This window comes from Palleronia aestuarii (genome assembly GCF_003253995.1).
GTDB lineage: Bacteria > Pseudomonadota > Alphaproteobacteria > Rhodobacterales > Rhodobacteraceae > Palleronia > Palleronia aestuarii.
Genome location: NZ_QKZL01000006.1, coordinates 57,672 through 113,061, shown reverse-complemented (window position 1 = coordinate 113,061; position 55,390 = coordinate 57,672). Strand labels below are relative to the sequence as shown.

The following is a 55,390-nucleotide window of genomic DNA, read 5'->3' as shown; positions in this document are numbered from 1 at the left end:
GCCGCGAAAAGGAAGGCGAGGTCGCGGAGATGACGGTGATCGGCGACGTGGAGGGCAAGACCTGCATCATCGTCGACGACATCTGTGACACCGCCGGAACGCTCTGCAAGGCCGCCGATACCCTGATGGAGGCCGGGGCGCAGGAGGTTCATTCCTACATCACCCACGGCGTCCTGTCCGGGCCCGCCGTGGACCGGATCGGACGGTCGGTGATGAAGAGCCTCGTGATCACCGACTCGATCGAGCCCACCGATGCGGTGCGCCATTGCGACAACATCCGCATCGTGCCGACGGCGCCCATGTTTGCCCAGGCGATCCTGAACATCTGGAACGGTACATCGGTCAGTTCGCTTTTCAGCCCCGATACGCTAGGGCCGATCTACGAGGGGATGTACAGCCCGGCCTGACACGGCCCGGCCGCGGGGCCGTCACTCGGCGGCCCAACCCTTCTCGGATGCGGGCTTCATGCGCGCGCGCCACTGGCGCGCCATCGTGACGATCCGCGGCTCCTCGGTCATCTCCGGCGTCAGCAGCATGTGCTTGCCGCTGTGCCAGGCACCGAGGTCGAGCGCGCTCAGCCAGGACAGCGGAACCGCCAGGGCAAGGCTCGCCGCGATCGGGATGAGCCAGAGCGAGATCAGCCCGGCGAAGAGTCCGGCCACCAGCGCGAAGCCCAGTATCGTCTCGAGCAGGTGGAAGCGGACGAGATCGATGACCGGCATCGACCCGCCCTCGCGGCGTTGCGGCTGCCAGTCGCCCGAGAGCCCGAACGTGGCGCGCAGGACGGCGAGAAGCTGCTGGATCATCAGGACGGGTGCGAGCGCGATCGCGGAGAAGATCTCGAGGATGAAGGACCCCCAAAACCGCGCGATGCCACCAAAAGCCCGGTAACCCGTACCGGTGAGCGCCAAGGCGCCCGCCGCCATCAACTTCGGCGCCAGCAGCATGACATACATGAAGATCAGCATGCCGAGCCCCTTCGGACCCGTGATCTCAGGCCAGTTCGGCATCAACGGGTTCTCGGGAGAGAAATAGCTGATGACGTTGGCGTCCTCGCCCCGTCCGAGCAGAGCCCAGACGACGAGAAGCGCGAACCAGGCGGGCGACATAAGGTAGGCCATCGCGCCCGCGAAGAGGTGGAAGCGGGAAACCGGGTGAAATCCCTTGGCGCACAGAAGCCGCAGATGCTGCAGGTTGCCGTGGCACCAGCGACGATCCCGCAACGCGTAATCGACGAGCGAGGTCGGGCTTTCCTCGTAAGACCCCGCGATCCGCGGCAGGAAGCGCACGGCCCAGCCGGAGCGGCGCAAGAGGCCCGCCTCGACGAAATCGTGCGACATGATGAGCTTGCCTTCGCCTTTACCCTTGGCCTTGAGGCGCGGCAGTCCGGCGCAGAGCGCGAAGGCACGCGTCCGGATGATGGCGTTGTGACCCCAGTAATTGCCCTCCTGCCCGGCCCAGGCGGCAAGTCCTTCGGCGAGGAGCCAACCATAGGCGGCGGAGGAGAATTGCTGCAGCCGCGCGAAAAGCGACCGGGCGCCGATCAGGCGCGGCAGGGACTGGATTAGGCCCGCGGACGGGTCACGTGCCATCTCGCAGGCGAGCCCGTCGAGCGCCTCCGCGCTCATCAGGCTGTCGGCATCGAGCACGATCATCGCGTCGTACCGGCCACCCCAGCGCGCGACCCAGTCCGATAGGTTCCCGGTCTTGCGATCAGTGTTATTTTCCCTGCGGCGATACCAGGCCGGCAGGGCGGCGTCCCGCTGCAGGATACGGAAGGCGCGTTGCTCGCTCGCGATGATGTCCGGATTCTGGCTGTCGCTCAACGCGAAGAGCTCGTAGCTGTGCTCGCTCTCGCGATCCGACAAATCTGCGAGCATGGCGCCTGCATTGCCCATCACCGCATCCGCGTCCTCGTGGTAGATCGGCACGACGAGCGCGACCTTGAGCGGTTTCGACGGCGCGTCGGGCGCGGGCCGCGGCGGCTGGCGGAAGCGTATCATGAGGCCCAAGGCCGCGGAGCAGACGCCGAAGCAGATCCAGAAGAAAGTAAAGCAGACGAGCCCGATGAGCCCCGCCTCGATGAGCGAGAGCCGCCCCTCCCCGAGCCAGTCGCCGAGGCCGATGGCGACGCCGACCGTGATCGCGGCCGCCGTCAGCAGGGTGAAGACGCGCATGCGCCACACGCCGCGCAGACGTTTCCAGACCGGCACTTCGGCATCGTGATGCCGGGCGGAGAAATCCTGCTGCGGATGCGCGAGGGGAACTTCCACCGGAGTGGAGTTCAACTCGCTGTCATATCGTGTCATGCCGTCCATCTGTAGAGCCAAACCTCCGAAATCCGCCGGTCCCCTATTCCAAGCTGGGCCCGCATCTCGAGCGAAGTGATGTCGCCGGGATCAAAGGTTAAGGCCATTCGGGCGCCACCGGTTTCAGGATTTCTGCGAACTTCGGCATGAATCAGCGTCGCCTCGCCTATAGAGACGTGTGGTTCAACCTCACGGAGATCCGATGGCAATATTTCATGCGGTGCGAAATCGATCGTGACGACCTGACCCCGCACTGGGCTGGCCCCGATTCGCGTCTGGATCACCCGTGTGACCGGCAAACCGGGCGCCGGATCGGCCGCCCAGCGCATCGAATAGCGCAGCCGGTTCTCCGTGCCTGCGGTCAGGCCCTCGCGCGGCCGCCAGTAGGCGACGATGTTGTCGTAGTATTCGCGATCGATCGGTATCTCCACGAGCGCGACCGATCCACGGCCCCAGTCGCCCTGCGGCGTGATCCACAGGCCGGGGCGATCCTGATAATGCGCCTCGAAATCCCCGAAATCCGAAAGTTTCCGTGCCCGCTGCATCAGGCCGAACCCTTTCGGGTTCTCGTCGAGGAACGCGCTCACCTGCAGCGCTCGCGGATTGGCGAGCGGCCGCCAGAGCGGCTCTCCCGCCCCGTTGAGGACGAGCAGGCCGTCGCTGTCATGCACCGCGCTGCGGTAATCGTCGAAACGGCCGCGATTGGTCTCATCGAAGAGGAACATGCTGGTCAGGGGCGCGATACCCACCTCGGCCATGTCGACGCGGGGGAAAAGCGTGCAATCGACGGACATGTCCGTCCGGTCTCCCGGCGTGATGTCGAACCGGAACGCGCCCGTGACGGACGGAGAATCGAGCAGGGCATGGATGCGGAACGTGTTGCTGCCCATAGCCGGCGCCTCGATCCAGAGGCGGGTGAAATCAGGAAACTCCTCGCCGGCCTCGGTCGCGGTCCCGACCGCGAGCCCGCGGGCCGACAAACCGTAGGTCAGGCCGCGGGCGATGGCACGGAAATAGCTCGCGCCCTGGAAGACCGCGAATTCCTGGAAGATCCCCGGCCGCTCCATCTGGGCCCGCAAGCGGATGCCGGAATAGCCCAGCGTATCGTCGATCGGCAGGTCCGGCGCGTCGTCGGTCCGATCGAAGAGCGCGATGTCGAACATGACCTCCCGCGCCGTGCCGTCCTGCACCACGTCGATCCGCACCGGTTGCGCATACCACAACCCCGGATGCAGCATGTCGACATGGAGCGGTCCGTCGCTGTCGGCGAAGAGCGCATCGCGCCCGCGAAACCAGTATTTGCGATAGGCGTCGTAATTGATGTCCGTCCAAGCCTTCGGCACTTCGGGGGTCGGGACGAAATCCTGCTTGGCGAGCTGCCGGGCGAGGTCGCGGACCGTCTCCGGCCCGAAGGCCGCGGCCGAGCCGAACGAGATATCGGCCGCTGTCGCGCGTCCTGCGAACCCAAGCGCGGTCATGCAGGCGAGGAGGCTGCGGCGGGACATCGTCATTCTTGTTTCCTTGGATTTGCTGGTCTGGCGGAAGTTAACTTTTAGGCGATACGGATCACCACCGAGAGGATCATTGGGCGAAGGCCGCCCAGATCAGCATGTCTCTGCCGACAGGATGCCCGGCGTAGAGTGTTTTCCCTGGCCGTCCTGCTGCGAACCGACCCCCGGGATCGCGCGGCTACGCCCGCTTCACCAGTGGTCTGTCGTCAGAACGGCATGACAGCGACCGGGTTCCCGGCGCCGCCCTCCCACGAGCCATATCTCCTTGCAGTGAAATGATTTCAAGACCCGTCACATCCGATACACCTAAAGGTGTAGCACCCGGCCCGTTCCACGCCGGGCGCTCATCCGGTGCGGGTATATTCGGCTACAATCCCTGCCTCGGTCGCCGATTGTGCGCGTTTGAAGGCTCCGTTTCTGCCACCGAGGGAATCACCTCACCTCGCAGACGTCTCAAGGTTTCATCCCTATCGGACCCCCGGACGCCGTTTCCCTGAAACGGACGTGGATCACCCACCCTGGTTCTCGGCAGCCCTTTCCCGATCAAGGCGCGGGAGCTTCACCTCTCGCGCCTGAAAATGCGGCATGTCCGGCTCCAAGCGGAAAACCCGATCGGCGGCCTGCACGGATGCGGACGCGCGCTCCGCGATCCGTTGACAAGGCCGCGCCGGATTGCAATGCGGAGGCCATCCCCATGGCGGAGACCCGATGCGACGGACGATGCCAGCGACCGAGCGAGCGCCCCTGCCGCGGCTGACCCCACTCGGCCTCGACGGGATCCTCGTGACCTTCGGCGACACGCTTTCGGACCCCGCGAACCGGGCGGCGCTCGCCTTCCGCGCCGCGATCGAGGAGGCGGCCTGGGACGGCGTGCGGGAGACGGCCTCCTCGCTCTGCTCGGCCTATCTCGCCTTCGATCCGGCCCGCCTCTCGCTGGCGGAGGTCACGGAACGGGTCCACGACCTCCTCGCCCGGCGCGACTGGAGTGCCGAGGGCCTGCCCGCACGGCGCCGGCGCTTCGTCATCCCCGCCTCGTTCGAGGGCGACCACGCGCCGCAGCTCGCCGATGCGGCGAAGCTCGCGGGGCTCGACCCGGAGGAGGCGGTGGCACAAATCTGCGCCCGCCCGCTCCGTGCCCTCGCCCTCGGATACGCGCCCGGACAGGCCTATCTCGGCAGCTTGCCGGAGCATTGGGATCTCGCGCGGCAGAAGGATCTCACCCCCACGGTGAAGGAGGGCGCGGTGGTCACGGCGGTCCGGCAGGTGATCGTCTTCGCCTCGACGAGCCCGACCGGCTGGCGACAGATCGGGATGACCCGGTTCCGCTGCTTCCGGCCCGAGGATGCGGAGACGCCCATCGCACTCGCCCCGGGCGACGAGGTGCAGCTGCGCCCCGTCTCCGCCGCGGAGCTCGACGACCTGGCCGAGAGCGGTCCCGACGGGGGCGCCGAGGTGGAGGTGCTCGAATGACCCGCCTTCTCCTCCACGAGATCGGTCCCGGCGCGTCCGTACAGGATCGAGGCCGGCCGGGCTATCTCGCGCAGGGGCTCTCGCGCGGCGGCGCGGCCGACCGGCGCGCGCTCCTCGAGGGCGCGGCGCTGCTCGGCCAGTCGCCCGACCTCGCGGCGCTCGAACTCACCGGGCGCGGCGGCAGCTTCGGCGTCGACGCGCCCGCCCGGATCGCGCTCACCGGCGCGCCGATGCGGGCGCGGCTGGGCGAGCGCGACCTCGCCTGGAACGCGTCCCACCGCCTCGCGCCCGGCGAGACCTTGAGCCTCTCGCCCGCACGGCGGGGCGTCTGGTCCTATCTCCACCTCGGCGGTGGCATCGCGACGGAACCGCAGCTCGGCAGCCGCGCCGCGCATTTCTCCATGGGGCTCGGACAGAAGCTCGAGGCGGGCGGCACGCTTCCCCTGGGCGAGGATCCGGGCGGCGAGGCGAACCGCGTCCTCGACGCCGAGGACCGCTTCGGCGGCGGCGAGATCCGGATCCTGCCCTCCGCCCATACCGCGCTCTTCCCCCGCGAGGATCTGGAGCGGTTCTGCGCCACGACCTTCACCCGCGATCCCCGCGGCAATCGCCAGGGCGTGCGCCTCGCCCATGACGGTGCGCCCTTCGCGACCGAGGGCCAGCTCGCCCTCGTGTCGGAGATCATCGTGCCCGGCGACATCCAGATGACGGGCGAGGGCACGCCCTACCTCCTCGGCCCCGAATGCCAGAGCGTGGGCGGCTATCCCCGCATCGCCTCGATCCTGCCCGCCGACCTCCCCCGCGCGCTCCAGACCGCGCCCGGCGGCACCCTCACCTTCGCCTTCGTCGATCCCGAGGAGGCCGCCCGCGAGGCGGAAACCGAGGAGGCGTACCTCCGGCGCATCTCGAAGACCCTGCGCCCGCTGGTCCGCGACCCGCACGACATCCCCGATCTCGGCCGCTACCAGCTCATCTCGGGCGTGACGGCCGGCCGCCCGGACAATGGAGACTGACATGGCCCACGTGGACCTCAACTCGGACATGGGCGAGGGTTTCGGCCCCTGGCGGATGGGCGACGACGCCGCGCTCCTCGACATCGTGACCTCCGCCAACATCGCCTGCGGCTTCCATGCGGGCGATCCCGACGTGATGGCCGCGACGATGGCGCGCGCGGTGAGGAACGGCGTGGGCATCGGCGCCCATCCGGGCTTCGCCGATCTCGCGGGGTTCGGGAGACGGGAGATCGACCTGCCCCCCGCCACGCTCGCGCATCTCATCCAGTACCAGGTCGGTGCCGCGCAGGCGATGGCGCGCGCCGCGGGCGGAGAGGTGCGGCACCTGAAGCTCCACGGCGCGCTCGCGAACATGGCCTCGCGCGACGGGGAGATGGCCCGACGCTGCTTCGACGCGGCGCTTGCCGTGGCGCCCGACCTGATCCTCGTCGTTCTCGCCGCCACGCCCATCCAGGAGGCCGCGGAAGCGCTCGGGGCGCGCTTCGCCTGCGAGGTTTTCGCCGATCGCGGCTACGAGGACGATGCGACCCTCGTTCGGCGCGGCACGCCCGGCGCGATGATCACGGATGCCGACGCCGCGGCGGAGCGGATGTCGGAGATGGTCCGCGACGGCGTGATCGTGACCGCCTCGGGCAAGCGGATCGAGACCCGGATCGATACGATCTGCCTGCATGGCGACGAGCCCTCCGCCGTCGCCGCGGCCCGCACCCTGCGCGACCGCCTCGAGGCCGACGGGGTGGAGATCAGGACCTTCGGCTAAGAGGCCGCGCTCCGCGACCGGCGCAAGGCCGGGCGCCGTCGCCTCACGACGGGCGGGATGCTGGACGGAAGCGGACGTTGCCGCTACTCGCGAGGGCCATGTACAGGCGCGTGGCCATCGTCGCCGATCCCGGCGCGGTCCTGAGAAGGCTCTGCGACCGGATGGGCCTGACATTCGAGGCCGGGATGGCGGCGTATCGGCGGCACGGGCACCATGTGTTCGCGGGAAACTTCGGCACCCTCTCCCTGATCGCGGGACAGGGACGGGGCGAGGGTCCGGCGAAGCTGGTCGTCAAGCGCAACCAGAGCCTCTACGACCGTCGCGGACGGGCCATCTTCGACGATCAGCGCTGGCGCGATGAGCTCGCTCCCTGGCAACTGGACGTCATCGATCGGCGGGCCGGGGCGCTCAACCGGGCCTTCGGCTACGCGTGAACTTCGATCCCGCAGCGGACGGGGCCGATGCCACCCTCCGGACTTAACAAACCCCGCGCCATCGACTACCCCCGTCGCGTCCGCCAAAGGGAGAGACCGCCATGCCCGTCCTCATCGCCCCCTCGATCCTCGCCGCCGATTTCGCAGCGTTCGGCGAGGAATGCCGCGCGGTGGAAGGCGCGGGGGCCGACTGGATCCATGTCGACGTGATGGACGGGCATTTCGTGCCGAACCTCACCTTCGGGCCCGCGACCGTGAAGGCGATCCGCCCGCATGTCCGGGGGCTGCTCGACGTCCACCTGATGATCGCGCCCGTCGATCCCTTCGTCACCGCCTTCGCGGAGGCCGGCGCCGACATCCTGACCGCGCACGTGGAGGCCGGACCCCATATCCACCGCACGCTGCAGACGATCCGCGATGCCGGGATGCGTCCGGGCGTGGCGCTCAATCCCGGCACGCCCGTCGAGGCGGTAGCGCCCGTGATCGACCTCGTCGATCTCGTCTGCGTCATGACCGTCAATCCCGGCTTCGGCGGGCAGCGCTTCCTCGATGTCAGCCCGAAGATCGCCGCCTTGCGCGCGATGATCGGCGACCGTCCCATCCATATCGAGGTCGATGGCGGCATCGACGCCTCGACCGCGCCCGGCGCGGCACGGGCCGGTGCCGACGTGCTCGTCGCGGGATCGGCCGTGTTCCGGGGCGGCAGCGCGCGGATGCCGGAGGTCTACGCCGCCAACATCACCGCGATCCGTCAGGCGGCGGAGGGGGTCTGGACCTGACCCCGCGTCCCGCCCGCATCCGGTCCTCCCCGCGCCGCCGCTCCACCGCCTGCGCCGCGACGAGCCACCAGAGCGCGAGGATCGGGGCCCAGAGGAGGGCCGCCATCGCCGAGCGCCCAAGGAAATAGAAGCTCACGCGGAACGGCGCGGCGGCGAGCCATCCGGCCGCATCGGGCACCCGTCCCGCATAAAGGGCCCCGAAGAGCACCGCGCCCGCGAGCAGCCCCGCCCCCGCCGCGAGGACGACGCCGAGGGCGAGCCGCGCCTGCGACCGCGTCCCCCGCGGCACCGCGCTCCACGCGACGAGAAGCACCAGCGTCGTCAGCGCCAGCGCGGGCAGCACCACGCTGCCGACAAATCCCGTCTCCACGCCCATCTTCCCTCACCCCGATCCCGCCTCGCGTCCTACGGCCACGGTCGCGATCGGGTTCCCGGGTTGCGCGCGACGGGCCGCGCGGCCACGATCGACGGCGCGTCAGGAGGGAGCACGCGATGAACGAGGAGTGGCGACCGGGCGCGCGGAACGCGATCACCGATGTCGCGGGGCTCGCCGTGGGCCAGGCGGAGGATGCGACGCTCAGGTCCGGCGTCACCGTGCTTCTGCCGGACGCACCGATGAGCGCCGGCGTGCACGTCATGGGTGCGGCGCCGGGCACGCGGGAGACGGACCTCCTGCGCCCGGGCACGCTCGTCGACCGCGTGGACGCGCTCGTCCTCTCGGGCGGGTCGGCCTTCGGCCTCGCCGCCGCCGACGGGGTCATGTCCGCCCTGAAAGCGCGCGGCCGCGGCTTCGAGGCGGCCGGGCACTGCGTTCCGATCGTCCCCGCGGCGATCCTCTTCGATCTCGCCGGGGGCGGCGAACACGGCTGGACGGAAAATCCCTATCCCGCGCTCGGACGCCGCGCCCTCGAGGCCGCCGGTTCCGTGGTGCGGGAGGGCTCGGTCGGCGCGGGCACGGGCGCCGTGGCGGGGCGGCTCAAGGGCGGGATCGGCACCGCGTCCCTTCGCCTGCCTGACGGCACCCATGTCGGCGCGCTCGTGGCCGCGAACCCCGTGGGCAGCGTCGCCTGCCCCGAGACCGGCCGGTTCTGGGCCGCGCCCTTCGAGATCGACGGCGAGTTCGGCGGGCTCGGGCCGCCCGACCGCGCCCCCGCCGCGACGGGTCCGCTCGTCAAGGGCGCCAACACCACCATCGCGATCGTCGCCACGGATGCCGCGCTCTCTCCGGCACGCGCGGAGCGGCTGGCGATCGTCGCCCATGACGGGATGGCGCGCGCCATCCTGCCCGCCCACACGCCCTTCGACGGCGATCTCGTCTTCGCCGCCGCGACCGGGCGCGGCTCCGATCCCGACCCGGCCGCCTTCCTCGCGCTCGGCCACGCGGCGGCGATCTGCCTCGCCCGCGCCATCGCCCGGGCCGTCTTCCGGGCGAGCCCGCATCCCGGCGACGCCGCACCCGCCTGGTCGGAACGCTGGGGCCACCGCCTCGCGCCGCCCCGGACCTGATCCGGGGCCCCGCCGATCGTCCGAGGTCCCGGGTCGAGCCCGGGACGCCGCGGCGCTCAATCCCGCCAGAAGCTCCGCGTGAAGATCACGTAGACCACCATCAGCTCCAGCCGCCCCGAGATCATTCCCGCGATCAGGAGCCATTTCGCCGTGTCGTTGATCGGCCCAAAATAACCCGACGGCCCGATGATCGGCCCGAGCCCCGGCCCGATATTGCCGATCGCCGTTCCCGCGCCGGAGATCGAGGTGACGACGTCGAGCCCGGTAAGGCCGAGGCCCACGGCCAGAAGCCCCAGCGACACGATGAAGAGGACGAAGAACGCCATGACGGAGGAGAGCACGTCGTCGCTCACCCGGCGATCCTCGAAACGCGGCGCGAAGAGGCCGTGGGGCGTGTGGATGCGCCGGATCTGCGCCGCGATCGCCGACATCAGGATCTGGTAGCGGAAGATCTTGATCGAGCAGCAGGTCGATCCCGCGCAGCCGCCGATGAGCCCGAGGAAGAAGAACACCACCATCGCGAAGGCGCCCCAGAGCTGGTAGTCGACGCTGGCGAAGCCCGTCCCCGAGATGATCGAGGTCACGTTGAAGACCGCCTCCCGCAGCGCGGGCTCGAACGTCGCCTCGTCCGCCGCGATCTCGAACGAGGCGAGAACCAGCGTCGCGGCGGAGATCACCATGAGATAGGCGCGGATCTGGGCGTCGCGCCAGAGCGGTTGCGCCGTCCCCGCGAGAAGCTGAACGTAACGCACGAAGGGCAGGCTCGCGAGGATCATGAACACCGAGGCCAGGTATTCCGGCCCCCCCTGGAACGCCCCGAAGGAGGCGTCGCTGGTGGAGAACCCGCCCGTGGAAACGGTGGTGAGCGCATGGTTCACCGCCTCGAACCGGTCCATCCCGAGCGCCAGGTAGCCCAAAAAACAGGTGAAGGTCAGCCAGACGTAGATCCAGCTGATCTGGCTCGCGATCTGCGCCGCGCGGGGCAGGATCTTGCCCATCGTGTCGAACGCTTCGGAGCGAAAGATCTGCATCCCGCCGACGCGGAGCTCCGGCAGGAAGACCATCGCCACGATGATGATCCCGATGCCGCCGAACCATTGCAGCATCGAGCGCCAGACGAGGATCCCCTCCGGCATCTCCTCGAGATCGGCGAAGACGGTGGAGCCCGTCGTCGTCACGCCCGAGACCGCCTCGAAGAACGCATCCGTCACGTCCGCGCCGATCGGCTGGAACAGGAACGGCAGCGCGCCGAAGACGGGAAGCGCCACCCAGACCCCGGTCGTGAGCAAGAAGGTCTGCTGGATCGACAACCGGTCCGCCGTCCCGTTGGCGCAGGCGATCGCGGTGAGCCCGCCCGTCATCGTGGTGATCACGCTCGTGGCGAGGAAGACATGCCAGTGCCCGTTGCCCGCGTGGATGTCGAACCCCATCGGCACCAGCATCGTCAGGCCGAGGCAGGCGGCGAGCATTCCGATGACGTGGCCTACGGGCCTGAGATCGATTAGCGGGACGGTCCGCCGCGCCGCGACCGTCACGGCAGGCGGGAATAGGCGGCGCGGCGCGCCTCGGGTGCCGGCTCGGTGGGCGGGCTCAGCGGCGCGCCGTCCTCCGCGAAGAAGGGCGTGCTCTTCCAGCCGCCCGAAAGCCGGGACGTGAGCACGCGCCGGCCCACGCCCGCGACCATCGCGACGAGGCTGCCATAGGGCCGCGGCACCCGCCCCGTGGCCGATTGGCGGAAGATCCGCGCGACCGGCCGTCCGAGCCTGTCCCCGGCGAACCCCGCCCCCATCATGCTGAGGAAGGGAATTCCGCGCCGCGGGGCGGTGTTGGCCACCGGCGCGCCGCAGCAATCCGCGTACCAGCGCAGTGGCCCGCGCGGCGTGAGGCGCAGGCAACGCAGGTGTTCCGCCCCGCGCAGGAGCGTCACCACTTCGGGCGCGGTCTGGAACAGCTGCGTCCCGCCGGCTTCATCGAGCGCGTCCTCCGCGCCGCGCAGCCGCGCGAAGGCCCGGCAATCCTCGCAATAGCACACGATATGCGCCCCCGAGGCGGGAACGTCCCGCACGGTGAAGCTCGTTGCACCGCAGGTGCAGGTCCAGTCGGTCGATTCAGCCATGCCCGTGACGCTAGACGCGGACCGCGCTCTTGTCATGTGCCGAAAAGGACGCGGACGCCGTCTCAGCCATGATGAAGGAGCGTCGCGAAGAGCCGCGGGTCGAGGCTCGCCTGCGCGAAGGTCGCCCCCTCGGTCAGGACGGAGACGGCGTCGTGGCTGTGCAGGCTCTCCTGATGGCTCGCCACGACGCGGAAGTCGCGCACCCGCGGATCGGCGTCGAGCGCGCGCGCGAAGAGCCGCGCCGCATCCTCCACGAAGATCGGGTTGGCGGCGTTGAGCTCCGCGAAGGCCTGCTCGTCCTCGCGCTTGACCATCACCTGCGTCTCCGTGGGCACCGCGCCCCGGCAAAGCTCGATCAGGTCCTCGAACCACAGGCAGCCCGCCGCCTCGTCGAGTTCCACCGACAGCCGCGCCACGGAACGCTGCGAATGCGGCGTGGCGAGCTGGCCGCGGGCGCGCCGGGCATGTTCGGACAATTCCAGCGAACAGGGGCAGGTCGAGGAATAGACGTAGTCGAGATGCACGATCTTCTTGCGCACGCCCGCCCGCTCCACGAGTTCGAGCGCGATGTCGTAATACTGGTAGCCCGAGAGCCCGGAGCGCAGGCTGTCGATTCGGAGCGGATAGGAGAACCGCATCTGGATCCGCGCGTCGAAGCTCTCGAGATCGGTCTTCGTCGCGTCGAGCGCCGTCTCGATCACGTCGAAGCTGAACGTGTGGTCCGCATGGGCATAGAAGGTCCGCATGATGCGGGACATGTTGATGCCCTTCTTCTCCGCCTCGAGGCTGACCGTGCCCGTGACGGAGGTCTCGAGCGTCAGCGCGCCGTGGTCGCGGGTGCGGAAATGGATGGGCAGGCGGAAATTATGGATGCCGACATGCTGGATATGCCGCCGGTCGCCCTTGATCGACGCGGCCGGCCCGTTCTGCAGGTCGGGAAGCTCCGCCCGGTAGGCCGCGTCCGCGACGAAGCCCTCGGGATAGTCCGACGACAGGGCCGGATATTCCTCGCCCTGTGCCGCGGCGAAGGAGCGCAGTGACGGGCCCGCGCGATCGAGCGCGCAGCGATCGGCCGAAGCCGCCCAGGCACGCAACCGCTCGTAGAGCTCTGCCGCCTCCTCCGCCTCCATCGGCTCCGCGATGTCGGGATTATGGACGTTCATCGGCCTCTCCATCGACGCCACGCCCCGCCAACATAGCCTCGTTCAGGGCCTTACGCCACATCCTGCCGCCGCAGGCCTTCGAGCGCCCGCGTGATGTCGGCGAGCAGGTCGCGCGGATCCTCGAGCCCGACCGATAGCCGCACGAGCCCCGGCGTGATGCCGAGAACCGACCTCTGCTCCTCGCTCAGCCGCTGGTGCGTGGTCGTCGCGGGATGGGTGATGATCGACTTCGCATCGCCGAGATTGTTGGAGATGGTGATGAGCTGCAGCGCGTTGAGAAAGCGGAACGCCGCCTCCTGCCCGCCGGGGATCTCCATGGCGAGCACCGTGCCCGGCCCCTCCATCTGCGCCTCGACGAGCGCGCGCTGCGGATGGGCGTCGAGCCCGGGAAAGATCACCTTGCCCAGCGCGGGATGGCCGGAAAGCTCCTCCGCGAGCTTCTGCGCCCCCTCGGCCTGAGCCCGCACGCGCAGGTCGATCGTCTCCATCCCCTTCAGCATGATCCAGGCGGTGAAGGGCGACATCGCCCCGCCGGTATGCTTGAGATAGGGCTCGACCGTCTTGCGGATGAACTCCCGCGTTCCGAGGATCACGCCGCCGAGCGCCCGGCCCTGCCCGTCGATATGCTTCGTCGCCGAATAGACGACGACGTCGGCGCCCATCTCGAGCGCCTTCGAGAAGACGGGCGTGGCGAAGACGTTGTCGACGATCACCTTCGCACCCACCCCGTGCGCGATCCGCGCCACGCCCTGGAGGTCGATCACCTCGAGCGTCGGATTGGACACCGTCTCGAGGAACACGGCCTTCGTGCCAGGCCGCACCGCCGCCTCCCAGGCGCCGAGGTCGGTGCCGTCGACGAAGGTCACCTCCACGCCGTAGCGGGTCAGGATCTCCTCGAGGATGTAGAGACACGAGCCGAAGAGCGCGCGGGACGACACGACGTGGTCCCCGGCCTTCAGCATGGAGGTGAGCGCGCCGTTGACCGCCGCCATCCCGCTCGCCGTCGCGAAGGCGTCCTCCGTGCCTTCGAGGGATGCGATCCGCTCCTCGAACATCGCCACGGTAGGGTTGCCGTAGCGGGCATAGATGAACTCGTCGGGCCCGAGGCTCTCGAATCGCGCCGCGGCCTGTTCGGCGGTGTCGTAGACGAAGCCCTGGGTGAGGAAGATGCTCTCGCTCACCTCGCCGTAGCCGCTGCGCCGAATGCCGGCATGGACCATGCGGGTCCGGGTGTTCCAGTCGTCGTTCATGGGGGCGGTCCTTTCCACATGTATCCCCACCGATCGTCAGCCGGAGGCCATGCGGTCCCGACCTCTTTAGCGGCTTGTTTAACGTGGCCCGCAATCCGGTGCACAAATCGCCACGGAGCCCGTGCTAGTCGCCCCGACCCTGTCCGTCAAGCGCGAGGGCGCGGCCCGCGCCCGCGGGGCGCGATGCAGGAATTCTTAACCGAAAGATTCTACGCTCCATGCCAATCACGCAAGGACGAGGAAAGGATCATGTTCAAGAGAAGCCGCCGCTGGCCCTCCGATGCCCGCGTCCATGTCATCGAGAACGGTGAAACCATCCGTGCCTCGGTCTCCGACGTGAGCGAGGGCGGATTGCAGCTCGAATGCGCGCAGATCGACCGCAAACAGGGCGAGACCCTGAAGCTGATGGTCTCGGGCCTCACCTTCACGGGCACGATCCGCTGGCGCGGGAAGGCGAGCTACGGGCTCTCGTTCCAGCCGGAGCTGTCGCTCGACATCCTGCGCGAACTCACCTCGGGCGCCTATCGCGGCCCGGACCGCGGCCGCGGAGCGCCGCTGATGAACACGCTCTGAGGCGCTCACTCCTTCTCGTTGCCGTGCTCGCGGAAGAGTTTGCCCTGGGCGATGAAGAAGACGAAGATCGCGGCGGTGAGCCCGAAGGTTTTGAAGTTGACCCAGGCATCGGTCGACATCGTCCGCCAGACGACCTCGTTGAGCAGAGCGAGCCCGAAGAAGAACGCGCAAAACCGCCGCGTGAGGATCATCCATCCCGCCTGATCGAGCGGTATGAGCTCGCCCATGACCATCCGCAGGTAGCTCTGCCCGCGCAAAAGCCCCACGAGCAGGATGCCCCCGAAGAGCAGATAGATGAGCGTGGGCTTCATCTTGAAGAACCGCTCGTCGTTGAACCACACGGTCAGCCCGCCGAAGACGACGACGAGCACGAGCGTGGCCACCTGCATCCGGCTGAGCGTCCCGGTGATCCGCCAGATCGCCAGCATCGACAGCGCGAGGACCGGGATGAAGCCCGCGGTGATCAGGATGAAGCCCGAATATTCCGTGCCGCCGATCACGAAGACCCGGTCCCGCAAGAGCAGGTAGGCCACGAAGAAGAGCACGATCGGCCCCATTTCGAGCGCCGTGACGAGGCCCTTGTTCTTGTGTTCGCTCACTTTGCCGTCTCCGTCGTTCATCGTCCGGTCCTCATGTCTCGAGACCGGTCAGCGCGGCCGCGAATTCCTCGGGATCGAACGGGGCGAGATCGTCGATCTGCTCGCCCACGCCGATGGCGTGGATCGGCAGCCCGAACCGGTCGGCGAGCGCCACCAGCACGCCGCCCCGCGCCGTCCCGTCGAGCTTCGTCATGACGAGGCCCGACACGTCGGCGAGCTTCTGGAAGATCTCCACCTGGGAAAGCGCGTTCTGCCCCGTCGTCGCATCGAGGACGAGCACCGTGTTGTGCGGCGCCGTCGGATCCTTCTTGCGGATGACGCGCACGATCTTGGCGAGCTCCTCCATCAGGTCGCCGCGATTCTGCAGCCGCCCGGCCGTGTCGATCATCAGGAGGTCCGCGCCCTGCGCCTCGGCCTTCGTCATCGCGTCGAAGGCGAGGCTCGCGGGGTCGGAACCCTGCGGCGCCGTCATCACCGGAACGCCCGCCCGGTCGCCCCAGATCTGGAGCTGCTCGACCGCAGCGGCCCGGAACGTGTCACCGGCCGCGATCACCACCGTCTTGCCGGCGGCGCGGAACTGGCTGGCGAGCTTGCCGATCGTCGTGGTCTTGCCCGATCCGTTGACCCCAACGACGAGGACGACCTGCGGGCGGTGCGGATAGATCGGCAGCGGCCGCGCCACCGGCTCCATGATCCGCGCGATCTCGGCGGCGAGGAGGCGCTTGATCTCCGTGCTCGACATCCGCCGGCCGAGCCGCCCCTCGGCGATGTTGGCCGTCACCCGCGCCGCGGTATCCACGCCCATATCGGCCGTGATCAGCAGGTCCTCGAGGCTCTCGATCATGTCGTCGTCGAGGACCCGGCGCATCTCCGGCCCCGCCTCGCGCCGCCCGAAGAGCCGCGACAGAAGCCCGCCCCGCGCCTCGGAGGGCGCATCCGGTTCTGGCTGCGCCTCGGGTGCGGGCGGCATCACCCGGTCCACTTCCACCGCCGGGCCCGGCTGGACCGGGGGAGGCCCCGGCTCTGCGGCCGGGGCGCGTGGCGCGGGGGCCGGGGCGGGGCGCGGGGGGGGCGGCGTGGCGGGCGTCGGGTCCTGCGGGGGCAGCTCGATCGGCCGTCCGGGCTGCGGCGCCTCCGCGGGCGGGTCGGGCTGCGGCACCTCCTCCGGCGCTGGCGGCGGAACGGGATCGGCGGGCGCGGGGAACGGGTCCGGCGCGTCCGGCACGCCTTCGGAGACGCTGCCGCCCTCCTCCACGATTGCGTCGAGCCCCTCGTCGAGCTTCGAGGACGACTTGAAGAGCTTCGACTTGAGCTTGTTGAAGAACGACATCACGCCTCCCGATACTGCGGAACCGATCTAGGATGGATCGGCTTCCAAGGGAACCCGCCGCCCGGCCCGTCCTGCACGGCGCGATCCATGACGAGGGCGCGATGCCGCCATGCGTCGCCGCCCCGATCATTGCCGTATCCGCCTCCGATCGCCATTTTGGGATAGTAAGTCCCTGGTTCCGAGTGCCCCCGATGCCCGACATCCCTGCCGCACCGCATTCCGTCATCCGGCGTCTCTGGCCCTTCGACCGCCGGATCGTGCGGAAACACCTCCTCCGTCTCGACGCGGAGTCGCGGCGATTGCGCTTCACCGGCACGATCTCCGACGAGGTCCTGCGCGCCCATGCCGACCGCCTCTTCCGTCTCGATACCGTGATGTTCGGCGCCTTCGTCGGCGGGGAGCTCCGCGCGGTGGGCGAACTCACTACGCTCGGCAGCGGCCGGCCCTTCGAGGCGGAGGCCGCCTTCAGCGTGGAGCGCGCGTGGCAATCGCAGGGGATCGGCAGCGCGCTCTTCTCCCACCTCGTCCTCGCCGCCCGCAACCGCGGGATGCGCGTGCTGCACATGAACTGCCTCGCGGAAAACGCGCGGATGCGCCACCTCGCCGCGCGGCAGGGCATGCAGCTCGTCCGGCTCGAGGGCGATTACGACGCCACCCTCTCCGCCGCCGCGCCCACGCCTGCGACGCTCGCGCGCGAGGCCTTCTCGGAGATGGCGGCCGTGCTCGCCGCGGGGGCGCGGTGGTCCTTCGGCGGGCGCGAAAGGGCGTCCGGCAGCCGCTGACCTGCTGCACGAGCGATGTACCTCCCGTGCACGGGAGCCGCACGATGTCGGTACGATCGCGGTACGCGCGGTGTACGTTCCGTGTACGCGCGGTGTACGTCCCGTGTACGTCCCGTGCACGCTTGAGGGTACCGGATCCGTGATGCACCGGCGCTGGCCTCGCGGGCATCGATATGCGACCACGAGACCATGATCCGCGCCTCCGCCCTCCTCCTCGCCACGCTCCTCCCGGGCGTGCCGGCACTGGCCGAGACGCCGCTCTCTGCCGCCGAATTCGAGGCGTACACGATTGGAAAGACACTCATTTTTTACCGGAACGGTCAGTTCCACGGGATCGAGGAGTACCGGGACGGCCGCACGGTCCGCTGGTCCCTCCTCGACGGCGAATGCAAGTCCGGGCACTGGTACGCCGTGGGAGAGCAGATCTGTTTCGAATACGACGGCGGTTCCCACCAATGCTGGAGGTTCTACCGCTCCCCCACCGGCCTGCGCGCGGAATTCCGGTTCGACTCGGGCACCGAACTCTACAAAACCCGCACCAGCGACGAACCGATGGTCTGCCTCGGCCCGGAAACCGGCGTCTGAGCGCGGCGGCCGACTACGCCGACAACCCTGATCCCCGCGCTGCCGATCGGTCCCGCCATGGCCGGATCACCCCCTTGCGGGCCCGCCCGTACCGCGATCCACGCCCCGCCGTCCCGACTTTCTCCGTTATCGGGATGCGCGAACGCCGCCCCGGACGGGATTTTTGCCTTGTTTCTCCGGGTACGCGCCAGTAAGCCCGTCGACGGAGACGTGGCCGAGTGGTCGAAGGCGCTCCCCTGCTAAGGGAGTAGGCGGGAAACCGTCTCGTGGGTTCGAATCCCATCGTCTCCGCCACCAGCCTTCGTAGAATCGGCCTCCCCCTCCGGTCGCATCCGGATTTTCTCTCCCAACTCGAGCAGCCGTCTCTGCCACGATCAACCCGCGTGGACTACGATGGATGGCGGTTCCGCGCGCCTTGGGCTAACGATCGGTCATGTGGCGCCGTTTCCTCTTCGTCTGTCTTCTCGCTACCCTGGGGGGGCAGGCTCCCGCGCAGGAGGATACCGCGGCCCCCCTCGCTCCGCGCGCGCTCGCCGTGGAGGATGCGCCGTCCGACGATGCGATCGCCGCGCGCCTGAGCGCCATCGTGGCCGCCCTCGGGCATGGCGAGATCGCGGTCTCGGTGGAGGCCGGCGTGGTCACGCTCGAAGGCGATATCGCCGACCCCGCGGTCAGCCAGGATGTCGCCGGGATCGCCGAACGGCTCGAGGGCGTCGTCGCCGTCAGGAACGACCTCGCCGCGTCCGACGACATCGCACAGCAGATCGACCCCGCCTTCACGCGCTTTCGCACCCGCGCGGACCAGTTCGTCGCGCGGCTTCCCCTGTTCTTCCTCGCCGCTTCGGCCTTCGCGGCGCTGGTCGCCCTCGGCATCGTGCTCGCGCGCCTGCGCTTCTGGGATCGCCTGGCGCCGAATACCTTCATCGCCGGGATCTACCGCCAGGCGTTCCGCGTCGCCTGCGGCATCGCGGGCATCGTCGTGGCGCTCGATCTCCTGGGGGCGGCGGCGCTCCTCGGGACCATCCTCGGCGCGGCGGGGATCGTCGGCCTCGCGATCGGTTTCGCCGTCCGCGACACGGTCGAGAACTTCGTGGCCTCCGTCATGCTGAGCCTGCGCCAGCCGTTCCGGCCCAACGACCTCGTCGAGATCGAGGGCGACGTGGGCCGGGTGATCCGCCTGACCTCACGCGCGACGATCCTCCTGTCGCTCGACGGCAACCATATCCGAATCCCGAACGCCACGGTGTTCAAGGGCCGGATCGTGAACTACACCCAGAACCCCGCCCGGCGGTTCGTCTTCGACATCGGCATCGATCCCGACGCGGATCTCGAGGCGACGCGGCTCCTCGCGCAGGACGCGCTCAAGGCGCAGCCCTTCGTGCTCGACAATCCCGAGGAGCTGGTCTGGATCGAGAACATCACAGAATCGGGCGCGATCCTGCGGGTGACGGGCTGGATCGATCAGGACGCGACCGGGTTCGTCACGGCCCGCGGCGATGCCATCCGGCTGGTGAAGGACGCCATCGAGGCCGCCGGCGTCGCCATCCCCGACACCACCTACCGCATCCGTCTCGAAGGGGCCGGCGACCTTCCGCGCCCGCCCGCGCGGCCCCCGGCGCGCGAGACGCCGGCCCCCCGGACGCCGACGGAGCGGCCGCCTCGCCAATCGGAGGAGAAGGCCCTGATCCCCCTCGTGGCGGCCGAGCGGCAGGAAACCGGCGACCTCCTGGCCCGCGACGCCCCGCGGGAATAACCCGCGGAACGGAGGCGTCTCAGGCGGCCCGCAATTCTGCGGAATCTTCCTGACCGCACGCCTCCCGCCCCTCGTTCGACGGCAGGTCCGCTTCGTCCCCGATGAGCGTCGCCGTCTCCGGCGTGCTGATCCGTCCCGGCTGCGCGACGTGGAACGCGCCCTTCTGCTCCTGCGGCACCGCGCGGGAAATCATCATCCGGACGATCGTGAACGCGGCCGTGGCGCAGTGGGAGACGATCGTGATGCAGAAAAGCGCCTGCGGCCCCAGCGCGTTCATCGAGACGCCCGCCAGCAGGGGACCGAAGGCGGAGCCCACGCCGAAGACCATGAGTACGCCGCCCGAGGTCTGGATGAAGGCGCCGGGCGCGGCGTGGTCGTTGGCATGCGCCATCGCCACGGGATAGATCGCGAGCGATGTCGCGCCGAAGAGGGCGACGGCGGCGAGGTTCATCCCCCGCCCCTCGGGCGCGAGGAAGATGAACGTCGCATCCGCGGCCGCCGCCAGCAGACACAGGCCCAGAAGCACGATCCTGCGATCCATCCGGTCCGACAGGATGCCCACGGGGATCTGCGACAGCGCACCCGCCATCACGGGCACCGCGGCGAAGAGCGCCACCACCGTCAGCCCCAGCCCGACCTGTTCGGCATAGACGACGTGGAGCGTGAAGAAGGACGCGTTGGAGATACCGAGCATGAAGGCCGCGAAGACGGCCACCGGGGAGTTCCGCCAGAGCCCTGCCAGGTCGAGCCGGACCACGACGAGGGGTTGCGGCGCCCCGGACGACGTCAGCGCCACCGGCACGAGGGAGATGCAGTAGAACGCCCCGGCAAGCACGAAGAGCACATGCCCGTCGATCGGCGCGAATGTCAGCGCCATCTGCCCGGTCGTCGTCGCGGCGAGGCCCACCATCGTGTAGATGCCGAACACCTTGCCGCGCAGCCGGGCCTCGGTCCGCTCGTTGAGCCAGCTCTCCACGATCATCGCCGCCCCCGCGAAGCAGAACCCCGAAAGCGCGCGCAGCACGATCCAGGCCGCGGGATGGATGAAGAGAAGCGACAGAAGAACCGCGACGCCCGCGAGGGCGGACATGAGCGTGAAGGCCCGGATATGACCGATTCCGGCCACGAGCCCCGGCGTGACGAGGCAGCCCGCGACATAGCCGATCGCCCATCCCGTCCCGAGCAGGCCGAGGGAGATGGCGCTGAACCCTTCCACCCCGCCCCGAACGGGCAGGATCATGCCGTTGAGGCCGCCCGCGAAGAGAAGGATGGCGGACCCGAGGAGGAGGGCGCTGATCGACTGGAGGCTCTTGACCATCGAAGTATCCCGGCGCCGCATCGAGACCGCTCGACGCAAGACCATGACGCGCTCCACCCGTTACGCGGCACTGGTGTAGATCGGATTAACCATGTTCCCGGCCCCCCGGCGCCGAACCGGCCCACCGGATCGCCAAGTCCCGGGCGGCCGTCTCCGTCGAGGACGCGATCGGCGTACGGACGTTTCCGACGTTCGTGTGGGCGATGGGGCGTTCCCGGAATATATCGAATCCCACGCCCCTCCTATGATGGATGCGATGAAACGCGGTGCCCTCGCCATCCTGCCTCTCGCCTTCGGCGCGGCCATCTACGGTTTCGCCTTCGGGCTGCTCGCGGCTCAGGTGGGCTTTCCCTGGTGGGGCGTGGGCCTGATGAGCGCTTCGATCCACGCCGGATCGTCGCAGATCGTCGCCGTGGAGCAATTCGCGACCACCGGCACCGTCCTCGGCGCCGTACTCGCCGGGGCCGCGCTGAACCTGCGATATGTCGGCATGATCGCCGCGCTTTCCGACGTGCTCGACGGGCTGCCCCTGCGGTGGAAGCTGCTGGCGATCCACATGACGGGTGACGAGAACTGGGCGCTGACCATGGCCGAACGCGCGAAATCCCCCGAAATCGGCGCCCCGTTCCTCCTCGGCTCGGGCCTCGTGATGATCTGCGTCTGGACCGGCTCTACCGCGGTCGGGGCCCTGATCGGCGCGGTCTTGCCCGATCTCGAACGCTTCGGCCTCGGCTTCGCCTTCACGGCGGCCTTCATCGCGATGGCGCGCGGGCTCTGGCGGGGTCGGTCGCAGATCGTGCCGTGGATCGTCGCGGCCGGGATCACGGTGGGTGTCGTCTCGCTCGGGGTTCCGCAGGCCTACGGCATCGTCGCCGGCGCGCTTGCAGGGCTCGGGGCCCGCGCGGTTTCGCGCCGCCGGGCGGAGGCCGTCGCATGACCGGACCGTACTGGGCGGTGATCGCGCTCCTCGCCGCCGCGGCCTTCCTGATCCGCGTAGCCGGGCTCGCGGCGGGCGGGCGCATCCGCGCGTCCCGTCATGCCTGGATCCTTGACGATCTGCCGGGGCTCATCGTCGTCAGCCTCGTCGCGTCGTCGCTCGCCGGGCAGCCCTGGCCGACATGGATCGCGGCCGGCATCGCGTTCGGCGTCGGCGCGATGACGAATCACGTCATCCTGACCATGGCCGCCGGCGTCGCGGCGTTCGCCGGATTGGCCTGGCTCGCCGGATAGGGCCGCGCTGCGCCCGGCGCCCGAGTATTTGAGCCTCGATCGTCCGGTTCCCGGAACAAACCCCACCCTCGGGGGCTGTCACCCGGCAACACGGAGGGTCGCGCATGTTTCTGGAAGCCTTGAAATCCGTCAATTCCCGGACCGACGAGGGGGCGATCAACGTCTTCGTCGAGACGCCGAAGGGAAGCCGGCACAAGTACGACCTCGACGCCTCCGGCCTCTTCCGCATCGCCATCGAACTGCCCGAGGGCGAGAGCTTCCCCTTCAGCTTCGGCTATGTTCCGAACACGAAGGCCCCGGACGGCGATCCGGTCGACATCGTGCTCGTGACCGCCGGGTCCGTGCCCTCCGGCGCGCTGATCGAGGCGCGCCTCATCGGCGTGCTGAAGATGGAGAACGACGAGGACGGAAAGATGGCCCGCAACGACCGCATCGTCGCCGTCGCCAACATGAGCCGCATCTTCTCCAACATCGAGACGCTGGGCGACATGCGCGACGGGTTCGCCTGGGACATCGAGCTGTTCTTCCAGAACTACAACCGGATGATCGAGCGCCCGTTCAACATCGTCGGCCGCGGCGAGCGCGAGGAAGCCTATGAAATGCTGAAGGCCGCCGAAGCGGCCTTCTGATCGCGTCCGGGCTGTCCGGGGATCAGCTTCCGCTGCCCTCGGCATGCTCGCCCGGCCCCTCGCCAGAGCCCTCCTCGGAGAGCTGCGCGAGATAGGCCCAGACGTCGTGCGCCTCCTGCTCGTCGCGAAGCTGGAAGGACATCTTCCCGCGTTCGCGGCTGTCGAGATATTCGCTGAGGAACCCCGACGGATCCTGCACGTAGGCAACGAAATCCGCCTCGTTCCAGGCAAGCCCCGCCTCGCCCGCATCCGTCATGGAGGAGGAATAGCGGAAATCGTCCACCGTTCCGGCCACGCGATCCACGATGCCGTAGAGGTTCGGGCCGACCCGGCCGGAACGTCCCGCGAGCGTGTTGCCCTCGTCATCGGTCACCACATGACATTGCTGGCAGCGGTTGAAGACCTGCTCGCCCGCCGCGGCGTCGCCGTCCTGAGCGACCGCGATGTGGGGCGCCGCGACGATCATCGCCAGCCCCATCAGATAACCCCTTGAGATCATTCTATCCTCCCTTGAAGCGACTCCGCCGCGCGGCATGTCGTATACGCTCTACAGTAACGCGGAAATCTCGCCCGGCAAGTCTCAGGCGACCTGCCGCGACAGTGCGCAGCGGCTCCAGAGCGCGTTGAGCGCGGTGGCGAGATGGTCGATATCGGCATCCGTATGGAGCGGGCCGGGCGTGAAGCGCAGCCGCTCCGTCCCCTTCGGGACCGTGGGATAGTTGATCGGCTGCACGTAGATGCCCCATTCGGCCATCAGGATGTCGGCGATCATCCGGCACTTGTTGGGATCCCCGATCATCACCGGGATGATGTGCGAGGGATTGTCCATGTGCGGGATCCCCAGGGCGTCGAGCCGGGCGCGGAGCCGCGCCACCTGCCGCCGCTGCTTCGCGCGCTCCATGCCTGACGACTTGAGATGCCGGATCGACGCGGTCGCGGCCGACGCCACCGCTGGCGGCAGGGCGGTCGTGAAGATGAAGCCCGACGAGAAGGAGCGGATGAAGTCGCACAGCGCGGTCGAGCCGGTGATGTAGCCCCCGAAACACCCGAACGCCTTGCCGAGCGTCCCCTCGATCAGCGTCACGCGGTCCATCACGCCGTCGCGCTCCGCGATGCCGCCGCCGCGCGGCCCGTACATGCCCACCGCATGGACCTCGTCGAGATAGGTCATCGCGCCGTGGGCTTCTGCCACGTCGCAGATCTCCGCGATGGGCGCGATATCGCCATCCATCGAATAGACGCTCTCGAAGGCCACGATCTTCGGCCGCGCGGGGTCGATGGCGGACAGCTTGCGGTCGAGATCCTCGGGATCGTTGTGCCGCCAGATCGCCTTCTCGGCCCGCGAATGCCGCATCCCCTCGATCATCGAGGCGTGGTTCAGCGCGTCCGACAGGATCACCGCGCCGGGCAGGCGGGAGCCGAGCGTGCCGAGCGACGCCCAGTTCGACACGTAGCCCGAGGAGAAGAGCAGCGCGTCGTCCTTGCCGTGCAGATCGGCGAGCTCGCGCTCAAGCGTCACGTGGTGGTGTGCGGTGCCCGAGATGTTGCGCGTGCCGCCCGCCCCGGTGCCGCAGGTCCGCGCGGTCTCGACCATCGCGTCCACGACCGACGGGTGCTGCCCCATCCCGAGATAATCGTTGGAGCACCAGACGGTGACCTCGCTCGGGCCAGTCTCGCCGTGGTTCACGACCTTCGGGAAGGCACCGCAGCGCCGCTCGAGATCGGCGAAGACGCGGTAATTGCCCTCCGTCTTCAGCGCATCGATCTGCCCCTGGAACAGCGCCTCAAAATCCATGCCTCTCCTCCCCCTTCATCATCGTGTCCGTCTTGGGCGCCGGGATCATCCAGCGCCAGAGTTTCGCGTCCGGCAGCGGCAGCACCATCAGCCAGTGCTCCAGAAGCGCCAGCGCCGTGAGCGTCAGGAGGAGCGCGAAGCCGAGCTCGCCCGTCACCGCCAGCCGCTCGATCCAGCAGAAGACGGCGAGCGTCAGCACCAGGATCGACAGCGGAAAGAGCCAGCTCGGCGGCCCCATCCGGAAATAGCTCGGCAGATGCGCGAGCGGGCGCGGCAGGAACTCCGTGTTGATCCGCGGCACGCCGAGAAAGATGTTGAGCTTCGCGGAGATCCGCGCGGCGAAGAGCACGGCATAGGTGCGCAGCGCCAGGTCGTTCTCGGCTCCCCAAGTCAGCGCGAGTAGGGCGAGAAGCCCCGCCGCGAGCAGCAGCTCGTGCCAGGCCACCGCGCCCCAGGCCGCGCGGAACCGCTGCCCCTCCGTCACGCAGAGCCGCATCGTCCCGCGATTGGGTCCGGTCACGAAGCCCGTGAGGAAGGCCAGCTCGATCCAGCCCCAGACCGCCAGCGCGGCGGCGAAGGCGCCGTAGATCTCGCCCGTCCCCGTCCCGCCGCGCGTCACGATCACGCCCGCGAATCCGAGGATCAGGAGCGGCAGCGCGGCGAGAACCACCCGCCCGTGCGCGCCAGCGGATCCCCCGTCGGCACGCTTGACCGCCCAGAGGATCGCCCCGGTGGAGAACCACCAGAGAAAGAGCGCCGAAAGCGCCGCGATCCAGGGCGAACTCATCGCCCGGCCCCATCGCCCGCACCGCGCGGGCCGAGGCCCCGGGTCAGGCCCGGGGCGGCGGGGCGAGGGCCGGTTCCGGTGCACCCGAAGCCCAAGGCGCGATGCGCCGCCCCGGACCCGATCCGGGGCCTCGCGCCCTCATCGCCCCGCGGACGGACATATGGGGCCCGGTGGCTCAATAGGCCGGCTCCATCCGCACGTTCTCGGGCACCCGGTTGGGCTTCACCGGGATCGTGTAGAGCGCCACGAAGGCGAGCGCCGCCCGTGCGCCCGCGCCGACACGGCCCGCGAGCCCCGCGACACCGCCGCGCGCCTTCGCCGCGTCCATCGCGTTGACCGCCCGCTCCATGCGCTTGAGGTTCGGCAGCCAGCGCGGATGGTCGATGTCGAGCTCCATCGGAAACGCCTGGCAGGCGATCGTCGAGGTCTTGCGATAGACCTCCTGGTCGTACCAGTCGATATCGACGCCCAGCGCCTCGTGGAACTTGGGCCGCGCATGGTCGCGCACCCACATGGTCGAATAGACCGCCGTGAGGAAGAACCGGATCCAGAGCTTGTTGACGAAGCTCCCCGTGATCTTCGGATCGGTCCGCATCAGGAGCGCGAAGGCTTCCCCGTGGGAGAACTCGTCGTTGCACCATTCCTTGAACCACTTGAAGATCGGGTGGAACCGCTTGTCGGGGTTCGCCTCCAGGTGCCGGTAGATGGTGATGTAGCGGGCATAGCCGATCTTCTCCGACAGGTACGTCGCGTAGAAAATGAACTTGGGCCGGAAGTAGGTGTACTTCTTCTCCCGCGTGAGAAAACCGAGGTTCACCGCCACGCCCGCCTCGCGGAGCGCGTCGTTGATGAACCCCGCGTGCCGCGCCTCGTCGCGCGACATGTAGGAGAAGAGCTCCTTGATGTCGGCGTTCGTGCCGCGCCGCTTCATCTCCTTGTAGAGCACGCAGCCGGAGAATTCGGCGGTGCAGGACGAAATCAGGAAGTCGAGGAATTCCGCCTTCAGCTCGGGCTCCATCCCCTCCCAGTCGATCTGGTCCCAGTCCTCGTTCTTCTTGAAATGCCCGCGGTTCGGATCCGACCGCATCCGCTCCATCAGGTGATCCCAATCCTCGCGGACGGGGGAGACGTCGATCGCGTCGAGCGCGTCGAAATCGGTGGTGTAGAAGCGCGGGGTCAGAAGCGTGTTCTGCATCGCGAGGTCGGTCGCGGCTTGGCTGTCGAACTTCGCGCGCTCCTCCTGGATCGCGAGGCCTTCTTCCACGGTGGTGGCGTCGGCGGTGTGCCGTGCGGTCATGTTCATGCCCGTGCTCCCTCTCCGCCGGTGCCCGTCGCGCGCGTCTCCTCGGAGAAGGAGAACTCGCAGAGCTCCATGAATTCCAGATCTCCCGTGAGCCGCGTCCAGAGCCGCTCGAGCCGGCTCGCGCGCGTGATCGTCGCGGTCCGCTTCTCGCTCACCGCCTCGCCCCAGGCCGCCATCACCGGCGCCCCGTGGACGAGCACGGTATCGCCGGGATGGATCACGGCCCCGTTGTCGAGCCTGACGTGTGCGGACAGCTCCTCGAACTTGTGGACGACCTCGACCGTGCAGGGCGCGGTCTCCGTCTCCCTCGTCAGATATCCCATGTCGGTTCCCTTCTACTGCTCGAAGAGCACGTCCCAGTACCGGGTGTTTCCGGCCCCGAAGGAGGTGAGCTCCGTGCTCCACCCCGTGGCGGGGTCGGAGAGGACGAGCCGCCCGTTGGCGAGACGGGCGACGGTGACGGGCGGATTGCCCTTGATGTCGTGGACGATGCGCACGCGATTGAGCGCGTCGGTCACGACGGCGATGAAGGCGCCGTTGTCGGTGTCGAGAAGCACGGTGCCGTCCGGCTCGATGGCGGAGACGGCCACGCCGTCGCCTTCGAGCGTCACGGTGCGCGTCTCCAGGACCTCGGCGGCGACGGGCTGGCCCACGGTGGGCCGGTCGGTGACGGAGGCGTAGGTGGCAAGCCCCAGCGAGCCCAGCGCGAGCGCGAGCATCCCGAGGAGCGCGCCCTTCGGGATCATCTCCCGGTCGCGGGCCTGCATCTCGCGCCGTTCCGCGTCGAAATAGAGGCCGCCCTCGATACGTGTGCCCATCCGAACCTCCCTATTCCGCCGCCATCGCCATCGCGCGCGGCGCGATCTGCGGGGCGGCCATCCGCGTCTCGACCGCATCCGCGAGGATCGCAGCCACCTTCTCCGCCTCCGGCACGGAGCGCAAGGCCGGCTCCGTGCGGCGGAACCGCCACGGACGCGCATGGGGCCAGAGCACGAGATAGCTCAGCCGCGTGTCGCCCATCGTCGAGAGCGCGATCGTCCCCGTCCCCCGCGGCCCCAGCGCCATCTCGGCGCCCGCGATCCGCGGGAAGGGCAGGTTCAGCGTGAGTGTCAGCGCCGCGCCGATCCGCATCACCACCCGCTCCGTGGTGATGGTGTAGAGCGTCATCCGCGACTGCACCTTCGCAAGGCCCAGGAGGATCGCGCAGGTGACGACGCCCAGCACGAGGAACGGCACCGCCAGCGGCAGCGCGCCGCCCCAGCCCATCGCCGCCGCGGAGGCCGCGACCCGCGCGAAGGCCAGCACAGCGAAATACCCCGCGACCCAGCGGATCTTGAAGGCGTGCCGCGCGAGCGCCCAGGTATCCGGGCGCCCCTGCCAGAGCATCCGCTCGCCGCGGGGCAGCTGCTCGGGCAGGCCCGGCACCGGCTCGACGGCGAAATCGGGATCGTCGTGATGCGCCATGCGCGTGTCCCCCCTAGTGGTAAAGCAGGCCGCCGCCGTAGAAGGACATGATCTTCTCCTCCTCCAGCAGCGTGATGGTGTCCGATCCGGCGGTGGTGGGGATCTGCGTGATGCGCGGCGAGTCGAGCGAATAGACGTCGACCCAGCGCGGCTTGATCTTCACCAGCGTGATCGGCGCGAGCCGCGTGCCGCCGCCGAACTCCGTCGCGATCTCGAACTCGATGTAGCGCACCATGTTCTCGGCCGCGTCGATCCAGAGATCGGTGACCGTGCCCACCACCTTGTCGTCACGCGCCACGACCGGCAGGCCGCGCGGATCGCGCCCGGCCGAGACGACGAACTCGTCGCGCCCCGCCATCGGGCGGATCTTCGGATGGCCAAGGCCGTTCAGCTCGGGCAGGTCGCGCCGCGGCGTCCAGGACGCGGGCCCGATCCCGTCGACGAGCGGATCGCCGGTGGGCTTGTGCGGGAACCCCTCGCCCACGGCCGTCCGCGCCATGGAAAGCTCGGCGCGGAAATGCGCCTCCTCGTTCTCAACCGACGGCACCGTGACCTTGCCGCGCTCGAAGGGCATGTCGAAGGTCTTGGGGCCGGGCACCGGGAACGGGCCCTGGTTCGGCGCGGGCTGGCCGTCCTCGGTCTCGAGCGGGTAGCCCTCGCGCATGTTCTCCGTCTGGAGATAGTAGATCAGAAGCGCGAAGAAGCCCCAGAAGAGCCAGATCGCGAGACTGGCGAGATCGAAGTTTCCGAAGAACGTGACGCCGACCATGGCGGCCTCCTCTCAGGTTGGGAAATCGGCAAGTCCGATCCTGCCGGTCTCTGACGTTTCGGTGATGGGGGTGACGAAGGAGAGCCGCACGAGCGGGCCCAGGACGGCGAGCGTCGCGAAGAGAAGCGCGATCTCGACATGGTAGACGCTGGTATAGCCGATCGCGGGCGTGTCGAGCACCGCGCCGAGCGCGCCAGAGGCGGCCAGATGCGCGACCCCGTCCGCGATCCCGCCGCCCAGCGCGATGGCGAGCCCCGCGGCCGTGGCCTGCGCCGCACCCCAGGCACCGAGCGCGAGGCCGCGCCCCGCGAGCCCCCGCGCGGGCAGCGTCATCGCCGCCGTCAGCGTCGCCACCGCGAAGAGCCCGCCGCCCATCCCGATCCCGCCCGCGCCGGCATAGAAGAGCACGTGGCTCTGCATCGGCGCGGCGAAGACCACGGCGGAGAAGGCGACGACACCCACGAGGATCCCGCGCGCCGCCATCCGGAACGGATCGAGCCCGGCCTTGAGCCAGCGCGCGGCGAGCCCGAAGCCGCCGAGCGCCCCCGTGGCCCAGAGCGCGGAGAGCCAGGTCGTCTGGCCCACCGACAGACCCATGATCTCGCCACCGTAAGGCTCGAGGAGCACGTCCTGCATGTTGAAGGCGAGCGTGCCCAGGAACACCACGGCGAGAAGCCGGCCGGCATCGCCGCCGGAGGCGAAGTCGCGCCAGGCCGCGCCGAAGCTCGGCCGTTCGCTCTCCCGCTCCTCGCGGCTCATCGCGCGGACCCGCTCCTGCTTCCAGAGCGCCACGACGTTCAGGAAAAGCGTGGCGAGCGCCGCGCCCTGTACCACCCGGATCAGCGTGAGCGGCGTGAAGTCCGACAGGAGCCAGCCGATCACGACGGCCGACACGCCCATGCCGACGAGGAACATGACGTAGAGGAGCGCCACGACCCGCGGCCGCGTCGCGTCGTCCGCGCGGTCGGCGGCGAGCGCGAGCCCCGCCGTCTGCACCATGTGCAGCCCGAGCCCCGTCATCAGGAAGGCGAGCGCCGCCAGGACCTCGCCCGCGAAGGGAATATCGTGGACCACGTCGCCGCCGAGGACGAGCAGCGCGAAGGGCATGATCGCGAGCCCGCCCATCTGCCAGAGCGATCCGAACCAGAGATAGGGCACCCGCTTCCACCCGATGGCGGAACGGTGATTGTCCGAGCGATGACCGAGCAGCGCGCGGAACGGCGCCACCAGTACCGGCAGCGCGATCATCGCCGCGACGAGCATCGCGCCGAGGCCCAGTTCCACGATCATCACGCGGTTGAGCGTTCCCAGGAGCATCACGCTCGCCATCCCGACGCTCACCTGGAAGAGCGACAGCCGTAGGAGCTGGCCCATCGGCAGGCCCTCGGACGCGGCATCCGCGAAGGGCAGCATCCGGAGGGACAACGACTTCACGCTCATCCCCGCATCTCCAGGCAATCCGCGATGTAGAAGCCGGAATTGATCCGCCCGGCCTTCGCGACCTCGCGCCCCGATCCCGCCGCCCCGACGGCGCGGGCGACACCGCGAAGCGTCTGCGGCACCATGAGCGGCGCGCGGTCGGCGCGCGGGAACAGACGCCCGGCGGACCACATCACCGACAACAAGGGTGTCCGCGGCGCAACGGTGAAGACGACATGCCCCTCCGTCCTCGCCGCGAACGCTACGAGCGCCCGCCCCAGATCGGGCGCCGCGTAGTAAATCAGGCTGTCCATCGCCACGACATGGTCGAAGGATCCGAGGGCGGGGTCGCACATGTCGCCGGCGCGAAACGTCACCCGCCCCTTCAGCGCCTCGGGCATCCGCGCCTCGGCGATGGCGAGGAGCTTCGGAGAGATGTCGACCGCATCGACCTCGGCCCCGCGCCGGGCGAGCTCCGCGCTCAACTGCCCCGCGCCGCATCCCGCGTCGAGCACCCGCGCACCGGAGAGGTCCTCAGGCAGCCGCGACAGGATCAGCGCCCGCATCCGGTCGCGCCCGGCCCGGACCGTCTCCCGGATCCGGCTCACCTTCTCGTCGGAGGTCAGCCGCTCCCAGGTCCGCGTCGCCGTCCGGTCGAAATAGGCCTCGACCCGATCGCGCGTTGCGTCGAACCGCGAAATGTATGCACGCGCGCCATACACCTTCTGCACGTTGTCGGTACGTCCGGTGTACGTCGCCTGCACGTCCGCTGTACGGGGGGCGTACGGATGCGGTACGTGCGCTGCACGCGCGGTGTACGTTGCGTGTACCTCCTGTGTACGCATCACGCCCGCCATCAGTCGAATCCCAGAAGCTCGAAGATCTCCCGGTCCGGCAGCGGCGCGGGCGCCAGCGGATCGGTCCCGGCATAAAGCGTCTCGGCGAGCCGCATGTATTCCGCCCGCGCCAGGACGATATCCTCCTCGTCGGGCATCTCGAAGAGGGTCTTCTTCTTCAGGCGGCTGCGACGGATCGCGTCGATATCGGGCATATGCGCGATGCGCCGGAACCCGACCGTGTCGCAATAGCGGTCCACCTCGTCGGTATCCTTCGACCGGTTCGCGATGCAGCCCGCCAATCTTACGTTGTAATTCCGTGCCTTGGCCTGAACCGCCGCGATGATCCGGTTCATCGCGTAGATCGAATCGAAGTCGTTCGCCGTGACGATCACCGCCCGGTCCGCATGCTGGAGCGGCGCCGCGAACCCGCCGCAGACCACGTCGCCGAGCACGTCGAAGATGACCACGTCCGTCTCCTCGAGCATGTGGTGCTGCTTGAGGAGTTTCACCGTCTGCCCGACGACATAGCCGCCGCAACCCGTCCCCGCGGGCGGCCCGCCGGCCTCCACGCACTGCACCCCGTTCCAGCCCACGGTCACGAAATCCTCGGGCCGCAATTCCTCCGCGTGGAAGTCGACCTCCTTGAGAATGTCGATCACCGTCGGCTGCAACTTGCCCGTCAGCGTGAAGGTGCTGTCGTGCTTCGGATCGCACCCGATCTGCAGAACCCTATGACCCAGCTTGGAAAATGCCGCCGACAGGTTCGACGAGGTCGTCGATTTCCCGATCCCGCCCTTGCCGTAGACCGAGAACACCTTGGCCCCCTCGATCTTCAGCGCGGCATCCTGATGGACCTGCACCGACCCCTCGCCGTCTTCGCCGAATTTCGGAACGCCGGCGGCCTTCCTCAGCATCGTGACTTCGTCTCTGGGGCTCATGATCCGTCCCTTCCTTCCCAGGCCGCCGCGCCCCGGACTTGATCCGGGGCCTCGCGGGACCGCATTCCGTTGAAAGATCGTGCTGTTTTCGAGAGATTGCTCATTCCGCCGCGATCCCTTCCATTCGATCCTCGAGCTCGTCGGCCGCGCCCTGAAGCGCATCGAGCGTCGCCGCGTCGGGCTGCCAATAGGCCCGGTCGCTGGCCTCGAGGAGCCGTCCGGCCATCCGGGCGCTCGCCTTGGGGTTCAGCTCCGAAAGCCGGCGCCGCATCTCGGGGTCGAGCACGAAGGTCTCGCTGAGCCGCTGGTAGACCCAAGGCTCCACCTGCCCCGTCGTCGCCGACCAGCCGAGCGTGTTCGTCACATGCGCCTCGATCTGCCGCACGCCCTCGTGTCCGTGCTTGAGAAGCGGCTCGTAGAATTTCGGGTTCAGGCTGCGCGACCGGGTCTCGAGCGCCACCTGGTCCTGCAGCGTCCGGACCTTGCCCGTCCCCCGCGTCTGGTCGCCGATATAGACCGGGGCCGCATGCCCCTTCGCCCGCTTCACCGCCCGGCTGATGCCCCCGAGCGTGTCGAAGTAGTGATCGACGGACGTGACCCCGAGTTCCACGGATTCGAGGTTCTGGTAGGCCAGATCCACCGATTTCAGTGCATTTTGCAGAAGTGCGGCCTGCGGTGCCGCCTTGCCGTCGCGGCCGTAGGCGAAGCTCTTCCGGGCCTCGTACGCATCTGCGAGCTCGTCCTCGTCCCCGAAGGCGGAGCCGTCCACGAGGTGATTGACGTTCGAGCCGTAGGCCCCTTCCGCGTTCGAGAAGACCCTGAGCGCCGCCGTCTCCAGATCGACGCCCGCCTTTTCCGCGTAGGCCAGCGCGTGGGCGCGCACGAAGTTCTGCTCCAGCGGCTCGTCGGCCTCCGCCGCCTTCCACGCGGCCTCCGCCAGCATCCGCGTCTGCAGGGGCAGAAGGTCGCGGAAGATACCCGAAAGCGTCATGATGACGTCGATCCTCGGCCGCCCCAGCACCTCGAGCGGTACGAGATCGGCACCGCAAAGGCGTCCGTATCCGTCGAAGCGCGGCACCGCGCCCAGAAGCGCCATCGCCTGTGCGATCGGTCCGCCGTCCGACTTGATGTTGTCCGACCCCCAGAGGACGAGCGCGACGCTCCGCGGCATCTCGCGATGCGTCTCCAGAAGCAGCTGCGCCTGCCGCGCCCCGTCGGCCATCGCCGCGGCGGTGGGCATACGGAACGGGTCGAACGCGTGGATGTTGCGGCCCGTCGGCACGATCTCCGGGCTGCGGATCAAATCGCCCCCCGGAACCGGCGCGATGTAATGGCCGCCCATCGCCCGCATCAGCGCGGGGAGTTCCGTCTCCTCCATGAGCGCCGCGTCGAGGCGCTTGCGCTCTTCCGAATCGAGGTTCGGCACCGCGTCGAGAAGCCCCGCGCGCGCCGCGTCGTCCATCTTCCGGCCGACCACGTGCAGCCCGTCGGTGATGAGCGCATCCTCGGTCTCGAGCAGCTTCAGCCAGAGCGTATCAGGCGCCGTTCCGCCCAGATCGACCGCTTCGGCCTGCGCGGCCACGAGCTCCGCGAGCTCGTCCCGCGCGGCCCCGGGCTCCGCCCCGCGCCAGCGCTGCAGGCTGTCCTTCAGCTCGGCGAGCCCCTTGTAGAGCCCGGACTTCGCGAGCGGCGGGGTCAGATGCGTGACGCAGACCGCCCCCGAGCGGCGCTTGGCGAGCGTCGCCTCCGACGGGTTGTTGGCGGCGTAGAGATAGACGTTCGGCAGGTTCCCGATCAGCCGGTCGGACCAGTCCGAAGCTCCCATGCCGACCTGACGGCCCGGCATGAATTCGAGCGCGCCGTGCATCCCGAAATGCAGCACCACGTCGGCCGCGAAATCGCGCTTCAGCCAGTGATAGAAGGTGTTGAAGGCATGGGTCGGCGCGAAGCCCCGTTCGAAGAGAAGCCGCATCGGATCCCCCTCGTAGCCGAAGGCGGGCTGCACGCCGACGAAGACGTTGCCGAACTGCGCGCCGAGAACGAAGACGTCGCGCCCGTCGGTCTGCACGCGACCGGGAGCCGGACCCCACGCAGCCTCGATCTCCTTCAGCCACGGCGTGTCGCGCACGATCGCGTCGGCAGAGACACGGGCGGCGACGTTCGCCTCCTGCCCGTAGCGCGCGGCATTGCCGCCGAGGATCGCTTCGCGTAGCGCCTCCACGTTCTCGGGCGGTTCGAGGTCGTAGCCCTCCGCCTTCATCTCGCGCAGCGTGTTCAGTAGGCTCTCGAAGACCGAGAGATAGGCGGCGGTCCCGATGGCGCCCGCGTTGGGGGGGAAGCCGAAGAGCACGATTGCCGCCTTGCGCTCCGCAACCCGGCCCCGGCGCAGGCGGGCGAGGCGCAGCGTCCGCTCGGTCAGCGCGTCGATCCGCTCGAAGCAGGGCGCCATCGACCGTGCCTCGCCTTCGGGCCGGCAGCGCAGCTTGCACCCGTCGCAGCCCCCTGCCCCATGCCGCCCGGCGAAGACGGTGGGGTTGGTGGCGCCGTCGATCTCCGGCAGGGCCACGAGCATGGTGGTCTCGACCGGCCCGAGGCCCGTCCCCGATCCCGCCCATTGGCCGAGCGTCTGGAACTCGAGCGGATGGGCCGCGACATACGGCACGTCGAGGCGCGAGAGATGCTCCACCGCCGCCGCGCTGTCGTTGTAGGCCGGCCCGCCGATGAGCGAGAAGCCGGTGAGCGAGACGAGCGCGTCGATCCGCCCGCCGTGGAAGTACGCGTCGAGCGCGGGCCGTCCGTCGAGCCCGCCCGCGAAGGCCGGAAGGCAGCGGATGCCTTGCGCCTCGAAGCGCCGGATGACCGCGTCGTAATGCGCGGTATCGCCCGACAGCACGTAACTCCGCATGAGGAGGAGCCCGACCGTTGCGACGGGCGCGTCCGGCCCCGGCAGGGCGCTCGTTTCCACCGTCATCCGATCCGGAAGATCCGGGTGATAGAGACCCACTTCGGGATATTCGACCGGTGCCGCGGCCGCGACCCCGCGCCAGTTCGTCTCGGAGGCGTAGCGCGACAGCAGGAAACGGACCATCTGCTCGATGTTCTCGTCCGACCCGCCGATCCAGTACTGCATCATCAGGAACCAGGCACGCAGGTCCTGTGCCTTGCCGGGGATGTAGCGCAGGATCTTCGGCAGCCGGCGCAGCATCCGCATCTGCTTCGCGCCGCAGGCCTTTCCGTTCCGGGGACCGCGGAGCCGCTTGAGAAGGTTCATGACGCCCGAGGCCGAGCGCGCCATGTCGAGATCGCCCATCCGCGTCATCTGCACGATCTTCGGATCGGCGATGAGGCCCACGAACGCGTCGCAACGGGCACGCGCGGCCACGAGATTGGGCTCGATCGCGCGGATATGCTCCTCGATGAAGAGCAGCGACGTGATCACGATGTCGGCGCGGTCGACGGCCTCGCGCGCCTCCATGAGGGCGGTCTCGTCCTCGCCCCATTCGGCGGCGGCATGGACGCTGATCGAAAGACCCGGGAAATCGCGCTCGAGCCGCGGCAGCACGCGGGCGGTCGGGCCCGCGGCATGGGCGTCGAGGGTTACGATCGCGATCCGGTAGCCCGGCGCGGTATATCCTAGCTCATCGCGCATAATGCGCCTTTGCCTCGTAGAGGGTGTCGATGGAGATCTCGGTCTGCCCGCGCCCCGCGGCGAAAGCTTCCGTGTTGCGCCGCGCCTTGCCGCGGACGAAGAAGGGGATCTTCTTCAACTCCCGCTCCGCATCGGCGAGCCAGACGAGGGCATCCGAGCTTGCCGTGCCCCGGACCTGATCCGGGGCCTCTTCCTCGACGGCACCCTGGCTCGTCGGCCGGGGCGTGGCGGCGCCGCCGTGGTGGCTCGGACCGGCACCGTCGTGGAACTCGAAATCGTCGCGGAACATGTGCAGGAGATGTTCCTCGAGCCCCATGACCAGCGGGTGGACCCAAGTATCGAAGATCACGTTCGCGCCCTCGAACCCCATCTGCGGGGAATAGCGCGCGGGATAATCCTGCACGTGAACGGGCGCGGAGATGACGGCGCAGGGGATGCCCAGGCGCTTGCCGATATGGCGCTCCATTTGCGTGCCGAGGATCATCTCCGGCGCGGCCGCCTCGATCGCGCGTTCCACGTCGAGGTAATCGTCGGTGATGAGCGCCTCGACCCCGTATTCCTTCGCCGCCTGCCGCAGCGGACGGGCGAATTCGCGGTTGTAGCAGCCCATGCCGCAGACCTCGAAGCCCATCTCGTCGCGTGCGATCCGCGCGGCGGCGATGACGTGGGTCGCGTCGCCGAAAAGGAACACGCGCTTGCCGGTCAGGTACGTGCTGTCGACGGAGGCCGAATACCACGGCAGCCGCAACCCCGCTTCCGACGGCGCCTGGGCCTCGGGGGCGAGCGCCAGAACCTCGGCGATGAAGTGGCGCGTGGCGCCGACGCCGATGGGCACGGTCTTCGTATAGGGCTGCCCCAGCGTCTTCTCGCACCACCGCGCGGCGGCCTCTCCCGTTTCGGGATAGAGAAGCACGTTGAAATGCGCGGCGCCCATCCGCTTGATGTCGGCGGGACGCGCGCCCATCGGGGCGGTGACGTTCACCTCGATCCCCATGTCGGCGAGAAGCCCGGTGATCTCCGCCACGTCGTCGCGGTGCCGGAAGCCGAGACCCGTCGGCCCGAGGAGGTTGCATGTGACCCGCGCCGTCCGTTCCATCGGCTCGGCGAGCGTGCGGACGATCTGGTAAAACGTCTCGTCGGCGCCGAAATTTTCCTTGCGCTGATAGGAAGGCAGCTCCAGCGGGATGACGGGCACGCCCAGGTCCATGCTTTCGGCCATGCCGCCGGGATCGTCCTGAATGAGCTCCGCCGTGCAGGACGCGCCGACGATGAGCGCTTCGGGGCGGAACCGTGCCACCGCATCCTGGCAGGCGCGCCGGAAGAGGTCGGCCGTGTCGGCGCCGAGATCGCGGGACTGGAACGTCGTGTAGGTGACGGGCGGGCGCTTGCCGCGCCGCTCGATCATAGTGAAGAGCAGATCGGCGTAGGTGTCGCCCTGTGGCGCATGGAGGACGTAGTGCAGACCTTCCATCCCGGTGGCGACGCGCATCGCGCCGACATGGGGCGGGCCCTCGTATGTCCAGACCGACAGCTTCATTCCGCGGCCTCGAGTTTCAACGCCGCGCGCCGCCGCAGCGGCCGGGCGAAGAGTGCCGCGAGATCGCCCGCCTGCTCGTAGAAATGCACGGGCGTGAAGACGAGCTCGATCGCCCACTTCGTCGCGAGCCCTTCGGCTTCCAGCGGATTGGCAAGTCCGAGCCCGCAGACGGTCAGATCCGCCCGCGCCGCCCGTGCCCGGTCGAGCTGGAGATCCACGTCCTGTCCCTCGGAGAGGACGGGTCCGGGCGCGAGGAGATCCATGTCGGGCCCGACCACGTCCTGCCGGATATAGGGCGCGCCGATCTCCACCGCTTCCATGCCGCATTCGCGGGTGAGGAATCGCGCAAGGGGGATCTCGAGTTGGCTGTCGGGAAAAAAGAAGATGCGCTTGCCGTTAAGCATCTCCGTCGCCGCGGCGACGGCGCGCCGTGCACGGTCGCGGGGGGCGTCGGTCGCCGCCTCGAATTGCTCGCGCGGCACATCGAACTCCGCGGCGATGGCGGCGAGCCAGGCGGTCGTGCCTTCCTCTCCGAACGGGAAGGGCGCCGCGATATGCCGCGCGCCACGGCGCATCAGCGCGTCGCGCGTGCCACCGAGGAAGGGTTGCGTGAGGGCGAAAACCGTCTCCGGCCCGACCCCCGGCATCTCGTCCGCGCGCCGCGCGGGCAGGCAGCGGACCCGCTCGATTCCCATCGCCGAAAGGAGGGAGAGCGCCTGATCCTCGACCACGTCCGGCAGCGCGCCCACGAGCAGAAGCTCGCGCGCCTGGGTTTCCGGCAGGACCGGGACCATCGCAGCAAGGCAGGCATCCTCGCCTTCGGTGAAGGTCGTCTCGATCCCCGACCCGTCGTAGCTCAGGACCCGTACGTGCGGCGCATGCTCTCGGCTCAACCGCTCGGCAGCCTTACCGAGGTCGAGCTTGATGACCTCCGATGGGCAAGACCCGACGAGGAAGAGCTGCCGGATGTCGGGCCGACGCTCCAGGAGGCGGGCGACCTCGCGGTCGAGCTCTTCCTGCGCGTCTGCCATCCCGGCCAGGTCGGTCTCCTCGAGGATGGCGGTCGCGAATCGCGGCTCTGCAAAGATCATCACGCCCGCGGCCGATTGCAGCAGATGCGCGCAGGTGCGGCTGCCCACGACGAGGAAGAACGCATCCTGCATTTTGCGGTGGAGCCAGATGATTCCCGTGAGGCCGCAGAACACCTCTCGCTGCCCCCGCTCCCTCAGGACGGGTATGTCGCGGCAGCCGGAGCCCGGGGGTGGCGCCATCCGGGTCATGCCATCCCCCGATCGAGGCGAGCGCGGCGCAGCTTCCAGATGAACTGGCCGGCATTGATCACGTAGGTGGCATAGGCGAGGAGCGCGAGCGTCATGAGGCCCGCCGGGGCCAGCGCATGGCTCCACAATGCCCACAGATAGAGCGTGTGAAGCGTGATCACTAGGAAGCTCACCACGTCTTCCCAGAAGAATTGCGGGGCGAGAAGGTACTGTCCGAAAACGGCCTTTTCCCAAATCGCGCCGGTCACCATGATCGCGTAGAGCGCCAGCGTCTTCACGACGATGGACAGGGTCGCGGCCGCGTACCCGTCCCCCGTCGCGAGGAAGCGCAGAACGAGGCCCAGCGACACGAGAAAGATCAGGAACTGCGCCGGGGCGAGGATGCCCTGCACCAGCGTCCAGCGGCTCTCGTCCCGCCGGCGGCGCTGTTCCGCGGTGTAGAGCGGCGGGGCCACGCGGGCCAGATCGACTGCATTTGCGGAAAGCTGGCTCATGAGGCCGACTCAAGCACCGCACCCCAAATGTGTCAACTAAAACTTACAGTCTCGAACTTGACACATCGCGTCGAACCTTGCAGCATTAAGGCCATAGGCGGAATTCCCGTCCGGAGCACCGCGGCTACGATAAATTTTGACAAAGCCGTCCGGAGCCGGAAAAGTCCGACCATAAAGGCGAATGACCCAACGGAAAATTCGCCGATAGGGGGAGGCCCGCCGATGACGTTCATGCGCTCGACGAACGACACCGATCAATCCGGAACATCCGCAGAGGCACGCGTCGGTGCGCTCGCGTCGAAAGCGCTCTCCGTCCTCGCGGCACGGCGGACGGCGGTCCGACAGCTCTCCGAGGAGCATATCTGCGCGCTCGAGCATGCGGTATGCGGGCCCGGCCCGGAACAGCGCGACGCTGTGATCGAGGGAATGCGCGCCGAAGGAATAGGGATCGCGGAGATCTGCGATCATTACATCCCCGAGGTCGCGCGCAGGCTCGGCGATCAATGGTGCAATGACACCCTCTCCTTCGCCGACGTCACGATCGGATCGGCCCGGCTGCAATCGCTGCTGCGCGATATTGCCGAGGACGAGCATCCCTCGCATGGCCGCCGGGATAGCGAGGTGGTGGTGATGGTCCTCGCCGGAGAGCACCACACGCTTGGCGCGATGGTGCTGACGGGACAATTGCGACGGATGGGTGTATCCGTCCGCTTGGCTCTCGGCACATCCACGCCGGAGGTCTGCAAGATCGTCGAGGGTGCCGCGTTTGACGCGATCCTGATTTCCGTCGCGGCGCGCGAAGACCTAGACATGGTCCGCGAGACCGTGGCATTGCTCCGCCAATCCACTCGTGGGGGTGTGCCGTTGATCGTGGGGGGCGGCGTCTTGGATATGGGCTTCGACATGGCGAAGGCCGCGACCGGGGCCGATTACGCCACGAACGATCTTCGGAGCGCGCTCAAGTTTAGCGGATGCGAAATTCAGGCAGGCCCATCGTGACCAATCCGATCACCGCTCATCGTCAGGCTTCAGGATGACGTCGCGGGGATCGCGGTACTGGTCGTCGGGCGCCGTTCCCCTGATCGCGCCGGATCTGCTCGGCAACATCATTGCGACGGCGTCCGACGTATCACTCGTGATCTCCGACATGGGGCAGATCCTGTCCGTCCTCGTGAACCCCGCGCATCAGAGCTTCGGACACCTTGACGGGTGGGAAGGGCGCGACATTCGCGAGGTTCTGACCGTCGAGAGTATCCCGAAGTTCGAGGCGCGCCTGACCGACTTCGTCCGCGGCGCGGGCGATTCCAGAGGCGTCGAACTCAATCACCGTGGCGCGGGGGCACTAGATTTCCCGATCCGCTATTCCTTCCACACCCTGGGCACCGATGGGGCACTTCTCATGCTCGGACGGGACCTGCGCCCGGTGGCCGAGATCCAGCGCCAGCTCGTCGAGACGCAGATGGCGCTCGAGCGCGATTACGAGGCGCAGCGGGAGATTGCCACGCGGATGCGCGCCCTGATGGAAACGACGACCGAGGCGATCGTCTTCGTCACGGTCGCTTCCGGACGCATCAAGGAGCTGAACGGACCGGCGGCGAAGCTTCTCGGCGCGAACGTGGAGGCGCTTGAGGGTACGGTCTTCGCGCAGGCCTTCGCGCCCGACGCATCCGGCACGCTCCTCGAGGAGTTGGTCGCCGCCGCGCGGGCGGAACGGTTGCGCAAGGTGAAGGCCGAGACGCGCCGTGGCCGGCGCGAGGTCGGCCTCGCGGCGACGCTCTTCCGGGCAGCAGGCGAACGCATGCTGATCTGCCGGCTTGATCGGGGCGATGCGGTGGACGGCTCCGGAACCGACATGGCGGGCCGTCTTGCGAAACTTTACGAGAAGGGCGCCGACGCCATCGCCTTCACCGACAGGACGGGTCAGATCCTCTCGGTCAACGACGCCTTCCTCGATCTCGTCGATCTCGACGAGGCGGGACCGGCGCGGGGGCGGTCGCTCGCCGATTTCCTGGCCCGTGGCAGCGCCGATCTGCGGCTGATGACCGATACCGCGCTACGCAACGGACAGATGCGCCTCTACGCCACGCGCATGCAGGCGGAGTTCGGCGCCGGGGAGGCCGTGGAAATCTCGGTCGCCAGCCTCGACGAGGAATCGACCGGCGCGCTCGCCTTCGTGTTCCGGGATGCAAGCCGGATGGAGGCCGTGAGGATGCCGGGCGCCGCGGTGAGCGACGATGGCATGCGCTCCGCGCGTGAACTCGTGGGCGCCGTCACGCTGAAGGAGATCGTCAGCGAGACGAACGACGTCGTCGAGAAGATGTGCATCGAAACCGCCGTGGAGTTGACGGGGAACAACCGCGTGGCAGCGGCGGAGATGCTGGGCCTGTCCCGCCAGAGCCTCTACGTGAAGCTCCGCAAGTACGGCCTGCTCGCCCGCGGGGATTGAGCGGCCCGGCGGGGCGCGCGCTCACCCGGCCGACAGGATCGGCGCCGCGAGGTCGTAGGCCTTGCGCATGATCGTCGGCAGATCGCTCGGGCGGAACCGATCGGCAGGGACGAAACGTCCCCGCGCGGGGCTGACATCCCCGACCCTGGCAAGTCGCAGCGCCATCCGAAGATGGAAATGCGTGAAGGTGTGGCGCACCTGCATCCCCGGATCCCGCCAGTCCGCCGCGACCGGCGGCGCGTGGGGCGGCACGTCCTGCGCCCAGTCGCTGCCGGGCCAGCCGAGCATCCCGCCAAGAAGGCCGCGTTCGGGCCGCGTCTCCAGAAGCCAGGCTCCGTCATCTCTGCGCGCGAGATAGGCGATCCCGTGGCGGACTGGCTTCGCCGCCTTCGGCGACTTTCGCGGCAGGCTCGCGACGATTCCCTCGGCGCGGGCCTGACAGGGATCGCGCCAGGGACAGATGCCGCAGGCCGGATTTCGCGGCGTGCAGATCGTGGCTCCCAGATCCATAACGGCCTGCGCGTAGTCGCCCGGACGCCGCTCCGGGGTGAGCGCCGCGGCGAGAGCGCCGAGTTGCCGCTTCGATCCCGGCAGCGGTGCCTCCACGGCGTGGAGGCGCGCCATCACGCGCTCCACGTTGCCATCGACGACCGTTTCCGACCGGTCGAAGGCGATCGCGGCGATCGCGGCCGCCGTGTAGGGGCCGATCCCCGGCAGGCGCAGGAGCGCGTCCCGCGTATCCGGGAACTGACCACCGTTCTCGGACACGACCACGCGGGCGCAAGCGAGAAGATTTCGGGCCCGTGCGTAATAGCCGAGCCCGGCCCATTCGCCCATCACTTGCGCATCCTCCGCTGCCGCGAGCGCGCCCACATCCGGCCAGAGCGCGACGAACCGGCGGAAATAGTCCCGCACCGCGGCGACCGTCGTCTGCTGCAGCATGACTTCGCTCAGCCACACGCGATAGGGATCGGGCCGGATCCCCTCGGCCCGTTCCATCGGCCCGACCCGCCACGGCATCACGCGGGCGTGACGATCGTACCAGATGAGCAGATCGTCGCTGAGTTGCGCGTCACGCAATCTTTATGCTCCCCTTCCCCGCTTTGCTCTGGCAGGCACCCGAGCGTCACATAGATTGATCCGACAATGAGCAAGCGTTCCACGCCCTATCCGTCACGCCGCCGCAAGGGATTTCAGCAGACCGCGAACCTGCTGCAACCCCAGATCCGGCGCGTGGGCGAAAGCCGCGGCTTCGCGGTCAGCCGTCTGCTGACCCACTGGACGGAGATCGTCGGGACGGAAATCGCCGCGATCGCGCGGCCCGTCCATGTCTCCTATGGCCGTCAGGGCCTCGGCGCGACGCTCACGATCCTCACGTCGGGCGCACAGGCCCCGATCCTGGAAATGCGCAAGGAATGGCTGCGGGAGAAGGTGAACGCCTGCTACGGCTACGCCGCCATTCGGCAGATACGATTGACGCAGACCTCGCCGGAGCACGTCTCCAGCGCCTTCGCGCAGGACGGGCCGGAGGCTCCGGCCGTGCCGGATCCCGAGATCACCCGGATCGCCGGGGAGGCCGCAGCGCCGGTCCGTGATCCCGGTCTTCGCGCCGCGCTCGAACGGCTGGGCACGCATGTGCTCGGTTCCGATCCAAACAGAACGAAAGACACCCCATGAGAGAGCTTCCCGTCATCGCCGCCGCCGCGGCGCTCATCGCCTCCGCGCCCCTCGCCTCCCTGGCGCAGGAGACATCCGAAGCGACCGACACGCCTCAGGTCGAGGAGATGACGCTCGGCAATCCCGACGCGGACGTGACGGTGATCGAATACGCTTCCTTCACCTGTCCGCATTGCAAGACGTTCCACGACACCGTCCTGCCGGAACTAAAGGAAAACTACATCGACACCGGTCGGATCGAGTTCGTTTACCGCGAGGTCTACTTCGATCGATTCGGGCTCTGGGCCGGCATGGTCGCGCGGTGCGGTGGTCCGGAGCGCTATTTCGGCATCTCCGACCTGATCTACGAGCAGCAGCAGGAATGGGTGCAGGGCGATCCGGCCCAGATCGCCGAGAACCTGCGGCGGATCGGCAAGACGGCCGGGCTCGACGACGCCGAACTCGATGCCTGCCTCAGTGACACCGCACAGGCCGAGGCGATGGTCGCACGGTTCGAGGAGACGACGCAGGCCGACGACATCACCGCCACGCCTTCCTTCGTCATAGACGGGGAGACGTTCTCCAACATGCCGTATTCGGAATTCGCCTCCATCCTCGACGAGAAGCTCGCGGACTGATCAAAGCCCGAGCCGGTCGAGCGCCGCATCGAGAGGTGCGGGATCGTCGAGGGCAAGCCGGACCGGCAAGGTCAGGACCCTGGACCGGAATGCCGCCGGCAGCCGCACCGCGTCCTTCTCCGTCGTCACGAGTTGGGCGTTGAGGGAGGCCGCGTCGCGCTCGAGCCGGCTCAACAGCGCGGCGCTCAGGGGCTGGTGATCGTCGAGCGCCTCCGCCCTCACGAGGGTCGCGCCCAGCTCCTCGAGCGTGCCGAAGAACTTCTCCGGCCGACCGATCCCCGCGAAGGCCAGGGCCCGCAGGCCCGCCCAGGGCATTCCGGTCAGGAGAGGCCGAAGCGCGCCGCGCAGATGCGGGCAGGTGATCCGCTCTCCCCAAAGACGGTCGAACCGGCGCTGGTCTTCGGGCCCGCCGATCGATAGGACCATGTCGGCGCGGGCAAGCCCGGTCTCGACCTTCTCGCGCAAGGGTCCCGCCGGGATCACGCGGCCGTTCCCGAAACCCGCCCACGCATCGACGACGACGATCGAGAGATCCTTGTCGATCGCGGGGTTCTGGAACCCGTCGTCGAGAACCACGGCATCGGCCGCATCCGCCACTGCTGCCCGACCTCCCGCGGCACGGTCGCGTGCGATCCACGTCGGAGCGAAGGCGGAGAGGAGAAGTGGTTCGTCGCCCACCAGTGACGCGGGATGTCTAGCCGGATCGACGCGCATGACCCCCCGCGCCGTCCCGCCATAGCCGCGTGTTACGATCTGGGGGGACCTGCCGCGTGCCTTGAGCCGCTCAACGAGCGCCATCACGGTCGGGGTCTTGCCGGTCCCGCCCGCATTGATGTTTCCCACGCAGATCACCGGACAATCGAGCGCGATCCCGCTCCGCCGCAATCGCCGGGCCGTGGCTGCGGCATAGAGGGAGCCCAGCGGTGTGAGGATCGTGGAGCGCCAATCGCCCGTATCGGGCGTAAGGGACCAGAAGCCGGGGGGCCGCATCAGCGCGTTTCCAGATCCGTGAGGATCTGATCCAGCACCTTCAGCACGGCATTCGAGGCCTCCGCGCCGTCGGAGGTCACGTTCCAAGCCGCCGATGCGACATCTGCGGCCATGTCGGGGGCGAGGAACCGTTCAACCGCGTCACCGAGCGCCGTCGCATCGGGCACTTCGCAGTCCGCGCGGGCGGCGCCGAGCTGAGCGAGGATCGTGCGTTCCTCGCCTCTCTCAGGCCCATGCAAGACGACCGATCCGAGCGAGGCAGGCACCAGCGGGTCGAGGCGCGGCCCGTCGCCCCTGAGCGTGCCGCCGAGGAAGGTGGTGAAGGCGAGACGCACCCAGAGACCGATCTCTTCGGGATCGTCGACGATGAGGATCTGCGTCTCACCGCCCGGATCCTGCGGATCCGCGCGCAGTGCGACGTTCCAGCCCCGCGCACGGAGGTCCTTTGCCAGTTCGTCGGCCTCGAGCTCCTCGCCGATGTCGAGGATCAGCAGGAGCCGATGGGCGAGCCGGGACGCGCTCGTCTGGGCGAGCAGCATATCGTCGATCTCCGCGGGAACGACACGGGCTGCGAGCCAGAGCCTGCGGGAGGCGAGCGCGGTGGCGGCTTCCTGCAACTCCAACGCGGCAACGCGTGGAGGGGGCGGTACGGTGTTGAGCTGTCCGATCATCCGCCGCTCGCACGAGAGCCGCCCATCGCGGCGCCGCAGGAGCAGGAACGCGAACCGCTCCATGGACCGGACGAGCGCGACGGGATGCGCGGCGGGATCGACTTCGACGCCGACGATCGGAATCCCCCGCTCGAGCGCCCGCGACCACAATACCGGCGCCGGTTCGCCCCCCACCCAGAGGATGAGGTCGGGCGCGAAATGATCGAGGAACGCGCGCGTTCCGGAGGCCGTGTCTGCCGGAGCGTCGAGCAGAAGATCGAGGGTCCGGTGCGGCTCGAAGGGTCCGCTTGCGATGATCGTCAGGTCGGACTGCCCATCCTGGAGCATGTCGAGCAGGAGGAGGACACCGTCGGGCGCGGCATCCTCGCTCAGATGGACCCAGAGGATCCGGCCATCGGGACGCGGTGCCGCTTCGGCCAGCGTCTGGCGCGACTGCGCGCGGGCCGCTGCGAAGCGGTGACGGGCGAGAGCGAGCGAGAAAGCCACGCCGCGTGGCTTATCCGCCGAGTTCCTCGGTTGCCGATGCGGGGGTTTCCTCGTCCCGGAGGCGATGGATATGAGCGAGGAAATATCTCATATGCGCATTGTCGACCGTCCGTTGCGCTTCCGTCTTCCAGGCGTCGTAAGCCGATTTGTAATCGGGGAAGAGACCGACGATATGGATGTCGTCGACATTCTTGAAGACGTTCCCGGTGGTGTCGACAAGCTCTCCGCCGAAGACGAGATGCAGGCGCTGGGTCATCGGGTTCTCCGCGTGAGGTTGCATTCGGAGACGACGATAGAGAAGCCCCGCCGCCTCTACAATGCATTCGCAGAAAACGCGCCTCCGATGCGTACTCGATCCCGGCTCACGCCGCCCTGAAGGCGTTACGCGACCCCATCGTCTCGTGGATCGCGGCGTAGAGCGCCTCGCGGTCCACAGGCTTCGTCAGATGCCCGTCGAACCCCTCCGGGACGCCGTCCCTTTGCCCGGAGAGGCAGAGAACGGGAATCGCGGCGAGACGAGGATCGGCACGAATCGCCTTCAGCAATCCCGCCCCGTCGAGCCTCGGCATGTGCAGATCGGTGAGCACGAGGTCGAATCGTCTTTGGCGCAGGATCTCGAGGGCGGCGGCCCCACTCGCGGCGTCCGTGACCTCGACACCGGCGATCGAGAGAAACGCATCGACGATGCGGCGATTGACCATCGTGTCGTCGACGACGAGGACGCGAAGGCCCTTGAGGCTGGTCTTCACCCGTTCGCGCCCCTCCGCCTTGCGGTGAACCGCCGGCATGGCCGGCGCGTCGGCGATCACGAGCGGCAGGACCAGTGTGAAGACCGATCCGGAGCCGATCGTCGATGAGGCAGTCAATTCCCCGTCCATCAGTCGCGCGAGATCACGAGCGATCGCGAGACCGAGGCCGGTCCCGAGGCCGAGGACGGAGGCGCCATCCTCGAGCTGGCTGTAGGGCAGGAAGATCTCCTCCAGCGCATCGGGCGAAATACCGGGACCGGTATCGGTCACCGTGACGATCAATCGCTCCCGACGTCCCTCCACCACGCGCCGCGCCTCGATGCGCACCGATCCGCGCTCGGTATGCTTGACGGCGTTCGAGACGAGGTTCGACATGATCTGGCGAAGGCGGAGCGGATCGCCCGTGATCCATTCGGGCAGATCCGGCGCGACATGGGTGTCGAGAAGCAGGCCCTTGGATGAAGCGGAATCGGCGAAGAGGCCGCGGACCTGATGCACGGCATCCTCAAGCGACATCGGTTCGGCGCGGATCCTGAACTGCCCGGCCGCGATTTTTGCCTGATCAAGCAGATCGTCGAGGAGTGATTGCATCGCTTGGCCCGAGACGGTGATCGTCTCCGCCCGCTCCCGTTCGATATCCGAGACCGCATCGCGGACCAGCATCTGTCCGGTTCCGAGGATGCCGTTCAAGGGCGTACGGATCTCGTGGCTGATCATGGCGAAGAACCTGTCGCGTTCCGTCGCTGCGGCGCTTGCCCGCGCACGATCTTCCAGCGCCTCGAGCTTGATGCGGCGGGCGACCCAACCGGAGCTGAGGACGAAGGCAAGCAGCATGGCGATGATGCAGTAGAACAAGGGCCATTTGGAGGGCGATAAGAATTCGGGATCGAGGAAGGAAGTTGCGAAGACGAAGGCCGCGAAGGCCGGAATCACGGTCGTGCAGAAGAAGCCGAAGTGAAACGTCCGAATCGTGATGCTGTGCATGCTCCAAAGCCAGAGGACCGAGAACGCGATCAGGAACGTGAAGACGTCTCCCTGCCTGAGAAGCCCGATGAACCCCAATGCGGGAAAGATCGACTCCACGGCGCACACGACCATGCACCAAGCGAACATCCCACGCCGTGGATTCGCCAAATAGGCGCGGCCGAGCCATATGATAAGAAGGTTGAATGCCATGTATCCCACGCATGGGACGAGGACGAGCGACAAGTATCCAGACCCGGCGCCGATAGCCAAGACGCTGATTACGGTTGCGATACGGATCGGCAGAGCCTTCAGCCATGTCTCGATCTGACAGGATCGGACGCTCTGAGTGACATTGTCCAAATTGAAATCCGCCCGTCGGCATAATTGCACGAAACGGGATGAGACTAACGGGACTGCCTTTCGCGTTGATTAAGGCCCTTCGGCGTTGTCCTCGCGCCACGGCTGGTCCGCGATCGGCGCCGCATCTCTAAGCATGAGGCGGGACGGATCGGAGGCGCGGGGTTTTTGATGGATCACCACGCGTCGCGCCCTAGTTCGCCCGGGACATCGATGGAGGAGGAAGAGCCATGGCAAAGGCCCTGAAACGCCCGCAGATCGCCCCGAACGAAGCCGCCCGCCTGTTCCGCGAAACGCGTCAGCGGACAGAGGATCTGGCTGCGCCTCTCGCTCCCGAAGACACGATGCTGCAGAGCATGGAGGACGCATCGCCCGCGAAATGGCATCTGGCCCATGTCACCTGGTTCTTTGAGGAATTCATTCTGAAGCCGCAGGTGTCCGGATACCGCTCGCCCGACGAGCGATTCGCGTTCCTCTTCAACTCCTATTACGTTCAGGCCGGGCCCAGACATGCACGCGACCGGAGGGGTCTCGTCTCCCGTCCGGGCGTGGATGCGGTGATGGCCTACCGCGCGCATGTGAACGCCGCCCTCGGAGATCTCCTGGCCTCGGACCGGACCGACCCGGAAGTGGCGGCGCTCGTCGAGCTGGGCTGCCATCACGAGATGCAACACCAGGAACTCCTCGTCACGGACCTGCTGCACGGCCTGTCCTTCAACCCGCTCCTCCCCGCCTACCGCGATCCCGAACCGGTCGCGGTCAGTTCCGAGCTACCCCTGCGATTCGAACGTCACGACGGCGGGCTTTGCGAGATCGGCCATGACGGGGCGGGCTTCGCCTACGATTGCGAGGGACCGCGCCACAAGGTCTGGCTCGATCCGTTCGAGATCGCGAATCGCCCGGTCAGCAACCGCGACTGGATCGCCTTCATCGAGGATGGCGGCTACACGAGGCCCGAGTTGTGGCTCATGGACGGCATCGCGCGTGCCGGGCGCGAAGGTTGGGAAACGCCGCTCTACTGGTGGAAACAGGATGAGGTCTGGTGGACCTACACGCTGCGGGGACCGCAGCCCGTGAACCTCGACGCGCCCGTCTGCCATGTCAGCTACTACGAGGCCGAGGCGTTTGCCCGGTGGGCGGGCGCGCGCCTGCCTACCGAAGCGGAATGGGAGGTCGCGCTCGGCGATCGCCCGATCGAGGGAAATTTCCTCGATGACGGCGCGCTTAGGCCGCTGCCGGATGGCGGCCCCTGGGGCGATGTCTGGGAATGGACGCAGTCGCCCTTCACCCCCTATCCCGGCTTCCGCCCGCCCGAAGGCGCCCTCGGGGAGTACAACGGCAAGTTCATGGTCAGCCAGTTCGTCCTGCGCGGCGGCTCCTGTGCTACACCGCGCGCGCAGATGCGACCAAGCTACCGGACCTTCTTCTACCCCCATCAGCGGTGGCAGATGCTGGGCCTGCGGCTGGCGCGGGACGCCTGAGCATGGACAGGATCGTGCCCGATCGCGTCTTCACGGACGCCGCGCGGGAAGGCCTTTCCGCCTCGCCCAAGCGCATGTCGCCGAAGTGGTTCTACGACGCCGCGGGCAGCGCGCTTTTCGAGCGGATCACCGAGCTGCCGGAATACTATCCCACCCGGACCGAAATCTCGATTCTGCGCACGCATGGGGAGGCGCTCGCCCGGGCCGTGCCGGCGGGGGCGGCCCTGGTCGAGCTCGGCAGCGGCGCGAGCATCAAGATCAGGTTGCTCCTCGACGCGTTGCCCGAGCTTGGTGCCTACGTTCCCGTCGATATCTCGGAGGATTTCCTGCACGCCTCCGCCGCGGAACTCGCTCTCGACTATCCCGCGCTCGATATCCGCCCCATCGCGGGCGACTTCACCGCACCGCTCGATTTTCCTTTCGATATCGCGCCGCGTGCGAAAGTGGCGTTCTTCCCCGGCTCGACGATCGGCAATCTCGACCCCGAAGGCGCACGGCGCCTGATGCGGACGGTCCGCGCTTGGCCGGGTGTCGCGGGCTTCATACTCGGAGCGGATTTGGTGAAGGACGAGACCACGCTCGTCGCCGCCTACGACGATGCCGACGGGGTCACGGCGGAGTTCAACCTGAACCTCCTCACCCGGCTGAACCGCGAGGCGGGCGCGAATTTCGACCCGGAGCGCTTCGCCCATCGCGCGATCTGGAACGCCGATGCCGCTCGGATCGAGATGCACCTCGAAAGCCTCGAGGATCAATCGGTGCAGGTGGACGGCCTCGACGTCGCCTTCGGCAAGGGCGAGACGATCCATACGGAGAGCAGCCACAAGTACACGCCCGAAAGCCTGCGCAGCCTCGCAGAGGAGACCGGCTGGTCCTGCGACGAACTCTTCACCGACGCGGAAATGCAGTTTGCCCTGGCGATGCTGAGCCCCGCCTAGGAACGGCACCGCTCCCCATGCGTTCGGCATGGAAACGGAAGGGGTCGTGATGAGCTTGAAGCGGATACTCGGTACGGTGCTGGCCTCCCGGCTGGCGGGTCGTGGTCGACGTCGGCGCGGAGGACTTGGGAGTTCCGCGCTCCTGGGCGGGATGGGCTACCGGCGGCGCCCCGCACTGCGCGGCAAGGCGGGCCTCGCCGCCCTCGGCTTCATGGCCTACCGTGCCTACCGCGATCATCAGGCGCGAAACCCCGGCACCGCCGGCGTCCAGACCGCCGGTACCGGCGCGACCCAGACCGATGGCGGGATCGGGGGCATGGTCAACAAGCTCGTCGACACGATCAGCGGCGCGACCTCCTCCACCGCCACCGAGGCGGAGGAGCCGAGTGCGGCGGAGTTGCGCGAGGACGAGCAGGCGGCGGAGAACCTCAGCGACGCCAAGGCGCTGCTGCTCATCCGGGCAATGATCACCGCGGCCTATTCCGACGGCGCGCTTTCGTCGGAGGAGCGCGAGCGGATCATGGGCGAGATCGCGGAAGCCGGCGGCGATGCCGAGGACAGGCAGGTGATGGAACGGGAGATCGCCAATCCCAAGCCGCTCGACGAACTGCTGAGAGACGTGCAGGACAAGGAGACGGCCGAGGAGTTCTATCTCGCCTCCGCCGCCGCGGTGGACGGGGAAACGGAGGCGAACCGGTCCTATCTCGAGACCTTGCGCCAGAGGCTCGACATCTCCGAGGAGGAGGCGCGGGAGGTCGAGGAATTGACCGCCTGAACCGGATGGCGGCGTATCGTCAGGCCAGCGCGTCGAGGATTGCGGCGTGCAGGCCCGCGGGCGCCGCGAGAACGCCATTCGTGCGGCGGGTTTCGGAATTGAAGCGGAGCGGCCCGCCGCGTCTATCGGTCACGATCGCTCCCGCCTCGGCCGCGATCAGCGATCCCGCCGCGATGTCCCATTCCCAGGCGAGCTTGAGCGTCATCATCGCGTCGTAGCGCCCCTCCCCCACAAGGGCCATTCGGTAGGCCATGGAGGGGCGGAACTTGCGGGAAAAATGCGGAACGCCCTCCTTCCAGTTCGCACTGGCATAGGTGGCCTTCGAGGTCAGGAGGGTCGCGTCCCGGGTCGACGTGGCGCTCGTCGCTCCGATCTGCTCCCCGTTCAGGAACGCCCCCTCGTCGATCGCCGCGGTGTAAGTCAGATCCTTGGCGGGCATGTGCACGACGCCCGCCGTGATCTGTCCGCCCTCGGCCACGGCGAGCGAAAGGCCCCAATCCACCTGTCCGTCGAGATAGGCGCGCGTTCCATCGATCGGGTCCACGATGAAACAATGCTCCGCTCCGAGCCGCGTGCCGTCGTCAGGGCTTTCCTCGCTCAACCAGCCATAGCGTGGCCGCGCCCCGCAGAGCGCGTCGCGCAGCGCCGCATCGACATCGAGATCCGCGGCGCTGACCGGGCTGTCGTCGGATTTTTTCCACGTCTTCGGATCCGCGCGCCAATGCAACATCGCGATCTGGCCCGCAGCGCGGGCCGCGTCGATGAGGAGCGGTAGGTCAGTCGCCGGCAAGGAAGAGCCCTTCGACACGCAGCGACGGGATCACGCGCGCCAGGTGCGTCCGCGCGTCGTTGGCTGGAACGATCGTCTTCAGCATCTCGATCAGATTGCCGGCGAGCGTGATCTCGTTGACAGGATAGGCGATTTCTCCGTTCTCGATCCAGAAGCCCGACGCGCCGCGGGAATAATCGCCGGTATTGGGGTTGATGGTGCTGCCGATCATCGAGGTCACGAGAAGGCCCGTTCCCATTTCCGCCAGGAGGTCCTCGCGGCTGCGGGAGCCTTGCGTGAGCGTCACGTTGCCCACGGCGGGGCTTGGCGGGCTGCCCGCGCTCCGGGCCGCATTCCCGGTCGAGGCGAGACCGAGCTTGCGTGCCGTCGAGAGGTCGAGCGTCCAGCCCGTCAGCACGCCATCCTTGACGATGTCGCGCGGCGCGGTCGGCAGCCCTTCCGCGTCGAATGGGCGGGAGGCGGAGACGCGCGGGCGATGCGGTTCCTCGGACAGCGTCAGGTCCGGCGGGAGCACGATCTCGCCCGCTAGATCGCGCGCCCAGGAGGAGCCCCGCGCGATCAGCGCTCCGTTCGTCGCGGCGAGGAGATGGCCGATCAACGAGCTCGCGACGCGTTCGTCGTAGATCACCGGGAAGGCGCCCGATTTCGCACGGCGTGGGCCCGCGGCCCGCACCGCGCGTTCGCCAGCGATACGACCGATTTCCTCGGGCGCCATCAGATCGGCGGAATAGACGCGCGCATCGCTCATCCAGTCCCGCTCCATCGCCGTCCCCTCGCCCGAGATCGCCACGCAGGAGAGCGACGACCGGGTACGTGCATAGCCGCCGGTAAAGCCGTTCGTCGCGGCGAGATGGACGCGGTCGCGGCTGAAGCCCGCGGAGGACGAATCGACCTGCGAGACCCTTGCCACCGCGAGCGCCGCGGCCTCCGCCCTCAGCGCGGCCTCGGCGAGCGCCGCGGGCGCCGGATCGCCGGAGGGATCGAAGAGATCGAGGGCATCCGCATTGCGCAGATCGGAAAGCTGTCCGGGTTCGGCCAGGCCCGCTCCCGGATCCTCGGGCGCTTCCCGCGCCATCGCCACGGCCCGTTCCGCCATGCGCGCCATCGTTTCCGGGCGCGTATCGGAGGCCGAGACGCAGGCCTGCCTGCGACCGATCAGCACCCTGAGCCCGATCTCGATCGATTCCGAGCGTTCCGCGTGTTCGAGGGCACCGGATCGCACGTCGGCGGAAAGGGACGCCTCCTCCATGACCAGCGCATCCGCGGCTTCCGCCCCCGCGCGTGTCGCGGCGTGAAGAAGATCGGCGCTCAGCCGGGAAAGGCGGTCATCCATTGGGCGCTCCTTGGCGGGTCACCCGGCAGGTAGCCCGCCACCCCGTACGCCGCAAGGCCACAGCCTAACGGATGCGCGTGCCGTTCACCTCGATCCCGCCATCGCCGAGAAAGCGGATCGTGCTCTCGACGACATCCTCGCCCTCTCCCGGGCGAGAGAACATCCCGAGGCCGGTTCGCATCGCGAGGATCTGGCCTGGCGGAAAGAGACCGGCTTCGAGGAGCGTATCGAGGAGCCCGTTTCCACCCTCGAGCCGGAGCGCAATTTCCCCTTCCGGCTCCAGCTGCCCGGGCCCGTCATCGAAATCCAGGCTCCCGTCCCCGGTGAGGACGAGACCGACGGCATCGAGGAGGATACGATCGATATCGAGTGAGGTGAGGGCAACGATCTGATCGGCGCCTCCGACCTCGGGGGTGTTGGCGAGTGACCGCGTCAGCCGGCTTTGCCCTGTGGCCTCGATGGCGAGCGTGGCCGGATCGCGCGGCAGGGCTCCTGTCGGATCGACGAGGTTCCAGACCTGCTCCGAAACCGTCACGCCCGTGAGGTCGTAGGAGACGTCGAAATCCTTCGGCTCCTCGGTCGGAACGAGCGGCATCCCGAGCGACAGGGCGACGCGGTCGATCTCTGCGGAGAGGTCCGACACGGGGACCTGCGGGCCCGACACCGACAGCGTGACCGCATCGCTTTCCGCGCGGTAGCGGCCCATCCCGTCGGCGCTCGTAATCCCGATCTGCCCCGAACCGCTCTGCGTCTCGATCCGGGAGTCACCGTCCAGCGAGCTCATGTCGAGCCGGGTGCTGCTGCCCTGGTGCGACATTTCCGCCGAGAATTCCGGTGCCATGGGAGCGTCCGCCGCATCGCGCCGCGCCAGAGCGCCGAGCAGATCGACCGTCGTCCCCTCGAATCCCTCGAACCGCGCGGTGAGGCTGTAGGTGGTGTCGGGCTCCTCGCCCTGGATGTCGAGGGCGACGGACGAGGCGTCGATCTCCGTGCGGGACGTCGCGTCCTGCACGGCATCGCGGGTGTGGAGCGTCAGATCCGTGAGGGTCATGGTCGCGTCGGTCGTCGCGCCGGTATCACTCGACGGGATGTCCTCCACGAGAACCACGATCTCCGGCGCCTGGGTTTCGTACGTGAAGACCTCGTCCTCGCGGGCGATCGTGGTGACGGCACCGTCGTGGCGCAGGCTGCCCTCGACGACCGTGCCCTCTACGTTCTCCGTCGCGACCTGCTCCATCCGCAGGCGGTAGAGCGGCGCGCTGGAGACGCGGACGGTGCCGTCGTCCTGATCGGCGAGCTCGACCCAGTCGATCAGCGCGGTATTCTCCGCCCCCCGCTCGCCGAAGCGCGCGGTCACGCCTTCGAGGCGGAGTACGTCGCCTTCGCGCGTCTCGCTCGCCGCGTCTATCCTGACGCCCGGAGAAGACGCATCCTGCCAGGATTGCCACACTTCGTCGGCGGTGATCTCCGCCGTGGCGGGCAAGGCGAGCCCGGCGGCGAGAAGCGCGGTGATCGGGGCGGTGCGGAACATGGAACGACCTCCGGTTCGAGATGCGCCGGTACCATGGCGAGCGCCTTTCACGCGGTCAAGTCACGGTCCCGAAAGGCGGTTTACCCCCGGCCCTTCTCCACCGCCTCGGCCATCTCGATCCCGCTCAGGCGCCCGACATGGTCCGAGATCATCGGCACGTACTCGTCCCCCGCACCGATCGCGACAGCGTGCATGTACG

At 68.4% G+C, this 55,390-nt stretch carries 55 protein-coding genes, 1 tRNA gene and 1 riboswitch (2 of these 57 only partly in view); of the genes, 22 read left to right on the top strand and 34 right to left on the bottom strand.

From position 1 onward, the window contains the following. Positions 1-407 carry the 3' end of a ribose-phosphate pyrophosphokinase gene (locus LX81_RS09630; protein WP_111537102.1) on the top strand. It extends 613 nt beyond the left edge of the window, so 407 of the gene's 1,020 nt are visible here — the last part of the coding sequence; its start codon lies beyond the left edge, outside the window; it ends in the stop codon at positions 405-407. A 21-nt stretch (positions 408-428) separates the two neighbouring features. On the opposite strand, the gene mdoH is transcribed toward LX81_RS09630, so the two are convergent. Both mdoH and LX81_RS09620 read right to left on the bottom strand, forming a co-directional pair. Beyond that, entirely contained in the window at positions 429-2,309 is a 1,881-nt protein-coding gene (gene mdoH / locus LX81_RS09625) for a glucans biosynthesis glucosyltransferase MdoH (protein WP_111537187.1), read from the bottom strand. Continuing rightward, entirely contained in the window at positions 2,306-3,820 is a 1,515-nt protein-coding gene (locus LX81_RS09620; protein WP_308418333.1) for an OpgD/OpgG family glucan biosynthesis protein, read from the bottom strand. The genes mdoH and LX81_RS09620 overlap by 4 nt, the downstream gene beginning before the upstream one ends. Positions 3,821-4,528: 708 nt before the next feature. Between LX81_RS09620 and LX81_RS09615 the strand changes: the two genes are divergently transcribed. The 5 genes from LX81_RS09615 to rpe all read left to right on the top strand — a co-directional run bounded on the left by LX81_RS09615 (position 4,529) and on the right by rpe (position 8,276). Then, positions 4,529-5,290 carry a 5-oxoprolinase subunit B family protein gene (locus LX81_RS09615; RefSeq protein ID WP_234822552.1) on the top strand — a complete coding sequence of 254 codons (762 nt, stop codon included), beginning with the start codon at positions 4,529-4,531 and terminating at the stop codon, positions 5,288-5,290. Then, positions 5,287-6,303: a 5-oxoprolinase subunit C family protein gene (locus LX81_RS09610; protein WP_111537101.1), complete on the top strand. Its 1,017-nt coding sequence runs from the start codon at positions 5,287-5,289 to the stop codon at positions 6,301-6,303. The genes LX81_RS09615 and LX81_RS09610 overlap by 4 nt, the downstream gene beginning before the upstream one ends. Before the next feature lies 1 nt (position 6,304). Further along, entirely contained in the window at positions 6,305-7,063 is a 759-nt protein-coding gene (locus LX81_RS09605) for a LamB/YcsF family protein (protein ID WP_111537100.1), read from the top strand. Positions 7,064-7,161: 98 nt separating this feature from the next. Continuing rightward, a complete protein-coding gene (locus LX81_RS09600) occupies positions 7,162-7,497 on the top strand; it encodes a hypothetical protein (RefSeq protein ID WP_111537099.1) in 336 nt (111 codons plus the stop codon). A gap of 101 nt (positions 7,498-7,598) precedes the next feature. Further along, positions 7,599-8,276: a ribulose-phosphate 3-epimerase gene (gene rpe / locus LX81_RS09595; protein ID WP_111537098.1), complete on the top strand. Its 678-nt coding sequence runs from the start codon at positions 7,599-7,601 to the stop codon at positions 8,274-8,276. Here rpe and LX81_RS09590 read toward each other — a convergent pair. After that, a complete protein-coding gene (locus tag LX81_RS09590; protein ID WP_146259409.1) occupies positions 8,236-8,646 on the bottom strand; it encodes a hypothetical protein in 411 nt (136 codons plus the stop codon). The two genes, rpe and LX81_RS09590, sit on opposite strands and share 41 nt — an antisense overlap. 122 nt (positions 8,647-8,768) lie before the next feature. On the opposite strand from LX81_RS09590, the gene LX81_RS09585 reads away from it, so the two are divergent. After that, positions 8,769-9,782, top strand: coding sequence for a P1 family peptidase (locus tag LX81_RS09585; protein WP_111537096.1), 1,014 nt, complete (start codon positions 8,769-8,771; stop codon positions 9,780-9,782). 56 nt (positions 9,783-9,838) lie between these two features. On the opposite strand, the gene LX81_RS09580 is transcribed toward LX81_RS09585, so the two are convergent. From LX81_RS09580 to metZ, 4 genes are all read right to left on the bottom strand, one after another. Continuing rightward, positions 9,839-11,251 (bottom strand): TrkH family potassium uptake protein, encoded by a 1,413-nt coding sequence (locus LX81_RS09580; protein WP_111537185.1) that lies wholly within the window; start codon positions 11,249-11,251, stop codon positions 9,839-9,841. 62 nt (positions 11,252-11,313) lie between these two features. Further along, a complete protein-coding gene (locus LX81_RS09575; protein ID WP_111537095.1) occupies positions 11,314-11,898 on the bottom strand; it encodes a DUF6151 family protein in 585 nt (194 codons plus the stop codon). Between the two features lie 62 nt (positions 11,899-11,960). Further along, positions 11,961-13,061: a GTP cyclohydrolase FolE2 gene (folE2, locus tag LX81_RS09570; protein WP_111537094.1), complete on the bottom strand. Its 1,101-nt coding sequence runs from the start codon at positions 13,059-13,061 to the stop codon at positions 11,961-11,963. 50 nt (positions 13,062-13,111) lie between these two features. Next, a complete protein-coding gene (gene metZ / locus LX81_RS09565) occupies positions 13,112-14,311 on the bottom strand; it encodes an O-succinylhomoserine sulfhydrylase (RefSeq protein WP_111537093.1) in 1,200 nt (399 codons plus the stop codon). A gap of 45 nt (positions 14,312-14,356) precedes the next feature. Continuing rightward, a riboswitch (SAM riboswitch) is annotated at positions 14,357-14,435 on the bottom strand. Between the two features lie 125 nt (positions 14,436-14,560). Between metZ and LX81_RS09560 the strand changes: the two genes are divergently transcribed. Continuing rightward, positions 14,561-14,884: a PilZ domain-containing protein gene (locus LX81_RS09560; protein WP_170133906.1), complete on the top strand. Its 324-nt coding sequence runs from the start codon at positions 14,561-14,563 to the stop codon at positions 14,882-14,884. Positions 14,885-14,889: 5 nt separating this feature from the next. Here LX81_RS09560 and LX81_RS09555 read toward each other — a convergent pair whose 3' ends face one another. Together LX81_RS09555 and ftsY are read right to left on the bottom strand one after the other, a co-directional pair. Continuing rightward, complete coding sequence (locus LX81_RS09555) at positions 14,890-15,504, bottom strand: inner membrane-spanning protein YciB (RefSeq protein WP_111537091.1); 615 nt, start codon at positions 15,502-15,504, stop codon at positions 14,890-14,892. Positions 15,505-15,514: 10 nt separating this feature from the next. Next, positions 15,515-16,813 (bottom strand): signal recognition particle-docking protein FtsY, encoded by a 1,299-nt coding sequence (gene ftsY / locus LX81_RS09550; RefSeq protein ID WP_111537090.1) that lies wholly within the window; start codon positions 16,811-16,813, stop codon positions 15,515-15,517. A gap of 191 nt (positions 16,814-17,004) precedes the next feature. On the opposite strand from ftsY, the gene LX81_RS09545 reads away from it, so the two are divergent. The 4 genes from LX81_RS09545 (at position 17,005) to LX81_RS09530 (ending at position 19,933) form a co-directional block, all read left to right on the top strand. Next, on the top strand, positions 17,005-17,595 hold the full coding sequence (locus LX81_RS09545; protein WP_170133905.1) for a GNAT family N-acetyltransferase: 591 nt from the start codon (positions 17,005-17,007) through the stop codon (positions 17,593-17,595). Positions 17,596-17,784: 189 nt separating this feature from the next. Beyond that, positions 17,785-18,180 carry a hypothetical protein gene (locus tag LX81_RS09540; protein ID WP_211322742.1) on the top strand — a complete coding sequence of 132 codons (396 nt, stop codon included), beginning with the start codon at positions 17,785-17,787 and terminating at the stop codon, positions 18,178-18,180. 204 nt (positions 18,181-18,384) lie between these two features. Beyond that, positions 18,385-18,474, top strand: a tRNA-Ser gene (locus LX81_RS09535). Between the two features lie 139 nt (positions 18,475-18,613). Beyond that, complete coding sequence (locus LX81_RS09530) at positions 18,614-19,933, top strand: mechanosensitive ion channel family protein (protein WP_111537088.1); 1,320 nt, start codon at positions 18,614-18,616, stop codon at positions 19,931-19,933. A gap of 19 nt (positions 19,934-19,952) precedes the next feature. Here LX81_RS09530 and LX81_RS09525 read toward each other — a convergent pair whose 3' ends face one another. Further along, a complete protein-coding gene (locus LX81_RS09525; RefSeq protein WP_111537087.1) occupies positions 19,953-21,251 on the bottom strand; it encodes an MFS transporter in 1,299 nt (432 codons plus the stop codon). A gap of 256 nt (positions 21,252-21,507) precedes the next feature. On the opposite strand from LX81_RS09525, the gene LX81_RS09520 reads away from it, so the two are divergent. The 3 genes from LX81_RS09520 to LX81_RS09510 all read left to right on the top strand — a co-directional run bounded on the left by LX81_RS09520 (position 21,508) and on the right by LX81_RS09510 (position 23,110). Then, positions 21,508-22,188 carry an AzlC family ABC transporter permease gene (locus LX81_RS09520; RefSeq protein WP_111537183.1) on the top strand — a complete coding sequence of 227 codons (681 nt, stop codon included), beginning with the start codon at positions 21,508-21,510 and terminating at the stop codon, positions 22,186-22,188. Then, positions 22,185-22,481, top strand: a complete 297-nt coding sequence (locus tag LX81_RS09515; RefSeq protein ID WP_111537086.1) for an AzlD domain-containing protein — start codon at positions 22,185-22,187, stop codon at positions 22,479-22,481. Before LX81_RS09520 ends, LX81_RS09515 begins: the two co-directional genes overlap by 4 nt. A gap of 104 nt (positions 22,482-22,585) precedes the next feature. Continuing rightward, the gene (locus LX81_RS09510) at positions 22,586-23,110 is read left to right on the top strand and encodes an inorganic diphosphatase (RefSeq protein WP_111537085.1); all 525 of its coding nucleotides are present in this window, start codon (positions 22,586-22,588) and stop codon (positions 23,108-23,110) included. 22 nt (positions 23,111-23,132) lie between these two features. Here the strand turns inward: LX81_RS09510 and LX81_RS09505 are convergent, their stop codons facing one another. From LX81_RS09505 to bchF, 15 genes are all read right to left on the bottom strand, one after another. Then, positions 23,133-23,609: a c-type cytochrome gene (locus LX81_RS09505; protein ID WP_234822551.1), complete on the bottom strand. Its 477-nt coding sequence runs from the start codon at positions 23,607-23,609 to the stop codon at positions 23,133-23,135. Between the two features lie 81 nt (positions 23,610-23,690). Beyond that, on the bottom strand, positions 23,691-24,905 hold the full coding sequence (gene hemA / locus LX81_RS09500; protein WP_111537083.1) for a 5-aminolevulinate synthase: 1,215 nt from the start codon (positions 24,903-24,905) through the stop codon (positions 23,691-23,693). Beyond that, positions 24,895-25,692, bottom strand: coding sequence for a putative photosynthetic complex assembly protein PuhE (gene puhE, locus LX81_RS09495; RefSeq protein WP_111537082.1), 798 nt, complete (start codon positions 25,690-25,692; stop codon positions 24,895-24,897). The genes hemA and puhE overlap by 11 nt, the downstream gene beginning before the upstream one ends. 175 nt (positions 25,693-25,867) lie before the next feature. Further along, complete coding sequence (gene acsF, locus LX81_RS09490; RefSeq protein ID WP_111537081.1) at positions 25,868-26,995, bottom strand: magnesium-protoporphyrin IX monomethyl ester (oxidative) cyclase; 1,128 nt, start codon at positions 26,993-26,995, stop codon at positions 25,868-25,870. Beyond that, complete coding sequence (locus LX81_RS09485; protein ID WP_111537080.1) at positions 26,992-27,318, bottom strand: O2-dependent cyclase accessory protein; 327 nt, start codon at positions 27,316-27,318, stop codon at positions 26,992-26,994. The genes acsF and LX81_RS09485 overlap by 4 nt, the downstream gene beginning before the upstream one ends. A 12-nt stretch (positions 27,319-27,330) precedes the next feature. After that, positions 27,331-27,813, bottom strand: a complete 483-nt coding sequence (puhC, locus tag LX81_RS09480; protein ID WP_170133904.1) for a photosynthetic complex assembly protein PuhC — start codon at positions 27,811-27,813, stop codon at positions 27,331-27,333. Between the two features lie 10 nt (positions 27,814-27,823). Next, positions 27,824-28,459 carry a photosynthetic complex putative assembly protein PuhB gene (gene puhB, locus LX81_RS09475; RefSeq protein ID WP_111537078.1) on the bottom strand — a complete coding sequence of 212 codons (636 nt, stop codon included), beginning with the start codon at positions 28,457-28,459 and terminating at the stop codon, positions 27,824-27,826. 13 nt (positions 28,460-28,472) lie between these two features. Then, positions 28,473-29,228: a photosynthetic reaction center subunit H gene (gene puhA / locus LX81_RS09470; protein ID WP_111537077.1), complete on the bottom strand. Its 756-nt coding sequence runs from the start codon at positions 29,226-29,228 to the stop codon at positions 28,473-28,475. 12 nt (positions 29,229-29,240) lie between these two features. Further along, positions 29,241-30,668, bottom strand: a complete 1,428-nt coding sequence (locus LX81_RS09465) for an MFS transporter (RefSeq protein ID WP_111537076.1) — start codon at positions 30,666-30,668, stop codon at positions 29,241-29,243. Continuing rightward, the gene (gene bchM, locus LX81_RS09460) at positions 30,665-31,348 is read right to left on the bottom strand and encodes a magnesium protoporphyrin IX methyltransferase (RefSeq protein ID WP_234822557.1); all 684 of its coding nucleotides are present in this window, start codon (positions 31,346-31,348) and stop codon (positions 30,665-30,667) included. Before bchM ends, LX81_RS09465 begins: the two co-directional genes overlap by 4 nt. Positions 31,349-31,503: 155 nt before the next feature. Continuing rightward, positions 31,504-32,400: a ferredoxin:protochlorophyllide reductase (ATP-dependent) iron-sulfur ATP-binding protein gene (bchL, locus tag LX81_RS09455; RefSeq protein WP_111537075.1), complete on the bottom strand. Its 897-nt coding sequence runs from the start codon at positions 32,398-32,400 to the stop codon at positions 31,504-31,506. A gap of 124 nt (positions 32,401-32,524) precedes the next feature. Further along, positions 32,525-36,073 (bottom strand): magnesium chelatase subunit H, encoded by a 3,549-nt coding sequence (locus LX81_RS09450; RefSeq protein WP_111537074.1) that lies wholly within the window; start codon positions 36,071-36,073, stop codon positions 32,525-32,527. Next, positions 36,063-37,610, bottom strand: coding sequence for a ferredoxin:protochlorophyllide reductase (ATP-dependent) subunit B (gene bchB, locus LX81_RS09445; protein WP_111537073.1), 1,548 nt, complete (start codon positions 37,608-37,610; stop codon positions 36,063-36,065). Before bchB ends, LX81_RS09450 begins: the two co-directional genes overlap by 11 nt. Next, a complete protein-coding gene (locus LX81_RS09440) occupies positions 37,607-38,890 on the bottom strand; it encodes a ferredoxin:protochlorophyllide reductase (ATP-dependent) subunit N (protein ID WP_111537072.1) in 1,284 nt (427 codons plus the stop codon). Before LX81_RS09440 ends, bchB begins: the two co-directional genes overlap by 4 nt. Next, entirely contained in the window at positions 38,887-39,384 is a 498-nt protein-coding gene (gene bchF, locus LX81_RS09435; RefSeq protein WP_111537071.1) for a 2-vinyl bacteriochlorophyllide hydratase, read from the bottom strand. Before bchF ends, LX81_RS09440 begins: the two co-directional genes overlap by 4 nt. A gap of 222 nt (positions 39,385-39,606) precedes the next feature. Here bchF and LX81_RS09430 point away from each other — a divergent pair, with 222 nt between their 5' ends. Next, entirely contained in the window at positions 39,607-40,383 is a 777-nt protein-coding gene (locus LX81_RS09430) for a cobalamin B12-binding domain-containing protein (protein ID WP_170133903.1), read from the top strand. A gap of 34 nt (positions 40,384-40,417) precedes the next feature. After that, positions 40,418-41,830: a transcriptional regulator PpsR gene (ppsR, locus tag LX81_RS09425; RefSeq protein WP_111537069.1), complete on the top strand. Its 1,413-nt coding sequence runs from the start codon at positions 40,418-40,420 to the stop codon at positions 41,828-41,830. Positions 41,831-41,851: 21 nt separating this feature from the next. Here ppsR and mutY read toward each other — a convergent pair whose 3' ends face one another. Beyond that, positions 41,852-42,910 carry an A/G-specific adenine glycosylase gene (mutY, locus tag LX81_RS09420; protein ID WP_111537068.1) on the bottom strand — a complete coding sequence of 353 codons (1,059 nt, stop codon included), beginning with the start codon at positions 42,908-42,910 and terminating at the stop codon, positions 41,852-41,854. 66 nt (positions 42,911-42,976) lie between these two features. On the opposite strand from mutY, the gene LX81_RS09415 reads away from it, so the two are divergent. Together LX81_RS09415 and LX81_RS09410 are read left to right on the top strand one after the other, a co-directional pair. After that, positions 42,977-43,507, top strand: coding sequence for a DUF721 domain-containing protein (locus LX81_RS09415; RefSeq protein WP_111537067.1), 531 nt, complete (start codon positions 42,977-42,979; stop codon positions 43,505-43,507). Further along, a complete protein-coding gene (locus LX81_RS09410) occupies positions 43,504-44,124 on the top strand; it encodes a DsbA family protein (RefSeq protein ID WP_111537066.1) in 621 nt (206 codons plus the stop codon). The genes LX81_RS09415 and LX81_RS09410 overlap by 4 nt, the downstream gene beginning before the upstream one ends. Here the strand turns inward: LX81_RS09410 and lpxK are convergent, their stop codons facing one another. From lpxK to LX81_RS09390, 4 genes are all read right to left on the bottom strand, one after another. Then, complete coding sequence (gene lpxK / locus LX81_RS09405) at positions 44,125-45,114, bottom strand: tetraacyldisaccharide 4'-kinase (protein WP_111537065.1); 990 nt, start codon at positions 45,112-45,114, stop codon at positions 44,125-44,127. Next, positions 45,114-46,271, bottom strand: coding sequence for a hypothetical protein (locus LX81_RS09400; protein WP_111537064.1), 1,158 nt, complete (start codon positions 46,269-46,271; stop codon positions 45,114-45,116). The genes lpxK and LX81_RS09400 overlap by 1 nt, the downstream gene beginning before the upstream one ends. 10 nt (positions 46,272-46,281) lie before the next feature. After that, a complete protein-coding gene (locus LX81_RS09395) occupies positions 46,282-46,527 on the bottom strand; it encodes a DUF4170 domain-containing protein (RefSeq protein ID WP_111537063.1) in 246 nt (81 codons plus the stop codon). 106 nt (positions 46,528-46,633) lie between these two features. Further along, positions 46,634-48,133 carry an ATP-binding protein gene (locus LX81_RS09390; RefSeq protein WP_211322741.1) on the bottom strand — a complete coding sequence of 500 codons (1,500 nt, stop codon included), beginning with the start codon at positions 48,131-48,133 and terminating at the stop codon, positions 46,634-46,636. Between the two features lie 440 nt (positions 48,134-48,573). Here LX81_RS09390 and egtB point away from each other — a divergent pair, with 440 nt between their 5' ends. Genes egtB through LX81_RS09375 form a run of 3 tightly spaced genes read left to right on the top strand, consistent with a single transcriptional unit; the run spans position 48,574 to position 51,537 of the window. Then, a complete protein-coding gene (egtB, locus tag LX81_RS09385; RefSeq protein ID WP_111537061.1) occupies positions 48,574-49,824 on the top strand; it encodes an ergothioneine biosynthesis protein EgtB in 1,251 nt (416 codons plus the stop codon). A gap of 2 nt (positions 49,825-49,826) precedes the next feature. Then, a complete protein-coding gene (egtD, locus tag LX81_RS09380; protein WP_111537060.1) occupies positions 49,827-50,762 on the top strand; it encodes an L-histidine N(alpha)-methyltransferase in 936 nt (311 codons plus the stop codon). 49 nt (positions 50,763-50,811) lie between these two features. After that, positions 50,812-51,537, top strand: coding sequence for a tellurite resistance TerB family protein (locus LX81_RS09375; protein WP_111537181.1), 726 nt, complete (start codon positions 50,812-50,814; stop codon positions 51,535-51,537). Positions 51,538-51,556: 19 nt separating this feature from the next. Here LX81_RS09375 and LX81_RS09370 read toward each other — a convergent pair whose 3' ends face one another. The 4 genes from LX81_RS09370 to LX81_RS09355 form a co-directional block, all read right to left on the bottom strand. Continuing rightward, positions 51,557-52,327, bottom strand: a complete 771-nt coding sequence (locus LX81_RS09370) for an inositol monophosphatase family protein (protein ID WP_111537059.1) — start codon at positions 52,325-52,327, stop codon at positions 51,557-51,559. Beyond that, complete coding sequence (locus tag LX81_RS09365; RefSeq protein ID WP_111537058.1) at positions 52,314-53,660, bottom strand: TldD/PmbA family protein; 1,347 nt, start codon at positions 53,658-53,660, stop codon at positions 52,314-52,316. Before LX81_RS09365 ends, LX81_RS09370 begins: the two co-directional genes overlap by 14 nt. A 64-nt stretch (positions 53,661-53,724) precedes the next feature. Further along, positions 53,725-55,191 (bottom strand): DUF2125 domain-containing protein, encoded by a 1,467-nt coding sequence (locus LX81_RS09360; RefSeq protein WP_111537057.1) that lies wholly within the window; start codon positions 55,189-55,191, stop codon positions 53,725-53,727. Between the two features lie 80 nt (positions 55,192-55,271). After that, a protein-coding gene (locus tag LX81_RS09355) for an NAD(P)-dependent oxidoreductase (RefSeq protein WP_111537056.1) crosses the window boundary here: on the bottom strand, positions 55,272-55,390 show its final stretch. The gene runs 805 nt beyond the window's last position; the window shows 119 of its 924 coding nt (coding positions 806-924); the start codon falls outside the window, past its right edge — the gene reads right to left on this strand; its stop codon occupies positions 55,272-55,274.

Bases quoted from the DNA above. Each gene is read 5' to 3' on its own strand.
- LX81_RS09525 (WP_111537087.1), bottom strand. From the start codon at position 21,251: ATGGTCAAGAGCCTCCAGTCGATCAGCGCCCTCCTCCTCGGGTCCGCC.
- egtD (WP_111537060.1), top strand. From the start codon at position 49,827: ATGGACAGGATCGTGCCCGATCGCGTCTTCACGGACGCCGCGCGGGAA.
- bchL (WP_111537075.1), bottom strand. From the start codon at position 32,400: ATGCTGAGGAAGGCCGCCGGCGTTCCGAAATTCGGCGAAGACGGCGAG.
- LX81_RS09540 (WP_211322742.1), top strand. From the start codon at position 17,785: ATGATCCGCGCCTCCGCCCTCCTCCTCGCCACGCTCCTCCCGGGCGTG.
- LX81_RS09440 (WP_111537072.1), bottom strand. From the start codon at position 38,890: ATGACCCGGATGGCGCCACCCCCGGGCTCCGGCTGCCGCGACATACCC.
- puhA (WP_111537077.1), bottom strand. From the start codon at position 29,228: ATGGTCGGCGTCACGTTCTTCGGAAACTTCGATCTCGCCAGTCTCGCG.
- metZ (WP_111537093.1), bottom strand. From the start codon at position 14,311: ATGAACGACGACTGGAACACCCGGACCCGCATGGTCCATGCCGGCATT.
- LX81_RS09360 (WP_111537057.1), bottom strand. From the start codon at position 55,191: ATGTTCCGCACCGCCCCGATCACCGCGCTTCTCGCCGCCGGGCTCGCC.
- LX81_RS09515 (WP_111537086.1), top strand. From the start codon at position 22,185: ATGACCGGACCGTACTGGGCGGTGATCGCGCTCCTCGCCGCCGCGGCC.
- LX81_RS09605 (WP_111537100.1), top strand. From the start codon at position 6,305: ATGGCCCACGTGGACCTCAACTCGGACATGGGCGAGGGTTTCGGCCCC.
- LX81_RS09580 (WP_111537185.1), bottom strand. From the start codon at position 11,251: ATGCTCGCCGCCTGCCTCGGCCTGACGATGCTGGTGCCGATGGGGTTC.
- LX81_RS09560 (WP_170133906.1), top strand. From the start codon at position 14,561: ATGTTCAAGAGAAGCCGCCGCTGGCCCTCCGATGCCCGCGTCCATGTC.
- LX81_RS09465 (WP_111537076.1), bottom strand. From the start codon at position 30,668: ATGAGCGTGAAGTCGTTGTCCCTCCGGATGCTGCCCTTCGCGGATGCC.
- LX81_RS09395 (WP_111537063.1), bottom strand. From the start codon at position 46,527: ATGACCCAGCGCCTGCATCTCGTCTTCGGCGGAGAGCTTGTCGACACC.
- LX81_RS09365 (WP_111537058.1), bottom strand. From the start codon at position 53,660: ATGGATGACCGCCTTTCCCGGCTGAGCGCCGATCTTCTTCACGCCGCG.
- LX81_RS09410 (WP_111537066.1), top strand. From the start codon at position 43,504: ATGAGAGAGCTTCCCGTCATCGCCGCCGCCGCGGCGCTCATCGCCTCC.
- bchF (WP_111537071.1), bottom strand. From the start codon at position 39,384: ATGAGCCAGCTTTCCGCAAATGCAGTCGATCTGGCCCGCGTGGCCCCG.
- LX81_RS09415 (WP_111537067.1), top strand. From the start codon at position 42,977: ATGAGCAAGCGTTCCACGCCCTATCCGTCACGCCGCCGCAAGGGATTT.
- LX81_RS09620 (WP_308418333.1), bottom strand. From the start codon at position 3,820: ATGACGATGTCCCGCCGCAGCCTCCTCGCCTGCATGACCGCGCTTGGG.
- LX81_RS09505 (WP_234822551.1), bottom strand. From the start codon at position 23,609: ATGATCTCAAGGGGTTATCTGATGGGGCTGGCGATGATCGTCGCGGCG.
- LX81_RS09545 (WP_170133905.1), top strand. From the start codon at position 17,005: ATGCCCGACATCCCTGCCGCACCGCATTCCGTCATCCGGCGTCTCTGG.
- LX81_RS09510 (WP_111537085.1), top strand. From the start codon at position 22,586: ATGTTTCTGGAAGCCTTGAAATCCGTCAATTCCCGGACCGACGAGGGG.
- LX81_RS09375 (WP_111537181.1), top strand. From the start codon at position 50,812: ATGAGCTTGAAGCGGATACTCGGTACGGTGCTGGCCTCCCGGCTGGCG.
- LX81_RS09610 (WP_111537101.1), top strand. From the start codon at position 5,287: ATGACCCGCCTTCTCCTCCACGAGATCGGTCCCGGCGCGTCCGTACAG.
- acsF (WP_111537081.1), bottom strand. From the start codon at position 26,995: ATGAACATGACCGCACGGCACACCGCCGACGCCACCACCGTGGAAGAA.
- LX81_RS09530 (WP_111537088.1), top strand. From the start codon at position 18,614: ATGTGGCGCCGTTTCCTCTTCGTCTGTCTTCTCGCTACCCTGGGGGGG.
- puhC (WP_170133904.1), bottom strand. From the start codon at position 27,813: ATGGGCACACGTATCGAGGGCGGCCTCTATTTCGACGCGGAACGGCGC.
- rpe (WP_111537098.1), top strand. From the start codon at position 7,599: ATGCCCGTCCTCATCGCCCCCTCGATCCTCGCCGCCGATTTCGCAGCG.
- LX81_RS09600 (WP_111537099.1), top strand. From the start codon at position 7,162: ATGTACAGGCGCGTGGCCATCGTCGCCGATCCCGGCGCGGTCCTGAGA.
- lpxK (WP_111537065.1), bottom strand. From the start codon at position 45,114: ATGCGGCCCCCCGGCTTCTGGTCCCTTACGCCCGATACGGGCGATTGG.
- LX81_RS09615 (WP_234822552.1), top strand. From the start codon at position 4,529: ATGCGACGGACGATGCCAGCGACCGAGCGAGCGCCCCTGCCGCGGCTG.
- LX81_RS09585 (WP_111537096.1), top strand. From the start codon at position 8,769: ATGAACGAGGAGTGGCGACCGGGCGCGCGGAACGCGATCACCGATGTC.
- folE2 (WP_111537094.1), bottom strand. From the start codon at position 13,061: ATGAACGTCCATAATCCCGACATCGCGGAGCCGATGGAGGCGGAGGAG.
- LX81_RS09575 (WP_111537095.1), bottom strand. From the start codon at position 11,898: ATGGCTGAATCGACCGACTGGACCTGCACCTGCGGTGCAACGAGCTTC.
- egtB (WP_111537061.1), top strand. From the start codon at position 48,574: ATGGCAAAGGCCCTGAAACGCCCGCAGATCGCCCCGAACGAAGCCGCC.
- mdoH (WP_111537187.1), bottom strand. From the start codon at position 2,309: ATGACACGATATGACAGCGAGTTGAACTCCACTCCGGTGGAAGTTCCC.
- ppsR (WP_111537069.1), top strand. From the start codon at position 40,418: ATGACGTCGCGGGGATCGCGGTACTGGTCGTCGGGCGCCGTTCCCCTG.
- LX81_RS09555 (WP_111537091.1), bottom strand. From the start codon at position 15,504: ATGAACGACGGAGACGGCAAAGTGAGCGAACACAAGAACAAGGGCCTC.
- LX81_RS09430 (WP_170133903.1), top strand. From the start codon at position 39,607: ATGACGTTCATGCGCTCGACGAACGACACCGATCAATCCGGAACATCC.
- bchB (WP_111537073.1), bottom strand. From the start codon at position 37,610: ATGAAGCTGTCGGTCTGGACATACGAGGGCCCGCCCCATGTCGGCGCG.
- LX81_RS09520 (WP_111537183.1), top strand. From the start codon at position 21,508: ATGAAACGCGGTGCCCTCGCCATCCTGCCTCTCGCCTTCGGCGCGGCC.
- puhE (WP_111537082.1), bottom strand. From the start codon at position 25,692: ATGAGTTCGCCCTGGATCGCGGCGCTTTCGGCGCTCTTTCTCTGGTGG.
- puhB (WP_111537078.1), bottom strand. From the start codon at position 28,459: ATGGCGCATCACGACGATCCCGATTTCGCCGTCGAGCCGGTGCCGGGC.
- hemA (WP_111537083.1), bottom strand. From the start codon at position 24,905: ATGGATTTTGAGGCGCTGTTCCAGGGGCAGATCGATGCGCTGAAGACG.
- ftsY (WP_111537090.1), bottom strand. From the start codon at position 16,813: ATGTCGTTCTTCAACAAGCTCAAGTCGAAGCTCTTCAAGTCGTCCTCG.
- LX81_RS09450 (WP_111537074.1), bottom strand. From the start codon at position 36,073: ATGCGCGATGAGCTAGGATATACCGCGCCGGGCTACCGGATCGCGATC.
- LX81_RS09485 (WP_111537080.1), bottom strand. From the start codon at position 27,318: ATGGGATATCTGACGAGGGAGACGGAGACCGCGCCCTGCACGGTCGAG.
- LX81_RS09390 (WP_211322741.1), bottom strand. From the start codon at position 48,133: ATGTTCGCTTGGTGCATGGTCGTGTGCGCCGTGGAGTCGATCTTTCCC.